Raw genomic sequence first — 49,315 nt, forward strand, 5'->3', positions numbered from 1 at the left:
GAACAATCATCGGAAAACAGTGAAATTAAAATTGATGATCATGCTTCCTATATCGTCGACCTTGCCCGGGCCATCGCTTACAACACAGGGGAGAGAATGCTGTTAATCGTTGAAAATAACGGCGCGATCGCAAACTTTGATCCGTCAGCCATGGTTGAGATTCCTTGTCTCGTAGGTTCAAACGGACCTGAACCGCTCTCAATCGGGAACATACCGCAATTTCAAAAAGGCCTGATGGAACAGCAGGTGTCTGTCGAAAAACTGACGGCTGAAGCGTGGGAAGAGCGGTCATTTCAAAAGCTGTGGCAGGCGCTGATTCTGTCAAAAACAGTGCCGAACGCCCGTGTGGCAAAACTGATTCTTGAAGATCTGATGGAGGCTAATAAGGACTACTGGCCTGAACTTGATGTAAGTCCGTCTCATATTTCTTGATGACAATCGTCCCCGTTTTCTTTATCTGTTATTCTATATAATAGAAAGAAAACGGGGGGATTTTTGGGATGAGTCTTGAAGAACTGGTTAACCAGCATTACGCGAAATTAAATGACAACGATTTTTATATTTTAAAATATATATTGAATCATAAACATACGTGCTACCATCTCGGTATCAATGACATGGCGAAAGCCTGCAATGTTTCTCGGTCTTCCATCCTGCGGCTCGCCCAAAAACTGGGCTTCAGCGGCTATAGTGAATTCCGGGTTTTTCTGAAATGGGAGGATCAGCCTGAAGAGGGCGAGAATATGACGTTTGAAAAGCTGCTGGATGATATTGAAGCCAATGTAAAATACGTGAAGTCAAAAGATATGACGGAGATGTGCCGGCTGATAGATGAAGCAAAACGGATTTTCGTTTACGGATCGGGGACGGCTCAGAGGGTGTGCGCCCGTGAGCTGCAGCGGATGTTTGTATCCCGGCGGAAGTATCTGATTTTAATTCAGGACATTATAGAGTTTGATATCATGTGTGATGATTTTAAGGTTGATGACGTATTCATCATTATTTCTTTATCCGGTGAAACACCCGAATTAATTCCGCAGGTAAGGACCCTGTCCGCAAAGGGAGTTCCGTTTATTTCAATCACCAATCTGAAAAACAACGTACTGGCGCAAACGACGCCGTATAATCTTTATGCGACCAGCAAGCCGGTGACGTTAAGCGATAAAACGGAAATCGTCGCATTTGCCCCGTTTTTTCTGGTGGGCGAAGCGTTATTCCGTGCATATGTTGATTATAAAGAGCTCGAAAATTTTGATAAATAGCGGGAGGTCACGTGAAATGATGCAAAAAGTCCAGCGCTTCGGCAGCGCGATGTTTGTGCCTGTTTTATTATTTGCATTTTCCGGTATTATTGTCGGTCTGAGTACGCTGTTTAAAAATAAAACGCTGATGGGGCCGCTGGCTGATCCTGACGGGCTTTGGTATCAATGCTGGTACGTCATTGAACAGGGCGGCTGGACCGTCTTTAATCAAATGCCGCTCCTGTTTGCGATCGGCATACCTGTCGCTTTAGCGAAAAAAGCGCAGGCACGAGCCTGTTTGGAAGCGCTTACAGTTTATCTGACATTCAATTACTTTATCAATGCGATTCTGACGGTTTGGGGCGGGGCTTTTCATGTCGATATGACTCAGGAAGCCGGCGGAACGAGCGGGCTGACGATGATCGCCGGCATCAAAACGCTTGATACGAATATTATCGGCGCCATCTTTATTTCATCTATTGTCGTGTATTTGCACAATCGTTATTTTGATAAAAAACTGCCGGATTTTCTGGGGATTTTTCAAGGATCTTCATACATCGTTATCATTTCTTTCTTCATTATGATACCGATTTCACTTGCGGTGGCATACGTATGGCCGATGGTTCAGTCCGGAATCGGATCGCTGCAAAGTTTTCTCGTTTCTTCCGGGGCGATCGGCGTGTGGATTTACACGTTCCTGGAGCGGATTTTAATCCCGACGGGTCTGCATCATTTTATTTACTCGCCGTTTGTTTACGGTCCGGCTGTGGCTGAAGGCGGTATCGTCACCTATTGGGCGCAGCATCTCGGGGAATACTCTCAAAGCGTCAAACCGCTGAAAGAATTGTTCCCGCAGGGGGGATTCGCGCTTCACGGCAACTCGAAAATCTTCGGCATTCCGGGAATCGCGCTCGCTTTTTACGTCACGGCTTCAAAGGAAAAGAAAAAAATCGTCGCCGGCCTTTTGATTCCGGTCACCTTAACGTCCATTGTCGCGGGAATTACAGAGCCGATTGAATTTACATTCCTTTTTATCTCGCCGTTTTTATTTGCGGTTCATGCTTTGCTTGCCGCTTCCATGGCAACCGTCATGTATATGGCCGGCGTCGTCGGAAATATGGGAGGCGGTTTGATCGAAGCTGCGACCTTGAACTGGATCCCGCTGGCGTCAAGCCACGGCTTGACGTATGTATACCAGATCATCATCGGGTTGTGTTTTACCGCTATTTACTTTTTCGTCTTCCGTTTCCTCATTCTCAAATTCAACATCGCCACACCGGGCAGAGAAAAAGAGGAAGGGCAGGAAACAAAGCTCTATTCGAAAAAGGAGTACAGAGAACGGAAGCAGGCTTCAAAAGAAACAGCGGCGGCAGACGAAACACAGCGGGATACAGCCGCTTTGTATATTGAAGCGCTGGGCGGAAAAGACAATATTACGGAGGTCACCAACTGCGCCACCCGTCTCCGCGTCACTGTCGCTGATGAATCAAAGGTCAAAAGTGACGCCGATTTCAGAGAGCTGGGAGCCCACGGCGTCGTCAGAAAAGGCAGGGCGCTTCAGGTCATTGTCGGATTAGGCGTTCCGCAAATGCGGGAGCGTGTCGAGAAAATATTGAACGGTTAAAATACTGCAGCAGCAGACTATGTGCAGAGCGCTTGTTTATCCAGCGCTCTTTTTTCTGTTTTGAAAAAATGTCTGAGTTTGTCATACCTTTGCCACCTGTACATGCAGGAGTGAAAACGAAATGACTTCTGCGGTATTTAAAATAGCAATTCAAAAATAGGAGGCAAGACAATGACAAACTATACGACTTTCTTAGGACTTTACAAACCCGATAAAGCTGAAGGGATTGAAGTTGAAAGCATTGCTCAAAACTTTGAAGCGATTGACAGCAAAATCGGTGCAGCCCTTAGTGTTGGCACGTCAACTTATGAAAACTTAAACGAAAGACTTAACATGTATGAAAACAGGTTTGAACATGTTACAGAGCGGAACGTTATGGACTTTGGAGCTAAAGGTGACGGCGTAACAGATGATACGCAGGCATTTCATGATGCCATGGCCGACGGAGGTTATGTCGTAACAGTTCCCGCGGGTGTATTCAGAACATCGGGATTGTTCGTTCCGTCAAATACAATGCTTGTCGGAGCAGGCAAGAAAAGAACGGTCATTAAATTATTAGACGAAACACCGGTCGGCCATTCTGTTCTGACCAACAGTGATTATACGAACGGTAATGAAAATATTTACGTCGGCCATCTCACGCTTGACTGGAACAAAGATACGCGTCCTGCCGGCTGGAAGATTCCGAAAGGTCCCACTTCAAGCTGTTTGCTTTTTGCGAATGTTGACTATTCTTTTGTTGAGCATGTGTTTGCGAAGAACGCCGGCCTGCACGGTTTTGATTCCACGAGCCCGAACTATAACAGACATGGAGAAAAAGATGATCCAACTTATTATCAGCCCAACGGCTGTAACTTTGTAACGTTTTCACATTGTGAAGCAACAGGGTCCGGGGATGATAACTTTACTTGTCATTTTGGATTCCACACTACTTTCAGCCACTGTGTTTCCTATCACCCGATGGGAAATGGGAATGGCACGTCAAATTCAAATTGCTTTGAGATTGATGATGGTTCTCAAGATGTATTTGTAGATAGCTGTGTTGCAATTGGCGGTGCACGCGGCTTTGAAATTAAGGCGCATGACTATGCACCGGCGGCTAAACGAGTTCAACTGGCTAATTGCCGTGCTTACGAAAATGCGATCGGTTTTTGCATTAGACATATTGGCCATCATTTATCGGCTGAGCCGACATCAAAAACTGCCCATGATGTTCAATTAGTAAATTGTCAGGCAACAAATCCTAAACAAAATTCTATATATAAAGGCGTCGGAGCGAGTGCGTTGGTTGTTTCGGGCTATGATTCAGTTAATATAGTGAATTTCCAAGCTATTTGTGAAGATCGTTCATACGATTACAGCAATGACACGATCATTATGATTTATTACAAAGGGCGGTATGTCAATCTGAAGAATATCACGATCCGCGGGTTCCGCTCCGCTGCTCATGATCTGTATGTTCTTGGCGGAGAAAATGCGGTAGGAAAGTGCATGATTGACGGCGTTTTTCTAGTTGACGGCGGCACGACGGGGCTTGCTTTTGGCGGAGGCGTTGATAATTGTACAGTGAGCAATGTATACGGGCATAGATTGGGAGCCAGCAGCGGAACGGTCGGACTCTATTCTTCGGGTCCGGATCTGAATATATCAAATATTGATTTTCAAGGATATGAAACAACATTTCATGTAGGCGGTAAAAAAACACCGTATGAGTTGTTTAAACATAAAGGATCTTCTGTTATGGCATCTAAAGATTCCCATGTTACAGGAACTAATGGCTTTGTCGTCGGTTCTGTCCGGGGACAGGCTGCAGGAGGTTCTCAATCTGGAGTAATCGGTTCATATAATACGATTAACCCAAATGCGAACTCAACTGTATGGGGCTGGGGTTCCGGCAGCACTCCGTCATCAGCCAACAGAAAGATTGAGCTTCACGCAAAAGAAGGAACAATTAAGGCTACGGGAGGCGTAACAGGTTCCTCGACATTCTCTGACTACGCCGAGTATTTTGAAAGCCTGAGAGGGGAAAAGATTCCGACGGGAACACTTGTCACACTTGAAGGTGATAAGATCAGGCAGGCTGAAAAAGGTGACCTCATGCTTGGGGTCATTTCCGAGACCGCCGGAGTGATTCTTGGTGAGTCGAGTTTTCACTGGTCGGGACGATACGTAAAGAATGAATTTGGCGGCTTTGTTTATGAAGAACAGAAAGATGCGAACGGCCATACGGTCATGGCGCCAAAGGAAAATCCGGACTTTCGGCCTGAAGAAGACTACGCTTCAAGAGAAGAGAGAGACGAGTGGAACATTGTCGGACTCATCGGCCAGGTATATGTCAGATGCGATGAGACTGTGAAAGCGGGAGATTTTATTCACGCTCATAACGGGATTGCAACAAAATCTGATGCTCCAAACCAGCGCTGGCAGGTCATGAAAGTGATCAATGAGTTTGATGCTGATAAAGGATTCGGGGTCGCTCTCGTTTTCATTCGTTAAATGTGACAAAGCATAAATGACCATCCTGACTAGCGGACGCCTTTTTAAAGGCTCCGCTAATTCATTTTAAAATCAAGGCTCCGGTTCAGGAGCTGGTAAAAAGAAAAGGTAAGACAGCCTCCATATATCTGCACCCCTCATTCCCTCAATTTTTATCCTCAATGATTTCCGTTTTTTTACACAAAGTACATAATAAAAGTGCGGTTTCAAGGGTTAATCCTTTATTCATTTAAGACAAACAAATAAAATAAATATACATACATATTGAACAAAGGATTTGGAGGCTTACACATGTCAAAGGCTTTATCATATGTAAAACCGTATTCTCTTTTGGCGGGAATCGCTCTGTTTTTCATGCTCATCGAGCTTGCGGTAGAGCTGATACAGCCCCTGCTGATCGGGAAAATCATTGACGAAGGAATTTTAAAGCAGGATCTCGGTACGGTTTGGCTGTGGGGCGGCGTGATGATCGGACTGACCGCTGTTTCATTCGCATCGGGCATTTTAAATTCATTCTACTCCGCCCACATCAGCCAGAGCTATGCGTATGATACGCGAAAAGGGCTTTTTCAAAAAATTCAATCCTTCTCTTATTCGACGTTTGCGCAATTCTCATCCACATCGTTTATCACCCGGCTGACAAACGATGTGACACAGGTCCAGAATATGCTTTTCATGAGTCTCCGGTTTATGCTTCGTGCGCCGTTAATGATCGCGGGCGGCATTATTCTCTCGCTGACCGTCAATGCGAAACTCGGATTTTTTCTGCTGATCACGGTGCCGATTTTGCTTTTGTTTTTGCTGTGGGTGCTGAAAAGAGGCGGCGCGCTGTTTCGGTCTGTGCAAAAGCGGCTTGATCAGGTCAACACGATCATGCAGGAAAACCTGACGGCGATCAAACTGATTAAAGCGCTCCTCCGTGCAAACCACGAAGTGAAACGTTTTTTGAAATCGAATACGAAGCTGATGGAAAAAACGGTCTCCGCTTTTCGTCTCGTGGAAGCGGCGATGCCGATTTTAATGCTGCTGATGAACATTTGCATTTTGTTTATCTTATGGTTCGGCGCCAAAAGCATTGCTCAGGGCGGAGCGCAGGTCGGCGATGTCGTTTCCGTCATTAACTATGCGACGCGGATTACAGGCGCGCTGTCCGTCCTTCCTTTTCTCATCATGGTATTTTCCCGGGCGAAGGCTTCCGGGGAAAGAATCGGCGAGGTGCTGGAAACAGAAGGCGGCGAGGGAACGGGGCAGGACCCGGCACGGGCGCTTGCAGGCGCGATTGAGTTTCGCGAAGTGTCCTTCCGCTATCCGGGCATGGAAAAAGACGCGCTGCATCACGTGTCCTTTTCTGCCAGCCCGAAAGAAACGGTTGCCATTATGGGCGCGACAGGTTCAGGGAAATCAACGCTTTTTCAGCTGATTCCGCGCCTGTACACGGCTGATTCGGGCAGTATTTTCATAGACGGCAAACCGATCGGTGAATTCTCCGCTTGCGGCCTGCGCAGGGAAATCGGCTATGTTCCGCAGGAAGTGCTTCTGTTTTCGGGCACAATCCGTGAAAATATCGCCTGGGGGCGGGAGGATGCTTCACTAGATGAAGTAATGGAAGCGGCCAAAGACGCGCAAATCCATGACACGATTATGAAGCTGTCAAACGGATACGACACGGTGCTGGGACAGCGGGGCGTTAATTTGTCAGGCGGGCAGAAGCAGCGGATTTCCATCGCGCGCGCTTTTATCAGAAAGCCGTCCCTCCTGCTGTTAGATGACAGTACGAGCGCGCTCGATCTTCAGACGGAAGCGAAGCTTTTACAAGCGATCAGATCCTATGAATGCACGACACTGATTATTACGCAGAAAATAACGACTGCGATGAAGGCTGACACCATCTTATTGCTTGAAAACGGCGAACTGCTGGCCAAAGGCACGCACAAAGAGCTGATGGCACAGTCTCATCTGTACCGGCAGATTTATGAATCACAATTCGGAAAGGAGGGAGCTGACAATGCAAAAAGACATTCGTAAACCTTTCCGATATCCGAAAATACCGCTCAAATCAAATGAAGGCGGCAGAAAACGCGCGAAAGCAAAAGATACAAAAGGCACGCTGCGCAGAATCTGGTCTTATGTAGCCGAGAAAAAAGGGCTTTTAACCCTTGTGATCATCATGGTAGTCATAAGCGCCATATTCGGCCTGCTCGGACCGTTCGTCATCGGGAAAGCGATTGATCATTTTATCGTCGGACAGACGACAGACGGATTGGCGGGGGTGCTGTTCATGCTGTTTGTGATTTACCTCGTGCAATCATTGTCCTTATGGTTTCAAAACTATTGGATGATCAATATCTCGCAAAGCACCGTGTTTAAAATGCGGAGCGAGCTGTTTACCCATCTGCATGAGCTGCCGATTCCGTTTTTTGATAAACAGCGGCTCGGGGACTTAATGAGCCGGGTCACCAATGATATCGAAAATGTCAGCTCCACTTTAAATACATCCGTCATTCAAGTGCTGTCGAGCGTCATTACATTCGTCGGCACAATCGCCGTCATGCTGTACATGAGTCCGCTTTTAACATTGATCACGCTTTTGATTATTCCGATCATGCTTTTGAGCATTAAATGGATCACCAACCGGACGGGACTGCTGTTTAAACAGCAGCAGAAAAACCTCGGCGAGCTGAACGGTTTTATTGAAGAGTCGATATCAGGGGCGAAGGTCATTAAAGCCTATTCGAGGGAAGACCGCGTCATGGAACAATTTTTAGAAAAAAACGCGGCGTTACAATCATCGGGGTTTTGGGCGCAGACAATTTCGGGATTCATTCCGAAAGTCATGAACTCTTTAAACAATTTAAGCTTTACGATTATAGCGGCGGTCGGCGGGCTGTTTGCGCTGAAGGGATTGATCTCGATCGGTGCCATCGTCGTATTCGCCGAATACTCGCGGCAGTTCACGCGCCCTTTAAATGATTTAGCCAATCAGTTCAATACGATGTTATCGGCCATCGCCGGGGCTGAACGGGTGTTTGACGTGCTGGATGAAAAAGAGGAGCGGGAAGATGAAGAGCATGCGCTGTACCAGCCGATCAAAACGGGAGAAATTGAATTCCGAGATGTCTCCTTCGGCTATCAGGAAGACAGCCTGATCTTAAAACACCTGTCCTTCAGCGTTCCGAAAGGACAGTCAATCGCCTTCGTCGGACCGACCGGAGCGGGTAAAACAACCGTTACGAGCCTGATCGCCCGTTTTTACGAGCCGAATAACGGAAAAATCCTCATTGACGGAACGGACATCAAAAAACTGACGAGATCCAGTCTGAGAAAAAACATGGGGTTTGTCCTGCAGGATTCCTTTCTCTTTCAGGGCACCATCAGGGAAAATATCCGTTACGGCCGTCTGGACGCATCTGATCAAGAGGTGGAGGCAGCCGCAAAAGCCGCCAATGCCCACGGATTCATCGAACGGCTCCCGAAAGGCTACGATACCGTCCTTACCCAAAACGGTGCGGGCATCAGCCAAGGACAAAAACAGCTTATTTCCATCGCGAGAGCTGTGCTGGCGGACCCGGTGCTGCTCATTTTGGATGAAGCGACGAGCAACATTGATACGGTGACGGAAGTGAAAATACAAGAAGCGCTCGGCCGTTTAATGGCGGGCAGAACAAGCGTCATCATCGCTCACAGGCTGAACACGATTCAAAAAGCCGATCAGATTCTTGTACTGAAAGACGGCGAAATGGCTGAAAAAGGAACCCATGCCGAACTTCTCAGCCAGAACGGGTTTTACCAAGAATTATATGAAAGCCAGTTCCGGGAATCATAGATAGGAAAAAAGACCTCCGACAGAGTGCGGAGGTCTTTTTTTCGCGAAGGCAAATAGTACTTTTAAGTTATTTTCGTTAAATGTAACAAAATTACTTGACGTAAATAAGTTATGTATATATACTAGCTTACATAAAGTAAGTGATAATAATTTTCAAGGAGGATTTTATGAATAAATCATTCGAAACAGGAACACTGCTTTTAAGGGTTGTAACAGGTATTATCTTTTTTGTTCACGGTTTATCCAAGTTTCAAGGGTTGGAAGGAACTGCGCAATTTTTCCAGAGCATCGGGATTCCGGCCTTTATGGTCTATGTCATCGCGACGATTGAGCTTGTCGGCGGGGTTCTGATCTTTTTCGGCTTGGCAACGCGCATTATCGGCGTTCTGTTTGCCGTCACATTAGTGGGCGCCATCTTCACGGCGAAGCTTTCCTCACCATTTATGGGCGGATCGGAATTTGATTTCATCTTACTGGTTGCGTCAATTCACTTAGCGCTTTCAGGAAGCCGTCTGCTTTCATTGGATCAGCTCCTTTTCAAATCAAAAAAGGGAGAAACTTTTTCAGCATAAGAAAGAAGGCGTTCAAATGACCGGCATTCATCAAGATACGGCAATCGGTTATGTCAAATTGACCATTAAAAATATGGAACGCTCGCTCGACTTTTACCGGAATGTAATCGGCTTTCAAGTCATCTCGCAGACAGATCGTTCAGCAAGACTGTCAGCAGACGGAAAACGCGTTCTGCTGTTGCTTGAAGAAAATCCAAGCGCCGTCGTTCTGCCGGAGCGGTCTGTCACCGGCCTGTACCATTTCGCGATCCTTCTGCCTGACCGGAAAGAACTCGGCATCGCATTGGCCAGGCTGATTGAAAACGGTATCGCGCTCGGTCAGGGGGATCACGCGGTCAGTGAGGCTCTTTACCTGTCTGATCCGGACGGCAACGGTATTGAAATATACGCCGATCGTCCCCGCAGCACGTGGCGCCGGGATGCAGAGGGCAATTATGTCATGCAAACGGCGCCCGTCGATGTGGACGGGCTTTTGGAAGAAGCCGGAGCTGAACGGAAAAGCCGTCTCCCAGAAGGAACTGTTATCGGCCACATCCATCTTCATGTGACGGATTTACAGGAAGCCAAAGCGTTTTACACCGATATCCTCGGTTTTGACATTGTCGGCAATTACGCGGGCATGTCCGCTCTGTTTGTTTCGGCAGGAGGGTATCACCATCACATCGGTCTGAATATATGGGCCGGAAAACATGCGCCGCCGAAACCGGGAAACGCAAGCGGGCTGGATTATTACACCATCGCGCTGCCGCATCAAAAAGAGCTGTCACGTGTGACAAAAGCGCTGACCGATGCCGGCTTTGAGATCGAAGAAAAAGAAGAGGGCGTATTCGTCAAAGACCCTGTATCAGGGGCGGATATCGCATTTACACTGTAAGAAACAACCCTTGCCGTCTAACCGGCAAGGGTTTTTATTTTTCTGAAGTTTTCTTGAAAAGGCTCGGTAAAGAAGAACATCTGTGACTTAAGAGAGCGAACATCTCAGTGAGGCGCAAAAATGACGCGTAGAGGCCGCCATCGCCGGCCCGAGCTCAGGGCATCCGCTGGATTGAAAACTGTGTCCGTTCAGCAGATCGGGGAGCCGTATGGGCAGACTTTGAATAGAAAAAGGCAAAAGCCGCATCCGGTCACAAGATGCGGCTTTTCGTACACAATTTACAATTGTGTGAAAAATGTCCAAAACAATTGTACTTCCTGATTCTTCCTGATATGATAAGCCGAAAAAGGAGAACCTGAACAAATGAACTCAAATGCAGCACAGACGGAACAGTCTATGAAGCATAACGGAAACCGGATGACGGTCAAGGACTTTATCATTCTTGCCAAACCGGGGATTATCATCTCAAATTCACTCGCCGCATTGGGCGGATTTTGGATCGCATGGCTTCAGCCGGAAAGGACGGGCGGAGGGCCCGGTATATTTGCCGCCATGGCGGTTGCTATGATCGGAACGGCGTTAGTCATGGCATCAAGCACTGTTTTTAATAACTTCTTTGACCGCGGCATGGACGCAAAGATGGCGCGAACCCGCACCCGCGCAAGCGTCACGGGGAGAATACCGCCGCCGGTCATGATCCTGTACGGCACATGTCTCGGCGCATGCGGATTCATCATGCTTGCTTCGCTAAATGTACTGACCGCCGTTCTTGGGCTGCTTGCATTTTTGCTGTATGCCGTCGTTTATACGCTTTGGTTTAAAAGACAATCCGTCTGGAGCACATTTGTCGGCAGCTTTCCGGGGGCGGCTCCGCCTTTAATCGGTTATTGCGCGCTGACCGGGTACATTGATATGCCCGCAATTTTGTTATACGCGATTATGTTTTTGTGGCAGCCGCCGCATTTCTGGGCGATCGGAATCAGGCGAAAGGAAGAGTATCGTGCCGCCGGCATTCCGCTTTTGCCGATCATAAAAGGCAATCGCGTCACAAAAATAAAAATGTTGCGCTATATCGCCGTTCTGACTGCGGTTTCGCTGCTCGTTCCTCTTTATATAGACGTCAGCCCGTTTTATACCGCGTCCGCTCTCCTGCTCGGAGCCATGTGGCTGTACCGGAGCATCAAAGGCTTTCAGGCGGCGGATGACACGCAATGGTCGAAGGGGATGTTTTTTTATTCGATTGTGTATTTCAGTCTGCTTTTTCTTATTTTAATGGCTGATTCGTTTATCAATGCGGTTCTCAGAACGTAAACAGGCGGCCTGCAGATACAGAGCCGCCCCGTTTTGTTTATGCTTTTTTGATGAGAGCCAAAATATCTTCAAGCCAGGAAATATAATTCCGTTCCCGCTCAAGCGCTTTTGTCAGCACGAGATAATGGCCGAAATCAGGAGAAGAAAAAGAATCCGCCTCCGCGGACGATGTCATCAGTTCTTGATAACTGTTTTCCAGATCGGACAATTTCTCCTGCCGCTTTACGAGCTGGTCGGTGAATAGCTCATCCGCTTCTTCCTGCGTCAAAGCTGAGATGAAATAAGCCTTCAGCATAAATTCATCCTTCACCGTTTCCGGAATCGGGTCTTTTTTCGTCAGCCAGGCAGCAAGCTCCAGCTCTCCCTTGTCAGTCAGTGTGTACATTTTTTTCTCAAGCTTTGTTCCTTGAATCGCAGTGCGAAACGTAATAAATCCCTCAGCCGTCAGTTTTTTTAATTCCGGATAAATCTGGCTGTGCTTTGCGCTCCAAAACTGGCCGAGCTCTTCCTTAAAATAGCTCGATATATCATATCCGCTCAATTCGCCTTTTCGCAAAAGCCCTAAAATCGCGTACTTTAAAATTCTCATGTTGTCCTCCAAGCCCATTCATTTGACAGCTAGTATACCATACCGCCGCTCAAAAACGCAGAAGTGCCGGATGCTTGTGAAAGGGGTTATCGAAACGGCAGCAGAACTGGAAAAAGCCTTTCTCGTGTCTTTGCCTCATTCATATGACATCATGATATAATCATTGTAAAAATTAATAAATACTGGGAGGGACATATGAAGACGGTGATTGTGTATGCAAACCCGGATGAGAACAGTTTCAATGCGGCTCTCGTAAAATACGTCGTCATGGCTTTAAAGGACAGCGGCCGAAGCTATACGGTCATTGACTTATACGCCGACCAATTTGATCCCGTGCTGAAGTACGGCGGCGAAAAAAAGCGCTCTGACATGAACCGGGACGCTGAAACGAAGAAATACCGGAAACTGATGAAAGAAGCAGATCATCTCATTTTCATCTACCCGCTGTGGTGGGGAGGCGTTCCGGCGATTATGAAAGGCTTTTTTGACAGAGTGCTTGTCGCCGGAGAAGCCTACACATATGAAAACGGCCGCGTAAAAGGACTGCTCCGGGCAGAGACGGCACAGGTCTTTTATACGGCGGATTCCCCGGGCTGGTACTTAAAGTGGTTCCGGAAAAACTCGGACTGGATTACGCTGAAAAAAGGCATTCTGCAATTTTGCGGCATTCAAAAAGCCGAGCGGAACCTTTTTTCTGTCGTCAAAACGAGCACACCCGAGCTGCGGGAAAAATGGCTGCGCCAAGCATACGCTAAAGTCCGGCGCGCTTGTGAAAAAGGAGCGGCCGCATGCAGATAAAAGAAATTTTCGTGATTCGCTGCCTGTCCTGTTTAAGTGTCGTTCTGCTTCACGTTGTTTCAATGGTGCTGATGATTCAGGAAGAGTCCTTAGCCAGTGCCGCCCATACGGTTGATGCTTTTCGGACCCTGTTGATGTTCAGTACGCCGGCGTTTATCTTTATTTCGGAATTTCTGCTTGCCAGGTCATACCCGGGAGGCGTTCCCGCGGGTTTTTTAAAGAAAAGGGGCAAAGTCATTTTCGTGCCGTTTCTGTTTATTGCCGCGGTGGATGCCATTTTAATGAAAAGCGTGGCGGAAGAAGGAGCCGGCTTCGTTTCAGTGATCGGTAAATTTTTAGCAAATGTGTTTTTAGGAAACTTCATCGGCTACTTCATTCTTGTGATCTTTCAATTTTACATTCTCCATATGCTGCTGCACCGCTGGCTGAACAACACATCTCCCGTGTGGGTGCTGTCTGTTTCGTTTATCATCAACGCCGTCTATCTGGATTACTTTTCCATCTTTCATCCGCCGGCATCATCGGGGCTTGATTCTATTTTTCCGTTCTTTTGGGTTCCGTTTCCGGGCTGGGTGTTTTATTTCTGTCTGGCATTTTATTGCGGAAAGGAATATCCGCGTTTTTTAGCGCTCATCAATCAGTACCGTTATGCGGTTTACTTCAGTGCGGCCGTATCGGCAATATTGATTGTGGCCGTTTCATATATCAGCGGCGGCTCCATTTCCTCTAAGCGTCCGGATATTATGATTTACGCGGTCAGTATGATCTTTCTGTGTTTTCATCTGTTTTCAAAGCTCAAAAAAGTGCCCGCGATTGTGATGATGATCAGCAACTATTCGTTTTCAATCTATCTGCTGCACTCCTACTTTTTAATCAGCGGATATCTTCTGGAAGGCTATTTGCGGTCAATGCCTTTGCCGGCTGCTATCCTTCTTTTATTTTTGATCTGCACGCTCGGTCCCATTTTCGTATCTTGGGTGTGCAACCATTTCAGATACGGATACCTGTTTGTCGGGAAAGTGTATCAGCCGAAGCAGACCAAAAGAAATACGGCGGCGCATCAAGGCCGCACAGTCTGAAAAAAAGGCGGCGTTTCGGCCGCCTTTTTGATACGGGTCCGATTTATCAGGCACGAGAACGGATAGTTGTACATCCTGCAAACAAAGACCCCCGCCTGCGGCCGTTTTGACGGATGCATTTATGACAAAATAACGCCATCGATTTTCTCCCTTGTGAAGACCGATATAATGTATACTTATAGGAAATACTTTCAAAAAAAGTGAAAAAGAGAAAAACTGTGAGCTTGGATGAACGACTAAAAAGGAGCGGGGACATTATGAATGACTGTGTCAAAACATTCGGAGAACTTTCGGCCGAACTTTATTCCTTTGCGGGGGGAAAAGGAAGCATTCTCTCTAAAATGTATCAAAGCGGGTATCCTGTGCCTGAAGGGTTTGTGATTTTGCCGTCAGCCTTTCAGGACGGACAGCTCCGCCATCAGGCGAGAGAGGCTATTGATCAATATGTGAATTCCATCCGCAGCCGCCATGCATCTGCGTTGTTTGCCGTACGCTCATCCGCGCTGAGCGAGGATTCCGCTCAGGCTTCCTTTGCCGGGGAATTCGATACGGTGTTGAATGTCAAAACAGATCAAGACATGTCCAGGGCGATTGATGAAGTCCGCCGATCGGCACAGTCAGAAAGGGTAAAAGCGTACAGCGCCGTTCAGGGAATGGAAGATGAGCATGAAATCGCAATCGTCATCCAGCTGATGATACCGTCTGAGATATCCGGAGTGCTGTTTACCGCAGATCCGATTACGGGGAGCAGGCGGGAGATGACAGGCAATTACGTCTACGGTCTCGGGGAGCAGCTCGTTTCCGGGGAAGCTGATGCCTATTCTTTTAAACTGGCACGGCCTAAGAAAAAATATGACGGCCCCGGGGAATTTCGCAAATATGCGTCAACGCTCTATAAACTGGCGAAAAAGCTGGAAAAAGATCTTGGAGGGCCGCAGGATATTGAATGGGCCGCCGCGGGCGGGACATTGTATATTCTTCAATCCCGCCCGATTACGACCTTACAAGCCGGAAATCTGGAAACCTATGAATGGAATGATTCTTTCAGCGGTGATTTTTTATGGACAAACACAAATATAGGAGAAGCGATTCCCGATGTGATGACGCCGCTGACATGGTCGCTCCTCCGGAATCTGGATGAAGAGTCGGGCATCATTCCGGGCTATTATGTCTGGTCCGGCAATATTTGCGGCAGAGCCTATAACAATATGAGCCAGCCTCTTTCCGTTCTCGCCGCTTTCGGTCTGAATCCGAAAGGCGGAAAAATAGGAAAAATGATGAGCGATACATTGGGAGAAATCCCGGCGGAAATGAAGATTCCTTTATATCCGTTCTCAAAGTATGAACTTTTGAAGATCATCTCGAAAAAACTGAAACCGTATCTGTCGAAAATGAAGCACGCGAAAAAAAACATGTCCTCCTATTTGGACGAATCGCCGGAGTGGTGCCGGAATATTGAGGAAAAGCTGAAACGTGCCGAAACGGAGCGGACATTATTAGCGATATGGAACAATGAGATCTATCCGTATTTATGCAACGCGTGGTTTGCGTTAATATCCGGCGGGCGTGATTCTGCGCAATCCTCTTCGTCGTTAACCTCTCAATTAACAAAACTCGCAGGAATAGAAGATGCGAATCTCCTGCTTTCCAATCTGAGGGGAAAAGGCGGACTGGCCAGCCTGGAGCCGATTATCGGCATTGATCAAGTCATGAAAGGCCGTATGAGCGAGGAAGAATATCTCAGGAACCAAGGCCACCGAGGCCCGCATGAATACGAACTTTCCATACCGCATCCCGGAGAAAACCGGGATTGGCTGACGAAGCAGATCAAAGAACACAAGGAGTCGGGTATTGATGCCGAACAACTGCTTTTGAAACAGCAGCGGGCGCATGAACAGGCCTTCCGAAGATTTGAAGAAAAGTTTCCTCATAAGGTCAAATGGCTCAAAGCCAAAATGGAAAAAGCGTCAGAATACGCGAATATTAGAGAAACAACCAGATCCGAATTTGTCAGGGTGTACCGGACAGCCAGAGCATTCGCGCTCAGAGCGGCGGAAATGACCGGCATGAAGGACGATATTTTCTTCTTGTATCTGCATGAAATAACCGATCTGCTCGCGGGGAAAGAGCCGGCGGTTGCGTCGATTCAAGCGAGAAAGCAAAACTATGAAACCTATAAAAAACTGCCGCCGTCCCCATCCGTTATTAACGGAAGATTCAATCCGTTTAAATGGGCTGAGGAGCCTGACAGAAGAGCGGATTATTACGATGCTTTTATGCCTGCGGAAACTGATGATGCGCATACTTTAAAAGGTTTCGCGGGAGCGGCCGGGAGAGTGGAGGGCATTGTCCGTGTCCTTGATGCTCCGGAAGACGGGGATTCTTTTGCGGCGGGGGAAATTTTAGTGACTACGACAACCAATGTAGGCTGGACCCCGCTTTTTCCAAGAGCGGCTGCCATCATAACGGACGTCGGCGCCCCTTTGTCCCACGCGGCGATCGTCGCCCGGGAACTTGGGATTCCTGCTGTTGTCGGGTGCGGAAATGCAACGTCAAAACTGAAAACGGGGGACAGGGTGGCCGTTGACGGCGGACAAGGCATCGTCCAGCTGGAACCGCGGCAGACTCCGGCCACTTCTGAAGAGGAAAATGGTAAACTGATAGAATAAAATCATGGGAAAGGAGCCGCGCATGAATAAAGCAGTTATTAACGGGGAGCAAATCAGAAGTATGAGCGACCTGCATCAGACATTGAAAAAGGAACTTGCTCTTCCTGAATACTACGGTGAAAACCTTGACGCTTTATGGGATTGTCTGACCGGCTGGGTGGAATATCCCCTCGTTTTAGAATGGAGCCAGTTTGAACAAAGCAAGCAGCTTACAGAAAATGGCGCCGAGAGTGTGCTTCAGGTCTTTCGTGAAGCGAAAGCGGAAGGCTGCGACATCACCATCATACTTTCATAATACGATCAACGGGAGAGAGACAAAAATGGAAAAACAAACCCTCAGCTATCCGATTGGAGAGTATCAGCCGGCTGAATCGATTTCGGCCGGACAGAAACAAGAATGGATCAATGCGCTGGAACACGCTCCGGCCAAACTGAAACAAGCTGTCAGAGCGATGTCGGACAGTCAGCCTGATACGCCGTACCGCGAAGGGGGATGGACTGTCCGCCAAGTTGGTTCACCATCTGGCGGACAGCCACATGAACGGCTATACCCGGTTTAAATTGAGCGTAACGGAGAATGAACCGGAAATCCGTCCTTATGATGAAAAAGGATGGGCTGATCTTCATGATTCCAAAACCGCCGCTTGCGGGGATGCGCTTGAGCTGTTAACGATCCTGCACAGAAGATGGGCCGCTCTTTTGCGCTCCATGACGGAAGCCCAATTTAAACGGACATACTTCCATCCTGTGTCTAAAGAGACGGTTACGCTGGAACAGGCGCTCGGACTATATGTCTGGCACTCTGAACATCACATCGCCCATATTACTGAGCTTTCCCGGCGGATGGGCTGGCATCTGTCTTAGAGGATGCCGGCTTCCGGAAAAACGCCAAAACAGCCGCAGACACAATCGTGCATAATGAAATGACGGCGGCTGCCGTATAAAGATGGTGGTAGCCGCTGGAAATGCCTGCTTCAATCGCATCAGAAACCGCTTTTTTGACGGCGGGAACGGGGATTCGGCTTACCTGCTCCTGCAACGAAGAAAGTCCGCCGCCGATATCGGGCGTTTGCGCCTGATCAGCGGGAATGCCGCTTTTCGCTAAACGGTTTTTGATGTCATCTCCGATCCGGTCAAAGCCCGCTGTAATGAAGCCGGCATATAAAGCCGGAGCGAGCGTCAGCCCGACCTGCCTTACGAGTGACAGCGTGCCTAGCGCTGTTCCTTTGTTTTGGCCCGCCGTTTCTGATACAAGCACATTCAGCGGAGCCCCGAGCAGAAATCCGAAACCGATCCCGGCAATGACACTTGCTGTGACAAATTCCCATTTATCCGTCACCCATAACGGAAACAGGCTGAAGCCTGCAAATGCGATGGCGCCTGATACAACCGCGGAAAAGACTGGCCCTTTTTTATCCGTGATCGCCCCGCCGAGCCACGCTCCGATGCCTGACGCCAAAGCGAGCGGCGTCATCCAATAACCCGCTTTCTCCGCCGATACGTGCAAATATTGCTCCGCATAAGAAGGAATAAAAATGACCGCAGCGAGCAGCCCTCCCGATAAAAATCCGATGACGAGCGTCCATTGAAACACTTTATTTTGCAGCAGCGAGTAGGCGAGAATCGGATCGCCCCCTCGGTTTTCAACCCGCTTTTCGACCTTAAGCAGCACCAGAAAGAGAAGTGCCGATCCAAAAAGATACCCGTACACCTTTACGTCCATTATGCTTTCTGACAGCTTCGCCCCATCGAGATTCGTGATACCGATCATGCAAGATAAGATCGCAAGAGACAGCAGCATTGTGCCGGCGAGGTCAAGCCGTTTCGCCTCAGGCTCTTTCGTTTCAGCGATAAACAAACCGCCGCACACAACCAAAGCGGCGGCAATCGGCAGGTTAATCAAGAACAGCCAATGCCACGACCCGGTTACATCAAGCAAAAAGCTCCCGATATTCGGTCCGAGGACGGCCGCCATACCGTTCATCGCCCCTAAAAGCCCGAGAGCTTTCCCCTGTTTCTCCTTCGGAAGCACGGCCAGCACATGCGAACTCCCGATTATAAAAATTCCGCCGCCGCCAAGCGCCTGAATGAGCCGTGCCGCCAAAAACATCGGGAAGCTCTGACTGAGTGCGACAAGCAAAGAGCCGAGTCCGAACAGCCCGACTTCAATCATAAACAGCTTTTTCCGCCCGTATCGGTCCGACAGCTTGCCGACAATCGGCACACTGACACTGAGTCCCAATGTGTAAAGGGTCACTCCCCAAGATCCCCATGAAGGAGAAACATCAAAAGAGCTGTTAATCGTCGTCAGAGCAGCGGAAATAATTCCGTTGTCCAGCGCCGCCATGAACACACCGATCGTAAAGAGAGTGATGGCCCAGCTCTGGTTTTTTTCTGTTTGCAAAGGCTCCGGCATACTGATCAATCCTTCCGTTTTTAATTCACTTCAAATATATTATTCACTTTGAGTGAATTAAATGTCAAACAAAAAAAGGCCGCCGATACCGGCAGGCCTTTTTCATCTCTATCCCTGTTTGGAAGAATCAAGCGCTCTTGCCAAAATGGCAAGCCCTTGATTGACCGTTTGTTTTTCTTCAGCGGTCAGCGTTTCCAATGAACGCTTCAATTTTACATGTCCTTTTTGATAAAGGCTGCGGAAAATATCTTTCGCGTTTTCCGTTAATTGAACGACGACTGAACGGCGGTCTTCTTCTGACGGAGCGCGTGTAATGAAACATGATTTTTCTAAACGGTCAAGCAGCCCCGTCGTATTTGAAAGAGAAGCGCCCATTTTCTCCGCTATGTCACTCACCTTAAGCGTCCCGTGGTTGTTCAGAAGCATCAGCACCTTCATTTGCGGCATGCTCATATCAAGCTTCATCCACTCCGACACATCGCCGAGCCCCGCCGATGTCATCACTTTCATGTACAGCACCCAAATATCCCGTTCCTCAGGAGAAAAAATATCGCCGCCTAATACCGTTGTATCATGCAGATTATAATCCATCGTCTCACTTCCTCATTCATACTCCTGCATACCATATTACTGATTTTAATCAGAGAAAGAAAGTTGCAGGCGAGTTTTGTTTGAATGTGAGGTGGTAGTGTATAATATGTTGGAGATTATTGGGGGAATTATAATAAATAAGCTATTTTATGATGATTGGAGAGAACATTGCTGACTAAAAAGAATGCCTTATCGATATTAAAAGTATTATTTCCTATTGCAGTTTTGCTTTTAGTCATTTATCAGTCCAAAAAGGAATTGACAGACCTTTCTTTTAAACGAACGCTGTACATTATTAACGGGATTGAGCGTTACGATTTATTTATTCTCGTTCTGCTCGGCCTCCTTGCCGTCAGCGCGATGTCCTTTTATGACTTTGTGCTGAAACGGACGCTTCGCCTCAACATTCCGAATTGGAAAGTATTCAGGGTCTCCTTTATCGCCAATTCCTTTAACAATGTCCTTGGATTCGGCGGTCTGGCGGGCGTCGGGCTGCGGACGATGCTTTACAAAGAACATACGAATGACGTAAAACGCCTCGTCGCAGGCATCGCCTGGCTTACGTCCTCAGCGCTGCTCGGGCTGTCCGTCTTCAGTATCCTGACCATCGCCCGGGTTCTGCCGGTTGGAGAGATTACAGGTGAGAAACCGTGGCTGTGGGCTGTTATCGCGGGAGTGGCGCTTATTGTGCCGGCAGCCTTAATCGCCGCTGGGATCAACAATAAAAAAGCTGGCGCAGAAGACGGTGAAGCAAAACCGAGGCATCCGGTTTTTTCTTACATCGGGGCATCGTTTGCCGAATGGTTCGCGGCGGCTGTCGTCATGTATTATTCTCTGTATGTCATGGGAATTCACGCGGATGTCCGCCATGTATTCGGGGTATTTGCCATTGCCGCTATCGGGGGAATCATCAGCCTTGTGCCGGGAGGATTCGGTTCGTTTGACCTTCTGTTTCTGCTCGGCATGCAGAATATGGGCTTTCCGCAGGAGGCGGTCGTGACATCCATCGTCATCTACCGGATTGTGTATTCATTTATTCCGTTTGTGTTCGGGCTGTTCTTTGCGGCCGGCGACTTAACGGAAAATACGCTTAAACGGCTGGAATCAAATCCGAAGATGGCGCCTGCCGTGGAAACGACGAACGTGCTTCTCGTATTCCAGCGCGCTATCTTGATCAGGGTGCTTTACGGTTCGCTGTCGCTTTTGGTTTTCGTGTCGGGAGTCGTCGTGCTTGCGTCCGTCTCCCTGCCGATCGACAGGGAGACGGTCATTCCGCACATTCCGCGCCCGGCGCTCCTTGCGTTTAACGGGTTATCGCTAAGCGCGGCTTTGATTCTATTAATTTTGCCGATTGAATTATACAAACGGACGAAACGTTCTTATTCAATGGCGGTTGCCGCGCTGGTCGGCGGCTTTGTGTTCAGTTTCTTAAAAGGAATGAACATCAGCGCGATCTTTATTCTGCCTGTCGTCATCGTATTGCTTGTGCTGTTAAAGCGGCAGTTTATCAGAGAGCAGGCATCGTATACGCTCGGCCAGATGATTTTTGCGGCCGCTCTGTTTATTATCGCCTTGTTTAACTACAATCTCATTGCCGGCTTTATTTGGGATAAAATGAATCGGCTGCTGCGCCACGACTATTTCGTCCATAACAATTCGCACATTACATATGCCACGATGACGGCCATTATTGTTGTGCCGCTGTTTTTCCTTGTGTTTACGTTCTTTTATCATAAAAGATCGAAGCCGATCGGAGAAGAGGCCGATCCTGAACGGCTGAAGTCCTTTTTGGCGGAAGAAGGCGGAAATGCGCTCAGCCATCTCGGCTTTCTCGGGGATAAGCGGTTTTATTTCTCAAGCGACGGCAAAGCGCTTTTATTGTTCAGCCAGATTTCCAGAAGGCTTGTCGTGCTCGGTGATCCGTCAGGACAGAGAGACTCTTTTCCGCTTGTGATTGAGGAATTTCTGAATGAAGCGCATAAGCAGGGGCTGAGTGTCATGTTTTATCAGATCGAACGTGAAGATCTGGCGCTGTACCATGACTTCGGCTATAACTTCTTCAAGCTTGGAGAAGAAGCGTTCGTGGATATGGAGGCCTTTACGCTCTCAGGTAAGAAAAAAGCGGGGCTGCGGGCGATTAACAACAAATTTGACCGCGAAGGCTACACATTTCATGTCGGGGAACCGCCGTTTTCCTCCGAGTTTATCGCCAAGCTGAAAGACATTTCGGACGAATGGCTCGGACCGAAAAAAGAGAAAGGTTTTTCTCTCGGTTTCTTCGACCGGGATTATTTGGAACAGGCGCCGATTGCTTACGTGAAAGACGCGGAAGGGGAGATCATCGCTTTTGCCAACCTGATGCCGATGTATCAGGAAGGCGAGATATCCGTCGACTTGATGCGTTATCGGAAAAGCGCGCCGAACGGTATTATGGACGCGCTTTTCATCCGTCTGTTTCTCTGGGCGCAGGAAAAAGGCTATACTACCTTCAATATGGGCATGGCGCCTTTGTCAAACGTAGGAACGGCTTTTACTTCTTTCTGGTCGGAAAGAATCGCGGCCGTCATCTTCAACAACGTCCGGTATATGTACAGCTTCAGCGGGCTGCGGGCCTTTAAAGAAAAATACAAACCGGAGTGGCGCGGGAAATACTTGGCGTACCGCAAAAACAGATCGCTGTCCGTCACGATAATCCTCGTCACCCGCCTGATCGGAAAAACCAAAAAAAGACGCCGTTAAAAGGCGTCTTTTTTTTTGAATAATTGACTAAAAATTCTAATTTCACTCTGTTATACTGAATAACATGATCATAAGGTGAAAGGAAGGCTGATGAATGAAACAGGCAACCGTGTTTAAATATGAAGCGTTTTCCGATATTCCGGATTTGGGAAATCCCGCGGGAATCGTCTTTAACGGAGATGATTATTCAGATGAAGAGATGCAGATGATCGCCGAAATGGCAGGGTACAATGAAACCTCATTTCTCTGTAAAAGCGGAGAAGCCGATCTGCGCATCCGCTATTTTACACCCGGCCATGAAATGAATTTATGCGGACATGCTACCGTCGCCTCTCTTTACGCATTAATTGAAAAGGGAAGGCTTCAGGCTGATCAGGCATATCAAATTGAAACAAAAGCCGGCATTCTTCCCGTAAAAGCCGCTGAACGAAACGGCCGGGTATACATCACGCTCGAACAGGCTCCCCCGCAATTTCTGCCGTTTACGGGCGACAAAGAAAAGCTTGCGGCCTCGCTCGGGATTACGGCTGAGGATTTTCACAGCGAGCTGCCGATTGTTTACGGATCAACGGGGATCTGGACACTGATTGTTCCGCTGAGATCACTTAAAGCATCACGGAATATGGTGCCGGACAACGCACAATTCCCCGCTATTTTGCGCGATCTTCCGAAAGCGAGCGTTCATCCGTTTTCTCTGGAAACCGTTCATCCGGAAAGTGATCTGCACGGACGCCATTTTTCTTCCCCTTTCTCCGGTACGACCGAAGATCCGGTCACGGGAACCGCTTCAGGCGTCATGGCGGCCTATATGCGGCAATACGGAGGCTCCGAAGCCGAATGCCTCACGATTGAACAAGGCCATGAAATCGGGAAAGACGGAAAAGTGGAAATCAGGATTACAGAAGATAACGAAAAGATGAACATCGAGATGACGGGAACGGCCGTGTATGCCGAAACAATCAATTTTCAGCTTCCGTAACGGTTTACAAAAGCCGGTCGTATCCGTTATATTATAAATGATAATCATTTTCATTTGGATAGGAAGGTGAATCGGCATGCCGAAAACCGAACAATTACAGCAAAACGAAAGTCTTGTACATACAATCAGAAACAGAAGATCCATCCGGTCGTTTAAACCGGAAACCGTACCTTCTGAAGTCATATTAGATATGCTTGAAACGGCCGTTTACGCACCGAACCACAGACTGACGGAGCCGTGGCGTTTTATCTACGCAGCAAGCGAAGCGGGAAAAGCAAAGCTTGCGGACAGCTACGTCTCATTTTTCAAAAAGATAAAAGATGATTTCAACGAGGAAAAAGAGCGGAACATGAGAAAAAACCTCAGCGCCGTTCCGGGATTTTTGCTGGTCGTCTTAAAAGAAGATGAAAATGAATTTACGAGAAACGATGATTTCGCGGCGCTGAGCGGCATGATTCAAAACCTTCAGCTTCTCGCACATGAAAACGGCATCGGCATGGTCTGGAAAAGCGGCCGCATTATGTATGACAAACAGGTGCACCAAGACTTCGGCCTTGCTGACAATGAGCGCTTTGCCGCCATCATTCAAACGGGCTATCCGGATGAACAGCCTAAGGCGAAAGAACGGACGCCGGCAAAAAGCCTGTTTACCGAACTGTAAAAAAATCCCCGTCTCTATACAGAGGCGGGGATTTCGTATTAGCGGGTTTTGCTTTTAGCTCTGTTGTCAGCGGCTTTCATCCGCGCCTGCGCTTCACGGTCAGCGGAATCAGCAAGCTCGCTTGAATATTCCTCATATGTGCCGTCTGTTTCGCGTTTCAAAGCATCCGGAACTTGAGGAAGTTTTTGTTTGTTTTTATCACGGTTTTTGTGAGTATGATTTCTGCCCATATCAATCGCCCCCTGAAAAAAGTGATATCAAACAAACATAGTATCTGCCCGGTCCCGATCTTTATTCAGTTTATTTCCGTTTGGCTGCTCTTTCCGCTTTTTTGAATTCACCGGAATAAAGGACTTCCTGCATTTTTTTCAGATTGGCTCCCTGTTGATGTTTTTCGCGCTTCTTTTCCATAAAAGAAGACCCTCCTTCAAAACAGAATACCAATAGGATTGGCTTTTATTTCCGTTTTTATGCAGATAAGAGATCCTTTAAAGCGAAATCAAGCTCTTCATACGTAAATTGAAAACCGGATGTCAGCGCCTGCTTAGGCAGGGCGCGCTGGCCTTTTACGATCAGCAGGCTCATTTCTCCCAAGGCCTTCTCCAGAAAAAGTTCCGGTACGGGAATCCAATGGGGGCGGTGCAGGACGCCTGCGATCGTCTTTCCGAATTGCTTCATTTCTACGGGGTTCGGCGATGTCACATTCATGGGACCGGACAAGTCATCATGCTCCGCCGCAAAAGCAATAAGTTCCGCGGCGTCATCCACATGAACCCATGACAGCCATTGCCGTCCAGAGCCGATGGTGCCGCCGGCTAACAGCTTATAAGGGAGAACCATGAGCGGCAGGGCGCCTTTTTCACCGAGCATCACCCCGAATCTGGCATATACCGTCCGGATGCCGAGCGCTTCAATTTTCTGGCCTTCACGTTCCCACATATGAGCCGTATGACTGAGAAAGTCTTCATTTGACGTATCGGACTGTTCGGTGAATGTTTTCTCTGTGCTTGTGCCGTAAATGCCGACGGCGCTGGCCTGAATCAAAGCCCGGGGTTTTTTCGGCTGCTGCTTCATAATCCGTCTGACTTCTCTCGTCGCTTCTATTCTGCTTGAGATGATTTGTTCTTTCGTTGTGTCCGTCCAGCGGTCAAAGATGGATTTGCCGGCGAGGTTCACCCATACATCAATAGGGGGAAGCTCGCGCTCAGGCGCCGCGTTTTCGGCCAGCCATTGAACATATGTCACATTTTTTTGTTCGGTTTCTCTCTGTTTTCTTGATAAAATATAGACATGATGTCCCCGGCGGGTAAACACATCTGTCAGATGCCGGCCCAGAAAACCGGTGCCGCCTGTCATCGCGATATTCATATCCATCTCTCCTTACACGTTGATACATATACTGTACCTCATTTGCCAAAAAGAAAAACGCCTGAACATCGGGGCGGGAAAGGAGACCGGGATGCCGTTTATTACAAAAATATCGACCCAAAAGAAAAATACCGAGCGCTTCAACATCTTTCTTGATGAGAAATATGCATTCAGCGTCGACGCCGACGTGCTTGTGCGTTTTGACCTGAAGAAAGGGAAAGAACTGGACGAGCTTGACATTCTTGAAATCCAGCACGGCGATGACGTGAAAAAAGCCTTTAACCGCGCCGTAGAATTTTTATCATACCGGATGCGCTCTGAAAAAGAAGTCCGGGATCATCTGAAGAAAAAAGAAACACCGGACATGGTCATTTCTGAAGTCATCCATAAACTGTACGATTACCGCTACTTAAATGACAAAGAATTTGCGGAAGCCTATGCGAGCACCCACAAAAAAACAAACGGCAAAGGCCCTGACGTCCTGTTCCGCGAGCTGAAAGCGAAAGGAATAGACGGCGATACCATCAAGGAGACGCTCAGTGCGTTTACATTTGATGAGCAGATACAAGAAGCGCTGAAACATATCGGCAAAATCCTCAAAAAAGACAAAAAGCTGTCCACAAAAGAGATCAGACAGCGGGCGCAGATGCAGCTTCAGCGAAAAGGTTTCCCTTTCGACGTCATCAATGCCGCTCTGGAACAGACGGAGTATGAAAATGATGATGAAGCCGAGATGGAAGCTCTGAAGGCTCATGCGGAAAAAGCGATCAGGAAATACCGCTATGACGGCAGTTATGAAAGCGGAATGAAGGTCAAACAGTACTTATTCAGAAAAGGATTCTCGATTGACGATATTGATCAATTCTTGCAGGAAGAGGAGTAAACTGAAATGGACAAACGATACAGTCAAATGACGCCTCATGAACTACAGACAGAAATTGCGGGACTGACGGAAAAAGCGCGAAAAGCGGAACAGATGGGTATTGTAAATGAACTGGCCGTGCTTGAACGGAAAATGACGATGGCCAAAGCCTACATGCTGAACCCGGAAGACTTTCGGCCCGGCGGGGTGTATCAGATAGAAGGTTCTGATGACACTTTCCGCATTGATTACATCAACGGCGTATTCGCCTGGGGACACAGATCTTCCCCGTCTGACGGGGAAGAAGCGCTGCCGATTTCCGTTTTAAAAGAAAAAAAATAACAAAAGAGGCCGGTTCCGGCCTCTTTTTCTTTTCGGGCACATTCGTTTCAACCTTTCAGTAAAAAATGATTGAATTCATTTTTGATATCTTTTAAGATGGAATTCGTTGTTTTTTAAATAAAAAGGAGGCGATTTGCGTTGAATATCAAAATGAAACAGCCATCTGTGAAATTAATGATTTTTGTTTTAATGATTTGCACATTTTCCATCGGGTATACGGAATATGCTGTCATGGGTATTCTGACGTCGATTGCCGATGACTTTCATATACATGTATCTTCAGCGGGCATGCTTGTTACGGCGTACGCGGCAAGCGTCTGCCTGACGGGCCCGATCGTAACCATTATCGCGGTTAAGCTGCCGAGAAAGCCGGTGCTGCTAGGGTTGATGGGCATCTTCGTCCTTGCCAACCTGATGAGCGTCTTTGCGCCAAACTTCGCCGTGCTGGCGATTTCCAGAATTTTATCCGCATCCATCCACGGAGCTTTTTTTGCGATCGCCATGGTGTTTGCGAGTGAAATGGTGCCGCCTGAAAAACGTTCCGCCGCCGCGGCTTCCATGAACGGCGGATTAACCGTGGCGCTGATGCTCGGTGTCCCGTTCGGCTCTTATTTAGGGGATGCTCTTAACTGGCGGGCCGTCTTTTTCATTATTTCCGTTTTAGGCATGATCGGGCTGGTCGGACTGATGCTGGTCGTACCGAACCGGAAACCGAAAGTGATTCCGATGCTGATGAATGAATGGAGTGTCTTTAAGTATAAACAAGTGATTTTTTCCTTTGCGATCACCATTCTCGGCTACTCAGGCGTATTTATCGCTTACACGTTTATTGAGCCGATTTTAAGAGATTCAGCGGGGTTCGGCACAGTCGGCATTACAGGCGCATTATTCGCCTACGGTCTCGGCGGAGTGGCGGGGAATTTCTTCGCGGGGAAAGTGCCGCTCAAACTGCTGACGCGCACGATGATCGGTGTGATGATCGGCTTGATCGGCGTCTTGGCGATTTTTCCTTATATCGCCGTTTTTCCAGCCGCTGCGGTTTCAGCGACATTTTTATTCGGCGCATGTGCGTTCGGCACGCCGCCGCTTTTGCAGACCAAGGTTATTTCTTCCTCTGAAAACGGCACGACAATCGCCGCTGCGGTGAGCGTTTCCGCCTTTAACCTGGCAAACGCGCTCGGCGCCTGGATCGGCGGGTTGATTCTCGGCGGAACGGGATCTTACTCATGGCTGTTTGCCGGCGGTGCGCTGATGACGGCTCTCGGCCTTGTGCTTTCCACGTTCGCTCATCTGTCTGAGAAGAAAGATGTCTATGAATACCAAGTGCATAAAGGATAACAAAAAGCTTGCAGGGGATATTCCGCCTGCAAGTTTTTTTCAGTGTTTCAATGTAATGCTGATCACCGTATGTTTATCACTCTCAGCTAAGGAAATACTCCTGGTTTCCGGTACTCCGTCTTTTTCAAAAACGACGGTATAGGTTCCTTTCGCGCCGCTTTTCCATGCAATCTCGCCGTGGTGATCAGTCTTGCCTATTATCTCTCCGCGGTCTATATTCGGCTGATGATCTGACTCCGCCGCTTTCATCACGGTGACCGTCACACCGGCCGCCGGTGAACCGTCTGCATCCTCAACATGGAGCGTAACGGGCAGTGCTTTTTTGGCGGCGGAATCATCCGCTTTGCCGCATCCGCATAAAACGGCCGCGGCGAGAAAGAAAACAAAAGCTTTATTGATTTGACCAATATTGAATGTTGTCGAATACACTGTTTGTCACCCTTGTTCCCAGATTGTAAGACGACCCGCCGTTTGTATGAATGGCAATGGCGGTCTGGTCGGTGTCGCTGTAATTGCGGTAAACGGGCGATCCGCTCTGGCAGCCGAACGTATCTGTCGTGTAGGTGAGTTTATATGTCTCGGCAGAACGTATCGGCTTGCTGTCCGACCACATGGAACCGGACACTTTGTCGCACGGATACCCTGTCACGGTTGAGGAAAGCCCGGCCGGACTGGAACTGTTGGTCGTCCGGTAGCCGTACCAGCCGACAGTATTCCCGGGCGACCCGTTTACTTTGATTGCGCCGTAGTCATAGTTTGTGTCACCGTTTTCTGTCCACCCTTTGACACTGTAGAATGTCTTTCCTGAATAAGAGCCGTACGGGTACGATGACCCGTTGCGGCCGGGAGCTGCCGTAATTTTCGATGCCCAGCCGTTTTTCTGATCATACACGCAATGTCCCGCCGTAACGATCGTGTCGGCATTGACAAAAAAACCGGTGCATCCGTAAGTGCTTGTGCTGCCGCTGTATGTAACGGTCAGCTGTGCTGTCGCGCGATATGGAAATGATGTTGTAGGAGAAATTCTGATTCGTTCGTCTGTCCCAATAATACTGGAAGGCTTTAATGACTTGATGTCAGCTTTGCTGTTTTGTGCAAGCTGTCTTTTGGTGAGACCCGTTCCTTCATAAGCGGGGGATGTCTGTGTTGTTTGTACAGGCTGATTCAGATGTGCGTCAAACTCCTCACCGCTGTTTGATACAGATGTCTGCGGGCTGCCCGCTGCTTCAGCTGAAACAGCAAATAATGAAACTGACAGTAAGAATGCGGTAAGGCTCAGCAATCGTTTGGAAACTGTCTTCATTTTATAAAACCCCTCCTTTTTTGTCTACCGGCTTTCGGTTGAACATTTAACATATTATGGAATTTATTTAGCGTTATGACCTCAAAAGAATGTTTTTCTCCGCAAAAAAGAGACCGGATCATTCCCGGTCTCTTACGGAGTGTGTTATCGTCTGCCTGAAGCTCTCATGCGCTCTTGCGGGTGCGAATTAATTGAACCGTCCGCCCGTTTAGAAGCGTAGTCATCCTTTGCACGCGGTTCGCCTTCAAACTTATTATTGTTCTGATTAGGAAATCCTTTTGCCTTGTTCCGGACCATTTGTTTTCCCCCTCGGCCAATATCAAAAGGTTGCGCCTTCTGGACTGAAGACGTAAAGTTAGTATATGCCTGTGACAAGCTGCGTAAAAGCAGCAGGTTTTCCCAAGGAAAGGAGACAGAGACATGAATACATATATCGACAAACTGACGAATTTGCTGCTTGAGAAAAATGACATGCTCAGCTATTTGCAAGCGCGAACTTGGGTTGAGCTTTTATGGGGAGATTTCGAAGCGACTTACGCAAAAGCCGGCCGCCCGTATCAAGGAGAGCAAATGACGGAACGCGTCGTCAAGGAATGGATCGAATCATACGGCAGCAAGCTCCATATGTTCCAGAGCGTTCGGGAAGACGTTTCTCATTATTTGGATCAAAGCAGGGGTCTCCTGCATTAACATAGCAGTGCGCCCGCCGGATATCGTCCGGCGGTTTTTTCTTTTGATAAAAGAAATGGGAAAATCATGTTTGACGACCCGCGGAATGTGGAAATGTGTAATAACTTATAAAATAGCGGGGAGGAACCACAATGAACATGAAAAAGGGGTTAACCGCATTTATTCCGGCCGCAGGACTTTGCTTATTTTTAGCTGCAGGCACCGTTTTTTTCGATCCGGCAGCGAATGCCGCAGCAGTTCACCAGACAAAAATAGACACCGCAGCAGATACATATATCGTGAAAGCAGGAGAACTTAACGTCCGCAAAGAACCAAATAAACAAGGGTCGATTATCGGCACGCTTCGTTCAGAGGATTCCGTAAAGGTTAAACGGCTTCAAGGAGCAGATTGGGCTGAGATTGACTACAAAGGTCACAAAGCCTATATTTCCACGCATTTTCTGATGAAGCAGCCGATGAAGGCGGTGACGGCGAAACAAACCGCTTTTTATACGCCGACTTTGGAAACCGGCAAACAAGGGTCCGTTAAAGCGGGTGAAACCGTCAATGTGCTCGGCTGGGGGTTCAGCCATGACGGAGGGTTTGACCGTAAATGGGCGTACGTCACATACGGCGGGAAAGCAGGTTATGTGAAAACGGCCGACTTAACTCAAAAATAAAGATTCAGGCAGGCGAATGAGCCTGCTTTTTTTCTGAAACTTTCCGCCTTTCCTTTCGTAAAAGATGAAAAGGAGAGTGAGGGATATGATAATGGTGATCGGCGGCCTTCTGATGGCTGCAGCCGGCATTTTAGTCACATTTTTTCCGCCGAAGTCGATCAACAGCCTGTACGGATATCGGACGAAGCGCTCTATGGCGGATGAGTCGCAGTGGAGAGAAGGAAATCGATTCAGTGCGCTCCTCATGATTTTGTTCGGCCTTATTTCGGCGGCAGCTGGATTTGCGGGCAGCCTGCTTATCCGGCTGACTCAGCCGTTCGCCCTGATCGTTCAGGCCGTATTGTTGATTGCGATCAGCGTACTGATCATCGTCTTAACAGAAAGAAGATTGAAACAAACGGGGAGGAGAATCGATGAATGACATTACGTTTCACATGATCGAAACAAACGGAGTGACGCTGCACACGGCTTCAGCCGGTCCGAAAGACGGTCCTTTGGCGGTGCTGCTGCACGGGTTTCCGGAATTCTGGTACGGCTGGAAGAGCCAGATCAAACCGCTGGCGGATGCCGGATATCATGTTGTCGTGCCTGATCAGCGCGGCTATAATCTCAGTGACAAACCGGAGGGCATTGAAAACTATACCATTGATACGCTCAGAGACGACATTATCGGGCTGATCACGCATTTTACAGATGAAAAAGCCGTCGTCATCGGACACGATTGGGGAGGAGCCGTGGCCTGGCATTTGGCATCCACGCGGCCGCAATACGTTGAAAAATTGATCACGGTCAATATCCCGCATCCGGCGGTTATGCGGAAGGTCACACCGTTCTGCCCGCCGCAGTGGAAGAAAAGCTCTTATATCGCGTTCTTTCAGCTTCCGGAAAAGCCGGAACGGAGATTGTCTGAAGACGATTACCGCGTATTGGATCACGCGATCGGCTTATCCGAACGCCCGGCGCTTTTTTCACGGGAAGATATCGGCAGCTACAAAGAAGCTTGGGGCAGAAAAGGAGCGCTCACGGCGATGCTGAACTGGTACCGGGCGATCAGAGCCGGCGGTTTAGGCCCTGCCGTTCCGCTTAAAATGCCCGTTCCGTACCGATTAATATGGGGCGTCAATGACCGCGCGCTGAGCAAAAAGCTCGCCAAGGAAACAAAACGGATGATTCCAAACGGCGACTTAATCTTTATAGACGATGCCTCACATTGGGTCATTCACGAAAAACCGCGCATCGTCAGCCATTTGATTCATGAATACCTTCAGCAATAAAGTCTGTCCCGCGTACAGACTTTTTCTTTTTTTTCTCATATCTGCCGAAAAACATGACAAAATATAAACCATATGCAGAAAAAATTTTCTTTCCCTGTAACAAAAAAAGGGTTTAAACGTCATTAAAAAAAGGAAAAGCCTTACTGAAGTTTTGCGGACAATTCCTTTAAGGACGTCCTAAAAAAAGAATAATACAAAGAAGGTGCCTTCATGAAACAAAGGTTAATCTCAATTATTATTCCGTCTTACAATGAAGGGAACAACGTCAAGCTCATCCATGAATCTTTAAAAAAAGAGTTTCAGACGATTCATTATGACTATGAAATTTTCTACATCAATGACGGAAGCGCGGATGACACCCTTCAGCAGATTAAAGAACTGGCCGCCAGAAACCATCGCGTCAAATACATATCTTTTTCCCGCAACTTCGGGAAAGAAGCGGCCATTTTGGCAGGATTTGAACACGTGCAGGGCGAAGCGGTAATCGTGATGGACGCCGATCTGCAGCATCCGACCCATCTGCTGAAAGACTTCATTCAAGGCTATGAAGAAGGGTATGACCAAGTCATCGCGCAGCGCAACCGAAAAGGGGACAGCCCCGTGCGTTCCGTGCTTTCTTCCCTGTATTATAAATTTATCAACAAAGCCGTCGAAGTGGACCTGCGTGACGGGGTCGGAGATTTCCGCCTGCTGAGCCGGCAGGCCGTTGATGCCCTTTTGAAGCTGAGTGAAGGGAACCGTTTCTCGAAAGGGCTGTTCTGCTGGATCGGGTTTGACCAGAAAATCGTATTTTATGAAAATGTCGAAAGGAAGAACGGCACGTCCAAATGGTCATTCAGCAATCTGTTCAACTACGGAATGGACGGTGTCGTCTCCTTCAACAACAAGCCCCTGAGGGTGTGCTTTTTCACCGGTATTCTGATATTGCTTCTGTCGATGGTTTATATTGTAACGACCTTTGTTCATATTCTGACACATGGCGTGTCCGTACCCGGATACTTCACCATTATTTCCGCCGTGCTGTTTTTAGGGGGCATCCAGCTTTTGAGTCTCGGCATCATCGGAGAATACATCGGCCGGATTTACTATGAAACAAAAAAACGCCCGCACTACTTAATTAAAGAAGCGAATATAACGTATGGAGAACAAAATGAAACGAATTATACAAAAAAGCGCAAGTGGAACCATTAAACAGCCGCCGCTGTGCGCAGGGTCTGGGGACGTTGTATGAAAAAAAATAAATGGATCTTGCCGGCAGCCTGTGTGCTGGCTGCGGCAGCCGCTCATATTTTTTTCTTAAAAGAGTGGTCGGCAGGCCGCTATATGACGGGGTCTGGAGACGGGATCGCCCAAATGGCGGTCTTCAAAAAGCTGCTGTTTGATCAATATATGAACGGCAGGCTGTTTTACAGCTATTCGTTCGGACTGGGCGGGGGAGTGTACAGTCAGCTCGGCTATTATTTCTCTACTTCTTTTCTATTCCTGTTTATCTCCGCCGCTGTCCGCTTTTTGCAGCTTATTCAGCTGACGGGCGAGGCTGATGCGCTGTTCTGGGCGCAGGCCTCCGTTTTTATCAGCATCGCCAAGCAGAGTTTTATCATATTCACGGCGGCGTGTGTGTTCCGTTATTTCGTCAAACGGACGGTGCCTGCTTTTGCCGGCGCCGTGTTGTACGGGGTCTCGATTATCTACTTCCGGCATGAGGTATATTGGGACTTTTTCACTGACAGTATGGTGTGGCTGCCGCTGCTCGTGCTCGGCGCGGAAAAAATCATCAGGGAAAAAAAGCCGGCGTGGTTTATCTTCGCCTGTGCGCTGACATTGATCAACAACTTTTATTTTGCGTATATTAATTTGATTTTCATCGGCATTTATATCTTATTCAGGTGGGTGATCCCCCTTGAAGGCAATGAGGCGAAAAGACTCACTCAATGCAGGATATTTATTCTGTCGGGTCTTCTCGGGTTCGGCATAAGCGCAGTTTCCTTTATTCCTGTCGTATACGGATACCTTCATAATCTGCGGCCGCCGTATTCAGAGCATATTGCATGGCTTGATTTTTCCGACAACATTTTATTTTCAAGCCGGATTATCATCCTGCCGGCGGCTTTTTTGCTCTTTCTATTTACATTTTCTTTATACAAAAACCGCTTGTTCCGGCTGTTTGCGGGAATCAGTCTGCTGTATATTGTGTTTCACTTCAGTCCGTTTGCGGCAAGTGCCTTTAACGGTTTTTCAGCTCCGCAGAACAGGTTTGAATACGTCCTGTGCTTCACGATTGCCGGAACGGTTTCAGCCGGGCTTTCTAAGCTTTCAGACATCAGCATGAAGAGTATGCTGATGTCCGCCGTACTCGTCGTTCTGCTCTATTGGAGCCAGGTGAGGCGGTACAGTCTGGATATTTCTGATCACGCCAACCTGCCCGTCATTCTTCTTCTGGTGCTGACCATAGCCGCTTTCTTCGCTGCAAAGACAAGGCTGAAAGGCGCGGTGCCCGCCGTCTATGCCGTCATTTTGCTTACGGCGGTGCTTACGGCTAATACATATGAAAAATATGCTTTATCAGAAGGCGGGAAGATTTATACGGTATCGCATACATTTATGACGGGTGCTGACTATAAAGGCAAAGAGCAATCAGAGCTCATTCAGTGTCTGAAAGAAAAAGACCCTGATCCGTTTGCCCGTTTAGATTGGATGAACGGTGTTTTCAATAACACCCCGATCATATACGGATTCAACGGATTCAGCGTATACTCAAGCATACTGAACCGCAATCTGCTGTCCTTTTACTGGAACGACCTCCGGATTGACATGGGCAGAGAAAGCGTCAGCCGCTATGCGACATTAGGAAACAGGGCTAATTTATACAGCCTGCTTTACGGAAAATATTATATGACGGAAAAAGCAAACGAGGCCGGCGTGCCGTACGGGTTCAAAAAAATCATGGAATCATCCCATTATGCGGTTTATCAAAATCAATATATGCTTCCGTTCGTACGGACAGCCGATCGCGTATATAACGAGGGCGGTCTGAAAAAAGCGCCCGCCCTTGCCAGGGAACGGGCAATGCTTGACGGGATCGTCATGGAATCAAGCACAACCAACACGAAAAAAGCGCCTGAGGCGAAAAATATGATCCGCCATGCAGAGGTAGCGGCCGAACATGGCGATTATCATAACGGCATCCTGACGGTAAACGAAGACGGCGGCGGCCTGATCATTAAGCCGCAAGCCGCTAAGATGGACGGCGGCGATTATTACGTCAGCTTTTATTTGAAGAATAAAGCGAAGGACCAGGGCTTTACATTAAAAGTGAACGATTACACGACAACGAGAAAATCGAATCAATCCATTTACAAAACAGGTGTCAACGATCTTACTGTGAGAGTGCCGAAAACAAAAAACATCCAAATCCGTCTGCCGAAAGGATCGTATCAGCTTGACAGACTGGCGCTTTATGAAGAACGGTACGATACGCTGAAAAGCGCATACCGAAAAGCGGAAAAAGAACCGCCGGCCGATCTCAGCTGGCGCGGAAATACGCTTCATATCTCGTATGATAACAAAACCCGCGCGCCGTATATCATGCTTCCGATTCCATATGAAAAAGGCTGGGAGCTGAAGATAAACGGCAGAAAAGAGCAGATTGAAAAAGCGGATTATTCCTTTATCGGATTTAAAGCGCAAAAAGGAAAAAACGATATTCAATTAACGTATTACCCGCCGTTTTTTAAACCCGCGGCCGCTCTATCGGTAATCAGCCTCGTGTTTGCCGCTATATATGTGAGAAGACAAAAAAAGCCCGGCTCTTAAACAGAGCCGAGCTTTAATTTTTTCTGCAGTTTTTCCTCGCTGAAAATCCAGCCCGTGTAAGAAGAAAGAAGCTCTAAATCATGACTGAGATGGACGATAGCGACAAAAGGATAGTGGCCTTTGCTTCGGTAGCGCAAATCAATAAAGCGCACCTCATAATGATCTTTAAAGGTATCGACCTCCCACCTGTAAACGGGGGAAAATGAAAGAAAGGCTGCAATATTTTCGTCCTGTTTCGCGGCCTTCATCACATCGGTTTCCGGAACGGGCACGCGGTTGAATGTATCCAATATCACGACATGGCCGTCAAGGCTTCTGCCGACATAAAAGGCATGCGCCGTCGTCACGGCGATACGCCACTGCCTGAATTTCATCGTCGGCGAAATAATGATGGTTTCAATCTCCTCTTCAATCATTTCGCGCAGCCTTCGCTTTATCCGCAGCTGCATCAAAAACCGGACGGCGTAATATCCTGCGAGGATGATATAAAGCATCAGAAATGTCACGCCCGGATGACCTCCGATATACCACACGGCAATCGCGGCCAAATGGCTGACGAAAATAAACGGATCAAAGGTATTGATTAAACCGAGAGCGATCCATTTTCTCGAAAACGGGCGGATGGCCTGCGTGCCGTACGCGTTAAAAATGTCAACAAACACATGCAAAACGACAGCCAGAAGCGTCCACAGCCACAGGTGCAATAAGTTCGCTTCCGGATAAAACATAAACAAAATACCCGGAATCAGAACGGACCAAAATAAAACGGCGGGAATGGAGTGCGTGAACCCTCTATGATTTCGAATATAAACGGCATTATTTTTCAGCTTCAATATGGTATCAATATCAGGTGCCTGAGAGCCGGCAAGAGCGGCGATCATAACTGCCTGAGACATGGGGGTGTGCATGCCGACGGCAGGATCAAGAGTTGCGATTCCGCCAAGCGCGATACCCATGACAACGTGAGTGCCAGTATCCATTGTTGACCTCCTAGCAGGCGTTAAAAATCAGTCGCCCGCATATTTCGTATTATAAGATATTCCCCATTTTCTGTTTGCCCAATCATGGCGTTTATCCGCCGTTCTCATATGTTTCCGCTTTTTCTTTATCACTATTTAATGTAACATATTATCGTAACGTGCCCTAAGTTTACACCAAAATACGGTGTCAAGAAAAGCGGAACCCGAAACATCTGAGGAGAAGATATGAACGCACTTGAAGAAAAAATGAAACAAAAAGATATAGACAAATTTCGCGAGGACTTAATTACATGGTTCGAAAGAGAACAGAGAATTCTGCCGTGGAGAGAAAATCAGGACCCGTATCGGGTGTGGGTGTCAGAGGTGATGCTGCAGCAGACGCGCGTAGAAACCGTCATTCCTTATTTCCGGCGGTTTGTTGAGCAATTTCCGACCGTTTCGGCGCTCGCTGAAGCCGATGAGGAAAAAGTGCTCAAAGCCTGGGAAGGGCTAGGTTATTACTCCCGTGTAAGAAATCTGCAAAGTGCCGTAAAAGAAGTGCATGAGCGGTACGGGGGAGTCGTCCCTGCCGAGGAAAAGGAATTTGGCGGACTTAAAGGCGTCGGCCCTTATACAAAAGGCGCCGTGCTCAGCATCGCATACAACAAACCGATTCCCGCCGTAGACGGCAATGTGATGCGTGTCATGTCGAGAATTCTTTCCATATGGGACGATATCGCAAAACCTAAAACGAGAACCATTTTCGAACAGGCGATATCCGCTTTCATTTCTCATGAAAAACCATCTGAATTCAATCAGGGTTTAATGGAGCTCGGCGCGATCATCTGCACCCCGAAATCGCCGTCCTGTCTGCTTTGCCCCGTACAAAAGCACTGTTCGGCATTTGCGGAAGGGACAGAGCGGGAGCTGCCCGTTAAAAGCAAAAAGAAAAAGCCCGGAATAAAAACAATGGCAGCCGTTGTGCTGACAGACGATCAAGGCGATGTCTATATTCATAAACGGCCGCCAAAAGGCTTGCTCGCCAACTTGTGGGAGTTTCCGAATACCGAAACCCAGAAAGGAATCAAAACCGAAAGAGAGCAGCTTGAAGCCTATTTAGAAAAAGAGATGGGAACAACCGCTGAAATCGGGGAGCTGGAAGGTATCGTAGAACATGTTTTCACCCATCTCGTCTGGAATATTTCGGTCTTTTTCGGTAAAGTAAAACAAGTGTCGGATACAACGGAATTCATACGGGTCACAAAAGAGGAGCTCGAGGAATACGCATTTCCCGTTTCCCATCAAAAGATATGGAAAATGGCGGAAGAAAGCGGCCGCCTGTAAAAAGCGTCAGTCATAGCTGACGCGAGTGCCGTGGCCGTAATCCGCTTCATTCCGTTTCAGTCCGCCGCGGGCTTCGATTTCCTGAATCAGTTCCCGGTATTTGGACTGGCCTTCTTCGTTTAAATACGGCATAATTTGCTGGAAGGCATGATGGAAATAGGCGAGCTCTGAATCTTTCCAATCTTTTTTGGGCATCATGGCCAATTCGCCCATATCACGTCCGACATACATATAAAAGACCCCTTTCAACACATATTGCTTTTATTGTTTGTTGAATGAAAAGAACTATACACAGCAAGGAGCTGAGGAAAAATGGAACAAAATAAATGCGCACTGATCACGGGAAGCAGCCGCGGCGTCGGGAAAGCAGCCGCCATCAGACTCGCGGAAAAAGGATACAACATCGTCATCAATTACGCCCGCAGTAAAAAAGCGGCATTAGAAACCGCTGAAGAAATTGAAAAACTCGGCGTTAAAACGCTCGTCATTAAAGCCAATGTCGGCCAGCCGGCAAAAATCAAAGACATGTTCCGCCAGATTGACGAAACATTCGGCAGACTGGACGTGTTCGTCAATAATGCGGCTTCAGGCGTGCTGAGACCGGTTATGGAACTCGAAGAAACACACTGGGACTGGACGATGAATATCAATGCCAAAGCATTGCTTTTCTGCGCCCAGGAAGCGGCAAAGATGATGGAGAAAAACGGAGGCGGCCACATCGTCAGCATCAGCTCGCTCGGCAGCATCCGCTATCTTGAAAACTATACGACGGTCGGTGTCTCAAAAGCCGCTTTAGAATCGTTAACCCGTTATCTGGCGGTTGAGCTGTCTCCGAAAAATATCATCGTAAACGCGGTGTCAGGCGGAGCGATTGATACGGACGCGCTGAAGCATTTCCCTAACAGAGATGAACTGCTGGAAGATGCCCGCCAAAATACGCCGGCCGGCAGAATGGTCGAAATTAAAGATATGATCGATACGGTGGAGTTTTTAGTTTCTTCAAAAGCGGACATGATCCGCGGTCAGACCATCATAATTGACGGCGGACGCTCTCTGCTCGTATAAGTTTTAAAAAAGATGAATAGCCTTATCGTCTCCTGCGCATTCTATAGTGCGTGGAGGTGATAACAATGGCAAACTCAAAATTCAGCAAAACAGACGTTCAGCAGGTGAAAAGACAAAACCAGCAATCAGCTTCCGGTCAGGGTCAATTCGGCACTGAATTCGGCAGTGAAACTGATGCGCAGCAGGTTAGAAAGCAAAACCAATCTGCTGAACAAAACAAACAGCAAAACAGCTAATCACTGAAACGAAAAAGCACTTCATCTTCGGATGGAAGTGCTTTTTTCTGTTGCCGAAACGACAAAACTTGTGATTCCTCTACAGAATGAGTCAAAGGGTTTTCCGGCGGAAAATCGAAATGGTAAGGAGTATCAACCTAAAAGCCTAAGGAGGAACCCGATGTCAGAGTTTGAAAAGCTTGTAAGTGAACAGATGAAAATCATGGATCAGCTTCTCGAGCTGCAGTCACAACTTGACCGCTGCCGGCAGGTGGAAGCGGAACTCATCAGTCTGGAAAGAGATGCAAAGCTGGACAATGTACAGGACGAAATTGCGACAAAGCGAAAAGACCTGGCCGGCATACAGGAGTTATTCCAAAGGCAGACAGAGCAAGTCATCCAGTCTTATCGCAGCACGGAAAAGCCGTCTTCCTATGTGCAGAAATGAATGTGCCATTCCGGAAGCGGAGTGGTTCTTTTATTTTCATTTTTTAATTCGTAACGTTATAATAGTGAAAAGACTTGTCGGAAAGCAATTGCGGCTGCATTGACTGCAGGGCTTTACAGAAAGTAGGGGAGAAATATGGGATATCCCAAGGAAGGAGAAACCATTCAAATTCACAGCTATAAGCATAACGGGCTGCTTCATCGAATTTGGAATGAAACGACGATTTTAAAAAGTACGGAATTGTGTATCATCGGAGCCAACGACCGGACAATGGTGACGGAATCCGACGGACGGACGTGGGTGACGAGAGAGCCGGCGATCTGCTACTTTCATGCCCGTCAGTGGTTTAACGTCATCGGAATGCTGAGAGATGACGGGGTACACTATTATTGCAACATCAGCTCGCCGTTCGCTTATGACGGAGAGGCCATCAAATATATTGATTACGATTTGGATGTCAAGGTGTTTCCGGATATGACGTATAACATTCTTGACGAGGATGAATACGATGACCACCGCAAATCAATGAATTACCCTAAAGAGATCGACAGCATTCTGAAGGAGTATCTGAATACGCTGCTGCACTGGATTCATCAGCGGAAAGGACCGTTTGCTCCGGAATTTGTTGATATGTGGTATGAACGGTATCTGCGCTATACAAAATAAAGAATACAATAAAAAAACCTGTTGGGGTGTCAACAGGTTTTTCACATGGGCTCACACGCCTTAAAGAGAGAGGGGGATAAAGTGTGGGCGTAATCAGACGCTATATGCAATTTGTAAAACCTTATAAAAAACAAATTTTTATCACAGTGTTAATCGGCATCATAAAATTCTCCATCCCGCTGGCTCTCCCGCTTCTGTTAAAATACGTGGTCGATGACATTATTCAAGGGAGCGGAACGGCAAGCGCTAAAACATCATCGCTATTTACGATAATGGGTATCATGTTCGTGCTGTTTTTAATTCTGCGTCCCCCGGTAGAGTACTATCGGCAATACTTCGCGCAATGGACGGGCAGCCGGGTGCTCTACGATATCAGGGGGGTATTGTTTGATCATATTCAAAAATTGAGCCTGAGGTTTTATGCCAACACGAGAACGGGCGAAGTCATTTCCCGGGTGATAAATGATGTCGAACAGACAAAAGACTTTGTCATAACGGGACTGATGAATATCTGGCTTGATATGATGACGGTGCTGATCGTCATCTGTATTATGTTTACACTCGATGTCAAGCTGACATTGATATCTGTCATTTTGTTTCCGTTATACGGAATTTCAGTGAAATACTTTTACGGCCGCCTCCGAAAACTGACACGTGAGCGTTCTCAGGCACTCGCCCAAGTTCAGGGACATTTGCACGAAAGAGTTCAGGGGATGCCCGTTATCAGAAGTTTTGCCATTGAAGATTATGAACAAGCCAATTTTGATGAAAAAAACGGACATTTTCTGGACAGAGCGATCCGTCATACGAATTGGAACGCAAAAACGTTTGCAGTCGTGAATACCATTACGGATTTGGCGCCGCTGCTTGTTATCGCGTTTGCGGGTTATTTTGTCATAAACGGTCCCCTGACGGTAGGGACGATGGTTGCGTTCGTCGGCTACATTGACAGAATGTACAATCCGGTCAGAAGATTGATCAACTCATCGACGACGCTGACCCAGTCGATCGCTTCGATGGACCGCATATTTGAATTTATCGACGAGCCGTATGAACTGACTGATAAACCGAATGCAGTAAAAGCTGACGGCATTAAGGGCGAAGTTGAATTCCGAAATGTCTCGTTCCGTTATGAGGAAGGAAAAGAAACGATTTTGCAGGACGTTTCCTTAAAGGTGACAAAAGGGGAAACCGTCGCGCTCGTCGGGATGAGCGGCGGCGGAAAATCGACGCTTGTCAGCCTCATACCGCGTTTTTATGATGTATCCGGCGGCAGCCTGCTGATTGACGGCACAGATATTCGCGATTATGAAGCGAGAAGCCTCCGCAATCAAGTCGGAATGGTGCTTCAGGATACGTTTCTGTTCAGTGAGACAATTCGTGAAAATATCGCCATCGGTAAACCGGGAGCGTCTCTGGATGAGGTGGTTGCGGCAGCGAAAGCGGCAAATGCCCATGAATTTATTATGAACTTCCCCGAAGGCTACGAAACCAAAGTCGGCGAACGGGGCGTCAAATTGTCAGGCGGGCAGAAACAGCGGATTTCTATCGCGCGTGTATTCTTAAAAAATCCGCCGCTGTTAATCTTGGATGAAGCGACATCGGCTCTTGATCTTGAAAGTGAACACTACATTCAGGAAGCGATGGAAAAGCTTGCGAAAAACCGGACGACTTTTATCGTCGCCCACAGGCTGTCCACGATTACGCATGCGGATAAAATTGTCGTCATGGAAAACGGCGCCGTCGTCGAAACCGGCACGCACGAGGAATTAATGGCCCAAGGCGGCCAGTACAGACACTTATTTACGATTCAGAATTTGAACTGATACAAAAACTTATGCCGTCCGAATGGGCGGCATACGTTTTTTTGAATGCAAAAAAACCCGGTTTTACGGAAGCACCGGGTTACTCTTCGTCTGTTTCTAATTCGCTGTCTTTCGGGTGGTATGTCTGAAAACTCGTAATTAATGTATCGAGATGCTCCAGCTGCTCGCGGTATTCCGCAACCGCAGCCATAATGCTGAGCATATTGTAATCAAGCAGTTCATCCTCGCAGTTCTGCTGATTTTTCAAGAAAGACTTCGTCAAAAGCTGTTTATATCTTATGCTTTCTTCAGCATCGTCATCATGCGGCTTGATCTTGCCGACCGTCCGCATCAGAATCCTTTCGTGCCAATGAAGCAGATAATCAATTTCTTCTGTCAGCGTCTCCTGAAATTCCTCCGGCATATGATAAATCTCGTTTTCATAGCGGTGCAGCTTTTTCAGCGTATCAAGCGCCCGATTCGCCGTAATAATCGCCTGTCTGAATAAAACAAGCTTGCGCGACTTTACATACGTCGTTTTCTTAAAGTAGCTTCTCTCCTCTTTATAAAGAAGGTACGTATGATCAAGCTTCATCATCTTTTCTTTCAGCTTCTCAATATCCTCTTTCAATATCGAGTGTTCCGTGGACTGGCGCATCGTCAGCCTGATCCATTTCATGATCTCATCGGTATATTCAACCGTATGATGAGTCAGCTTCGTTTCGTATTTCGGCGGAAGAAACACAAGGTTCACAATAAAAGAAGACAGCACGCCTAAAATAACGGTGCTTGTTCGTATCAGAGCGAACGTCAGGAAGCTGTTTCCCGGTGTTTCTAAAATCGCGATAACCGTCACGAGCGCAATCGAAATGGTGTGTTCAATTTTCAGTTTTAACATGATCGTGATGACAATCACTGCGGTCAATCCGATCATAATCGGACTCGGTCCGAAAATCAGTCCGAATGCCGTAGCGATGACAGCGCCGATGATATTTGCCTGAACCTGATCAATAATGATAAGAAAAGACCTGTAAATAGAGGGCTGTATGGCAAATATAGCTGCAATCCCGGCAAAGATCGGCGACGGAAGTCCGATCCATGATGCTAAGTAGAGCGCGAGCGTAATCGCAATCCCTGTTTTAAAAATGCGGGCACCAAGTTTCATTGGTTTGTGCGTGCATTCCTTTCTCTAATAAATTATGTGCCGAACGAACGGCTGACACTTACATTTCCCTGTCGGCTGATTTGCTAAACAATAAAGTAATATACAGGGATCATACCAATTATTCAAGGTCTTTTTTTGAAAAAACCATTATCTCACAAATCGGACAAAAAGAAAAAGCGGAAGCCCCGGGCTCCCGCTTGTTTCAGCAGTTATTTTTTCATATGTCTGAACGCATCTTCAACGGCTTGTAAAGTGGCGTCGATATCCTCTTCAGTATGTGCGGTTGTGATAAACCAAGCTTCATACTTCGATGGAGCGAGATTGATGCCGCGCTCAAGCATCAGCTTGAAGAACTTGGCGAATGCTTCTCCGTCCGTATTTTCCGCCTGCTCGTAATTGACGATCTTTTCATCAGTGAAGTAAACCGTGAGCGCGCCTTTTAAACGGTTGACGGTGATGGTAATGCCGTGTGTCTCCGCATGGAAGAGAATGCCTTGCTCAAGTCTGGCGCCGAGCTCATCAAGCCGCTCATAAACGCCTTCTTCCTTCAGCACTTCCAGGCAGGCGATGCCAGATAGGATAGATGCCGGGTTTCCGGCCATCGTACCGGCTTGATATGCCGGGCCGAGCGGAGCAACCTGCTCCATGATCTCTTTTTTGCCTCCGTAAGCGCCGATCGGCAAGCCGCCCCCGATAATTTTACCGAGCGCCGTTAAATCAGGCTTCACTTGAAGAAGATCCTGCGCGCCTCCGTACATAAAACGGAACGCCGTGATCACTTCATCATAAATGACGAGCGCGCCCGCTTTATGGGTCAATTCATTTACCTGTTCTAAAAATCCTTCTTCAGGTTCAACGATGCCGAAGTTGCCGACGATCGGCTCGACGAGAACCGCTGCAATTTCCGAACCCCATTTATCCAGCGCGGCTTTGTAGCTTTCAATGTCATTGAAAGGAACGGTAATCACCTCATTGGCGATGCTTTTCGGCACGCCGGCGGAATCGGGGGTGCCGAGCGTAGACGGGCCGGAACCCGCAGCGACAAGCACGAGATCAGAGTGGCCGTGATAGCAGCCGGCGAATTTAATGATTTTTGTCCGGCCTGTATAAGCGCGTGCAACCCGGATCGTTGTCATTACCGCTTCAGTGCCTGAGTTTACGAATCGTACTTTATCAAGTGAAGGAATGGCCTCCTTCAGCATTTTGGCGAAAGTGACCTCATGTTTGGTCGGCGTCCCGTACAGCACGCCGTTTTCAGCCGCTGTTTTAATCGCTTCAGTAATATGCGGATGGGCATGTCCGGTAATAATCGGGCCGTAAGCCGCTAAATAATCGATATACTGATTCCCGTCTACATCCCAGAAATAAGCGCCGTTCGCTTTTTCCATCGCAACGGGTGAACCGCCGCCTACCGCTTTATAGGATCTGGACGGGCTGTTCACGCCTCCGACGATATGCTCTAACGCTTCCTTATGAAGTTCAACTGATTTTGTATACAAAAAATGACCCTCCTAATATCTCCTTACATCATGTTCTATTGTAGCATGCTTCATTGCGAGCACAACGGTTCATGCTTCCAGAAAAGAGCAGGAGGATAACGGTTGTAATCTTAACGTGAATTGGATACGCTTAATAAAAAACCCGGAGGTATAAGAAATGACGATTGAAATCGGACAAACAGCACCGGATATGAAATTAGTGAATGACAGCGGGGAAGAAGTAGCATTGACGGATTTTAAAGGGAAGTACGTCGTTCTCTATTTTTATCCGAAAGACATGACACCCGGATGCACGACGGAAGCATGTGATTTCCGTGATCAGCACGAAAGTTTCGCGGGACTTGATGCGGTTATCATCGGAGTAAGCCCTGACAGCCGTGATAAACATGAAAAATTTAAGCAAAAACACGATCTTCCTTTCCAGCTCCTCGTTGACGATGAGCACAAACTGGCGGAAGCTTTTGATGTGTGGAAGCTGAAGAAGAATTTTGGGAAAGAATATATGGGTATCGAGCGATCCACTTTTTTGTTAGACAAAGAAGGCCGTCTTGTGAAGGAGTGGAGAAAGGTAAAAGTGAAAGATCACGTTGCCGAGGCGCTTCGCGAATTGGAACAAATTGCGTCTAATTAATGGACAAATGCTGAACTCACGGGGTTTTCTTCAGATTACATTTGACAGGAGACCGGAAAAAGATGTACACTAATTATAAACATTATAAAGTAAGAATCTTTTTTAGAAGAGAGGTGCATGACGGATGGCTGCACATGAATTAAAAGAAGCCTTAGACACGTTGAAGGATACGGGAGTCCGGATTACTCCTCAACGTCATGCCATTCTGGAATATCTCGTGGATTCTATGGCACATCCGACAGCGGACGATATATATAAAGCCTTGGAAGGGAAATTCCCTAATATGAGTGTTGCGACAGTGTATAACAATTTGCGTGTATTCCGGGAAGCGGGGCTTGTAAAGGAACTGACGTACGGAGATGCGTCCAGCAGATTTGACTTTGTCACCTCTGACCATTATCACGCCATTTGTGAAAGCTGCGGAAAAATCGTAGACTTCCATTATCCCGGGCTTGACGAAGTGGAACAGCTTGCGGCTCACGTCACGGGGTTTAAGGTAAGCCACCACCGTTTGGAGATTTACGGCGTCTGCCAAGAATGTTCCAAAAAAGAAAACCACTAAACGAAGCTGACCGCTTTGATACGGTCAGCTTCGTTTATTTTACACTGTTTTTTCTGTTATAAGACTCATCGAACGCTTTGCCTTCCAATCCTTTATCCAATGTAAGCGGCTCTCTGCAATGCATGCACATATCCACTCTGCCCAGAATCTTCGTTTCTTTCTCGCAAGCGGGGCACATCACCCGGACCGCTTTTGTGGACAGCATGCCGATCCAAAAATAAACGGCTGTGCTGAGCCCGATCGACAGCAGGCCGAGAATCATAAACAAGCTGGCAAGCAAAACAGACTGCTTAAAGAACAGCCCGATGTACATAATGATAAACCCAACGAAAACCAAACTTAACGCAAACGTTCTGATCTTATTAATTTTGCTTGAGTATTTCGCCATGTCCATCCCCCTCTCGTTTAACTATAGCACAAAACAGATGGCATATTCTTCATGTTTTCGTAAGAAAAGGGAAGAATAAATATGGCACCTGAAAGGAAATTTGTTATAATAGTGCAATGTGTTTAGAAAAAAGGACTTTCATGTTTTATCATAGAAATGTAGAAACAATAGCTAGTGAAACAATCGCATTGGAGGAATCGTAATGGACAATCTTCTCCGTCCAATTTACCAAGAAAGAGCAAGTCATCCCGATACGCTGGCCGTCCTTATGATTGAGAGAAGGAGTAAAGCATCATCCATCACGGATAACTTTGATGCGGTCATGCTTGTCATTGTCAAACAGGCTGATGAACCTCTTTTTATAAAGCATTATGAATTCGAACAAAAAACTGCTTCTTTACATATTGTAACGGATGCTCTGCTTCAGGAATGGATTCTGCTTGGGACAAATAGAAGAGTCATAGATTGGATCATCAACGGCAAAGTGCTGTTTGACCGCAATGAATATATATCTGAACTCAATGACCGGCTCAGCACTTTTCCTTTCGCCGAGCGGAAATTAAAGATCGGAATGGAATACGGCAAGCTGATCAGAAGATTTGTAGAAGGAAAAGCGTTTTTTGAAGCTGATCATTTTCTGGATGCATATTATGCGGTAGTGCATGCTCTTCACCACTTGGCCCGCATAGAAGTGATTGACCGGGGGTTTTATCCCGAAACGACAGTCTGGAACCAGGTCCGTCACATTGAGCCGCAGGTATATAAGCTATATTCCGAACTTGTCGAGAGTCACGAAAGTTTGGAGAAAAGGCTCGAATTATTATTCTTAGCAAATGATTTTCTCATCCATTCAAAAGCTGAAATCGGTTCTGCGCACCTTTTTCAAGTGATGAAAGAAAAAGAAATGTGGCAGTTTGGAGAATTGCTTCAGCACCCTGAACTGCTGCACTTCACCCAAGATCTTGGTGTCATGCTTGATTACCTGACGGAAAAAGGCTTTGTTGAAGTATCTCAAATAGAGACCAAAGGGCAGGAAGTATATCATCGAGGATATTCTTTCAAAAAAAGTGTTGACGCTGAATCATAGGCATGGTATATTATTAAACGTCGCTGATGCGCTTCAACAAAAAGCTCACAGCGGCGGAGAAATAAAAACAAAAAAACATTTGACAGCAACTTGTTGAAATGTTATACTAAAAAAGTCGCCTCGAGATGAGGTTGAGATGATCTTTGAAAACTAAACAAGACAAAACGTACCTGTTAATTCAAAGTTTTAAATAAATCGCACAGCGATGTGCGTAGTCAGTCAAACACTTTATCGGAGAGTTTGATCCTGGCTCAGGACGAACGCTGGCGGCGTGCCTAATACATGCAAGTCGAGCGGACAGATGGGAGCTTGCTCCCTGATGTTAGCGGCGGACGGGTGAGTAACACGTGGGTAACCTGCCTGTAAGACTGGGATAACTCCGGGAAACCGGGGCTAATACCGGATGGTTGTTTGAACCGCATGGTTCAGACATAAAAGGTGGCTTCGGCTACCACTTACAGATGGACCCGCGGCGCATTAGCTAGTTGGTGAGGTAACGGCTCACCAAGGCGACGATGCGTAGCCGACCTGAGAGGGTGATCGGCCACACTGGGACTGAGACACGGCCCAGACTCCTACGGGAGGCAGCAGTAGGGAATCTTCCGCAATGGACGAAAGTCTGACGGAGCAACGCCGCGTGAGTGATGAAGGTTTTCGGATCGTAAAGCTCTGTTGTTAGGGAAGAACAAGTGCCGTTCAAATAGGGCGGCACCTTGACGGTACCTAACCAGAAAGCCACGGCTAACTACGTGCCAGCAGCCGCGGTAATACGTAGGTGGCAAGCGTTGTCCGGAATTATTGGGCGTAAAGGGCTCGCAGGCGGTTTCTTAAGTCTGATGTGAAAGCCCCCGGCTCAACCGGGGAGGGTCATTGGAAACTGGGGAACTTGAGTGCAGAAGAGGAGAGTGGAATTCCACGTGTAGCGGTGAAATGCGTAGAGATGTGGAGGAACACCAGTGGCGAAGGCGACTCTCTGGTCTGTAACTGACGCTGAGGAGCGAAAGCGTGGGGAGCGAACAGGATTAGATACCCTGGTAGTCCACGCCGTAAACGATGAGTGCTAAGTGTTAGGGGGTTTCCGCCCCTTAGTGCTGCAGCTAACGCATTAAGCACTCCGCCTGGGGAGTACGGTCGCAAGACTGAAACTCAAAGGAATTGACGGGGGCCCGCACAAGCGGTGGAGCATGTGGTTTAATTCGAAGCAACGCGAAGAACCTTACCAGGTCTTGACATCCTCTGACAATCCTAGAGATAGGACGTCCCCTTCGGGGGCAGAGTGACAGGTGGTGCATGGTTGTCGTCAGCTCGTGTCGTGAGATGTTGGGTTAAGTCCCGCAACGAGCGCAACCCTTGATCTTAGTTGCCAGCAT

General features: G+C 47.6%; 48 protein-coding genes, 1 rRNA gene and 1 pseudogene (2 of these 50 only partly in view). 36 read left to right on the forward strand and 14 right to left on the reverse strand.

Features of this window, described 5'->3' with window-relative positions; translation table 11 throughout:
- The 9 genes from glvA to cyoE all read left to right on the forward strand — a co-directional run.
- On the forward strand, positions 1 to 432 hold the 3' end of the coding sequence (glvA, locus tag NYE38_RS04100; RefSeq protein WP_053285216.1) for a maltose-6'-phosphate glucosidase. Its footprint begins 918 nt before the window's first position; 432 of the gene's 1,350 nt are visible here — the last part of the coding sequence; its start codon lies beyond the left edge, outside the window; the stop codon is at positions 430 to 432.
- A gap of 68 nt (positions 433 to 500) precedes the next feature.
- Complete coding sequence (locus NYE38_RS04105) at positions 501 to 1,262, forward strand: MurR/RpiR family transcriptional regulator (RefSeq protein ID WP_014417219.1); 762 nt, start codon at positions 501 to 503, stop codon at positions 1,260 to 1,262.
- 16 nt (positions 1,263 to 1,278) lie between these two features.
- Positions 1,279 to 2,865 (forward strand): alpha-glucoside-specific PTS transporter subunit IIBC, encoded by a 1,587-nt coding sequence (locus NYE38_RS04110; RefSeq protein WP_109566792.1) that lies wholly within the window; start codon positions 1,279 to 1,281, stop codon positions 2,863 to 2,865.
- A 171-nt stretch (positions 2,866 to 3,036) separates the two neighbouring features.
- Positions 3,037 to 5,361 carry a peptidase G2 autoproteolytic cleavage domain-containing protein gene (locus NYE38_RS04115; protein ID WP_285002054.1) on the forward strand — a complete coding sequence of 775 codons (2,325 nt, stop codon included), beginning with the start codon at positions 3,037 to 3,039 and terminating at the stop codon, positions 5,359 to 5,361.
- A gap of 291 nt (positions 5,362 to 5,652) precedes the next feature.
- Positions 5,653 to 7,386: an ABC transporter ATP-binding protein gene (locus tag NYE38_RS04120; RefSeq protein WP_159353914.1), complete on the forward strand. Its 1,734-nt coding sequence runs from the start codon at positions 5,653 to 5,655 to the stop codon at positions 7,384 to 7,386.
- Complete coding sequence (locus NYE38_RS04125; protein ID WP_268557243.1) at positions 7,367 to 9,184, forward strand: ABC transporter ATP-binding protein; 1,818 nt, start codon at positions 7,367 to 7,369, stop codon at positions 9,182 to 9,184. The genes NYE38_RS04120 and NYE38_RS04125 overlap by 20 nt, the downstream gene beginning before the upstream one ends.
- 167 nt (positions 9,185 to 9,351) lie before the next feature.
- Positions 9,352 to 9,756, forward strand: coding sequence for a DoxX family protein (locus NYE38_RS04130; protein ID WP_012117101.1), 405 nt, complete (start codon positions 9,352 to 9,354; stop codon positions 9,754 to 9,756).
- Between the two features lie 16 nt (positions 9,757 to 9,772).
- Complete coding sequence (locus NYE38_RS04135; RefSeq protein WP_205161083.1) at positions 9,773 to 10,630, forward strand: VOC family protein; 858 nt, start codon at positions 9,773 to 9,775, stop codon at positions 10,628 to 10,630.
- 363 nt (positions 10,631 to 10,993) lie between these two features.
- Positions 10,994 to 11,941 carry a heme o synthase gene (gene cyoE, locus NYE38_RS04140; RefSeq protein ID WP_128496514.1) on the forward strand — a complete coding sequence of 316 codons (948 nt, stop codon included), beginning with the start codon at positions 10,994 to 10,996 and terminating at the stop codon, positions 11,939 to 11,941.
- Between the two features lie 37 nt (positions 11,942 to 11,978).
- Here cyoE and NYE38_RS04145 read toward each other — a convergent pair whose 3' ends face one another.
- Positions 11,979 to 12,530 (reverse strand): PadR family transcriptional regulator, encoded by a 552-nt coding sequence (locus NYE38_RS04145; protein WP_014304649.1) that lies wholly within the window; start codon positions 12,528 to 12,530, stop codon positions 11,979 to 11,981.
- A gap of 195 nt (positions 12,531 to 12,725) precedes the next feature.
- Here NYE38_RS04145 and NYE38_RS04150 point away from each other — a divergent pair, with 195 nt between their 5' ends.
- The 5 genes and pseudogenes from NYE38_RS04150 (at position 12,726) to bstA (ending at position 17,940) form a co-directional block, all read left to right on the forward strand.
- Positions 12,726 to 13,328, forward strand: a complete 603-nt coding sequence (locus NYE38_RS04150) for an NAD(P)H-dependent oxidoreductase (RefSeq protein WP_032872373.1) — start codon at positions 12,726 to 12,728, stop codon at positions 13,326 to 13,328.
- The gene (locus NYE38_RS04155) at positions 13,319 to 14,407 is read left to right on the forward strand and encodes an acyltransferase family protein (protein WP_285002053.1); all 1,089 of its coding nucleotides are present in this window, start codon (positions 13,319 to 13,321) and stop codon (positions 14,405 to 14,407) included. The genes NYE38_RS04150 and NYE38_RS04155 overlap by 10 nt, the downstream gene beginning before the upstream one ends.
- 257 nt (positions 14,408 to 14,664) lie before the next feature.
- Positions 14,665 to 17,076, forward strand: a complete 2,412-nt coding sequence (locus NYE38_RS04160; RefSeq protein WP_285002052.1) for a PEP/pyruvate-binding domain-containing protein — start codon at positions 14,665 to 14,667, stop codon at positions 17,074 to 17,076.
- A gap of 22 nt (positions 17,077 to 17,098) precedes the next feature.
- Positions 17,099 to 17,371, forward strand: a complete 273-nt coding sequence (locus NYE38_RS04165) for a ribonuclease inhibitor Barstar (RefSeq protein WP_029973990.1) — start codon at positions 17,099 to 17,101, stop codon at positions 17,369 to 17,371.
- A 25-nt stretch (positions 17,372 to 17,396) separates the two neighbouring features.
- A pseudogene (bstA, locus tag NYE38_RS04170) lies at positions 17,397 to 17,940 on the forward strand (bacillithiol transferase BstA).
- Here bstA and NYE38_RS04175 read toward each other — a convergent pair.
- Entirely contained in the window at positions 17,900 to 19,492 is a 1,593-nt protein-coding gene (locus tag NYE38_RS04175; protein WP_340803112.1) for an MFS transporter, read from the reverse strand. The pseudogene bstA and the gene NYE38_RS04175 sit on opposite strands and share 41 nt — an antisense overlap.
- A 108-nt stretch (positions 19,493 to 19,600) precedes the next feature.
- Complete coding sequence (locus NYE38_RS04180) at positions 19,601 to 20,083, reverse strand: MarR family transcriptional regulator (protein ID WP_014417231.1); 483 nt, start codon at positions 20,081 to 20,083, stop codon at positions 19,601 to 19,603.
- Positions 20,084 to 20,251: 168 nt separating this feature from the next.
- Here NYE38_RS04180 and mprF point away from each other — a divergent pair, with 168 nt between their 5' ends.
- The 3 genes from mprF (at position 20,252) to NYE38_RS04195 (ending at position 24,462) form a co-directional block, all read left to right on the forward strand.
- Positions 20,252 to 22,822 carry a bifunctional lysylphosphatidylglycerol flippase/synthetase MprF gene (gene mprF / locus NYE38_RS04185; protein ID WP_340803111.1) on the forward strand — a complete coding sequence of 857 codons (2,571 nt, stop codon included), beginning with the start codon at positions 20,252 to 20,254 and terminating at the stop codon, positions 22,820 to 22,822.
- A 94-nt stretch (positions 22,823 to 22,916) separates the two neighbouring features.
- Complete coding sequence (locus tag NYE38_RS04190; protein WP_017419144.1) at positions 22,917 to 23,801, forward strand: PhzF family phenazine biosynthesis isomerase; 885 nt, start codon at positions 22,917 to 22,919, stop codon at positions 23,799 to 23,801.
- 76 nt (positions 23,802 to 23,877) lie between these two features.
- Positions 23,878 to 24,462, forward strand: a complete 585-nt coding sequence (locus NYE38_RS04195; protein WP_017419145.1) for a nitroreductase — start codon at positions 23,878 to 23,880, stop codon at positions 24,460 to 24,462.
- A 38-nt stretch (positions 24,463 to 24,500) separates the two neighbouring features.
- Here NYE38_RS04195 and NYE38_RS04200 read toward each other — a convergent pair whose 3' ends face one another.
- The 3 genes from NYE38_RS04200 to NYE38_RS04210 form a co-directional block, all read right to left on the reverse strand.
- Positions 24,501 to 24,692 (reverse strand): YfhD family protein, encoded by a 192-nt coding sequence (locus tag NYE38_RS04200; protein ID WP_003155508.1) that lies wholly within the window; start codon positions 24,690 to 24,692, stop codon positions 24,501 to 24,503.
- A gap of 70 nt (positions 24,693 to 24,762) precedes the next feature.
- Positions 24,763 to 24,873 (reverse strand): YfhE family protein, encoded by a 111-nt coding sequence (locus NYE38_RS04205; protein ID WP_003155504.1) that lies wholly within the window; start codon positions 24,871 to 24,873, stop codon positions 24,763 to 24,765.
- Positions 24,874 to 24,930: 57 nt separating this feature from the next.
- Entirely contained in the window at positions 24,931 to 25,830 is a 900-nt protein-coding gene (locus NYE38_RS04210; RefSeq protein WP_104843193.1) for a TIGR01777 family oxidoreductase, read from the reverse strand.
- Positions 25,831 to 25,921: 91 nt separating this feature from the next.
- Between NYE38_RS04210 and recX the strand changes: the two genes are divergently transcribed.
- The 3 genes from recX to NYE38_RS04225 all read left to right on the forward strand — a co-directional run bounded on the left by recX (position 25,922) and on the right by NYE38_RS04225 (position 28,372).
- Positions 25,922 to 26,713, forward strand: coding sequence for a recombination regulator RecX (gene recX, locus NYE38_RS04215; RefSeq protein ID WP_061861992.1), 792 nt, complete (start codon positions 25,922 to 25,924; stop codon positions 26,711 to 26,713).
- Positions 26,714 to 26,719: 6 nt separating this feature from the next.
- The gene (locus NYE38_RS04220) at positions 26,720 to 27,034 is read left to right on the forward strand and encodes a YfhH family protein (RefSeq protein ID WP_063636897.1); all 315 of its coding nucleotides are present in this window, start codon (positions 26,720 to 26,722) and stop codon (positions 27,032 to 27,034) included.
- A gap of 144 nt (positions 27,035 to 27,178) precedes the next feature.
- Positions 27,179 to 28,372, forward strand: a complete 1,194-nt coding sequence (locus tag NYE38_RS04225) for an MFS transporter (RefSeq protein ID WP_026092305.1) — start codon at positions 27,179 to 27,181, stop codon at positions 28,370 to 28,372.
- Between the two features lie 39 nt (positions 28,373 to 28,411).
- Here NYE38_RS04225 and NYE38_RS04230 read toward each other — a convergent pair whose 3' ends face one another.
- From NYE38_RS04230 to NYE38_RS04240, 3 genes are all read right to left on the reverse strand, one after another.
- A complete protein-coding gene (locus NYE38_RS04230) occupies positions 28,412 to 28,801 on the reverse strand; it encodes a DUF2606 family protein (protein ID WP_014417236.1) in 390 nt (129 codons plus the stop codon).
- Positions 28,764 to 29,675, reverse strand: coding sequence for a serine protease (locus NYE38_RS04235; RefSeq protein WP_025650228.1), 912 nt, complete (start codon positions 29,673 to 29,675; stop codon positions 28,764 to 28,766). The genes NYE38_RS04230 and NYE38_RS04235 overlap by 38 nt, the downstream gene beginning before the upstream one ends.
- A gap of 144 nt (positions 29,676 to 29,819) precedes the next feature.
- A complete protein-coding gene (locus tag NYE38_RS04240) occupies positions 29,820 to 29,972 on the reverse strand; it encodes a small, acid-soluble spore protein K (protein ID WP_003155495.1) in 153 nt (50 codons plus the stop codon).
- A gap of 123 nt (positions 29,973 to 30,095) precedes the next feature.
- Here NYE38_RS04240 and NYE38_RS04245 point away from each other — a divergent pair, with 123 nt between their 5' ends.
- The 6 genes from NYE38_RS04245 (at position 30,096) to NYE38_RS04270 (ending at position 36,111) form a co-directional block, all read left to right on the forward strand.
- Complete coding sequence (locus NYE38_RS04245) at positions 30,096 to 30,365, forward strand: YfhJ family protein (RefSeq protein WP_003155492.1); 270 nt, start codon at positions 30,096 to 30,098, stop codon at positions 30,363 to 30,365.
- Positions 30,366 to 30,496: 131 nt separating this feature from the next.
- A complete protein-coding gene (locus tag NYE38_RS04250) occupies positions 30,497 to 31,024 on the forward strand; it encodes an SH3 domain-containing protein (protein WP_014417238.1) in 528 nt (175 codons plus the stop codon).
- 85 nt (positions 31,025 to 31,109) lie between these two features.
- On the forward strand, positions 31,110 to 31,445 hold the full coding sequence (locus tag NYE38_RS04255) for an SdpI family protein (RefSeq protein ID WP_017419152.1): 336 nt from the start codon (positions 31,110 to 31,112) through the stop codon (positions 31,443 to 31,445).
- Positions 31,438 to 32,298 (forward strand): alpha/beta hydrolase, encoded by an 861-nt coding sequence (locus NYE38_RS04260; RefSeq protein WP_017419153.1) that lies wholly within the window; start codon positions 31,438 to 31,440, stop codon positions 32,296 to 32,298. The genes NYE38_RS04255 and NYE38_RS04260 overlap by 8 nt, the downstream gene beginning before the upstream one ends.
- A gap of 210 nt (positions 32,299 to 32,508) precedes the next feature.
- Complete coding sequence (locus NYE38_RS04265; protein WP_003155484.1) at positions 32,509 to 33,489, forward strand: glycosyltransferase family 2 protein; 981 nt, start codon at positions 32,509 to 32,511, stop codon at positions 33,487 to 33,489.
- A 36-nt stretch (positions 33,490 to 33,525) separates the two neighbouring features.
- Complete coding sequence (locus NYE38_RS04270; protein ID WP_063636896.1) at positions 33,526 to 36,111, forward strand: YfhO family protein; 2,586 nt, start codon at positions 33,526 to 33,528, stop codon at positions 36,109 to 36,111.
- Here NYE38_RS04270 and NYE38_RS04275 read toward each other — a convergent pair.
- Positions 36,108 to 37,091, reverse strand: coding sequence for a metal-dependent hydrolase (locus tag NYE38_RS04275; protein WP_017419155.1), 984 nt, complete (start codon positions 37,089 to 37,091; stop codon positions 36,108 to 36,110). The two genes, NYE38_RS04270 and NYE38_RS04275, sit on opposite strands and share 4 nt — an antisense overlap.
- Before the next feature lie 225 nt (positions 37,092 to 37,316).
- On the opposite strand from NYE38_RS04275, the gene mutY reads away from it, so the two are divergent.
- Entirely contained in the window at positions 37,317 to 38,414 is a 1,098-nt protein-coding gene (gene mutY / locus NYE38_RS04280; protein ID WP_017419156.1) for an A/G-specific adenine glycosylase, read from the forward strand.
- Positions 38,415 to 38,420: 6 nt separating this feature from the next.
- Here mutY and NYE38_RS04285 read toward each other — a convergent pair whose 3' ends face one another.
- A complete protein-coding gene (locus NYE38_RS04285; RefSeq protein WP_013351495.1) occupies positions 38,421 to 38,645 on the reverse strand; it encodes a hypothetical protein in 225 nt (74 codons plus the stop codon).
- Positions 38,646 to 38,726: 81 nt separating this feature from the next.
- Here NYE38_RS04285 and fabL point away from each other — a divergent pair, with 81 nt between their 5' ends.
- The 5 genes from fabL to NYE38_RS04310 all read left to right on the forward strand — a co-directional run bounded on the left by fabL (position 38,727) and on the right by NYE38_RS04310 (position 42,634).
- Positions 38,727 to 39,479, forward strand: a complete 753-nt coding sequence (fabL, locus tag NYE38_RS04290; protein ID WP_003155478.1) for an enoyl-[acyl-carrier-protein] reductase FabL — start codon at positions 38,727 to 38,729, stop codon at positions 39,477 to 39,479.
- Between the two features lie 65 nt (positions 39,480 to 39,544).
- The gene (locus NYE38_RS04295) at positions 39,545 to 39,715 is read left to right on the forward strand and encodes a gamma-type small acid-soluble spore protein (RefSeq protein WP_007408564.1); all 171 of its coding nucleotides are present in this window, start codon (positions 39,545 to 39,547) and stop codon (positions 39,713 to 39,715) included.
- A 160-nt stretch (positions 39,716 to 39,875) separates the two neighbouring features.
- Complete coding sequence (locus NYE38_RS04300; RefSeq protein WP_224988600.1) at positions 39,876 to 40,142, forward strand: YgaB family protein; 267 nt, start codon at positions 39,876 to 39,878, stop codon at positions 40,140 to 40,142.
- A gap of 135 nt (positions 40,143 to 40,277) precedes the next feature.
- On the forward strand, positions 40,278 to 40,808 hold the full coding sequence (locus NYE38_RS04305) for a DUF402 domain-containing protein (protein ID WP_003155475.1): 531 nt from the start codon (positions 40,278 to 40,280) through the stop codon (positions 40,806 to 40,808).
- 83 nt (positions 40,809 to 40,891) lie between these two features.
- The gene (locus NYE38_RS04310; protein WP_014417243.1) at positions 40,892 to 42,634 is read left to right on the forward strand and encodes an ABC transporter ATP-binding protein; all 1,743 of its coding nucleotides are present in this window, start codon (positions 40,892 to 40,894) and stop codon (positions 42,632 to 42,634) included.
- Between the two features lie 79 nt (positions 42,635 to 42,713).
- Here NYE38_RS04310 and NYE38_RS04315 read toward each other — a convergent pair whose 3' ends face one another.
- Both NYE38_RS04315 and NYE38_RS04320 read right to left on the reverse strand, forming a co-directional pair.
- Positions 42,714 to 43,778, reverse strand: coding sequence for an aromatic acid exporter family protein (locus tag NYE38_RS04315; RefSeq protein ID WP_007610190.1), 1,065 nt, complete (start codon positions 43,776 to 43,778; stop codon positions 42,714 to 42,716).
- A 209-nt stretch (positions 43,779 to 43,987) separates the two neighbouring features.
- On the reverse strand, positions 43,988 to 45,277 hold the full coding sequence (locus NYE38_RS04320; RefSeq protein WP_285002048.1) for a glutamate-1-semialdehyde 2,1-aminomutase: 1,290 nt from the start codon (positions 45,275 to 45,277) through the stop codon (positions 43,988 to 43,990).
- 157 nt (positions 45,278 to 45,434) lie between these two features.
- Here NYE38_RS04320 and bcp point away from each other — a divergent pair, with 157 nt between their 5' ends.
- Both bcp and perR read left to right on the forward strand, forming a co-directional pair.
- Positions 45,435 to 45,908, forward strand: coding sequence for a thioredoxin-dependent thiol peroxidase (bcp, locus tag NYE38_RS04325; protein WP_003155466.1), 474 nt, complete (start codon positions 45,435 to 45,437; stop codon positions 45,906 to 45,908).
- Positions 45,909 to 46,032: 124 nt separating this feature from the next.
- Positions 46,033 to 46,470 (forward strand): peroxide-responsive transcriptional repressor PerR, encoded by a 438-nt coding sequence (gene perR, locus NYE38_RS04330; protein ID WP_003155465.1) that lies wholly within the window; start codon positions 46,033 to 46,035, stop codon positions 46,468 to 46,470.
- A gap of 34 nt (positions 46,471 to 46,504) precedes the next feature.
- On the opposite strand, the gene NYE38_RS04335 is transcribed toward perR, so the two are convergent.
- Positions 46,505 to 46,858 carry a YgzB family protein gene (locus NYE38_RS04335; RefSeq protein ID WP_007408568.1) on the reverse strand — a complete coding sequence of 118 codons (354 nt, stop codon included), beginning with the start codon at positions 46,856 to 46,858 and terminating at the stop codon, positions 46,505 to 46,507.
- A 202-nt stretch (positions 46,859 to 47,060) separates the two neighbouring features.
- Here NYE38_RS04335 and NYE38_RS04340 point away from each other — a divergent pair, with 202 nt between their 5' ends.
- Both NYE38_RS04340 and NYE38_RS04345 read left to right on the forward strand, forming a co-directional pair.
- Complete coding sequence (locus NYE38_RS04340) at positions 47,061 to 47,945, forward strand: nucleotidyltransferase-like protein (RefSeq protein ID WP_014417244.1); 885 nt, start codon at positions 47,061 to 47,063, stop codon at positions 47,943 to 47,945.
- 228 nt (positions 47,946 to 48,173) lie between these two features.
- A 16S ribosomal RNA gene (locus NYE38_RS04345) occupies positions 48,174 to 49,315 on the forward strand; it runs 408 nt beyond the window's last position.

The organism is Bacillus sp. EU63, assembly GCF_038592915.1.
Lineage (GTDB): Bacteria > Bacillota > Bacilli > Bacillales > Bacillaceae > Bacillus > Bacillus velezensis.

What these genes read in the sequence shown, in the direction of transcription:
- NYE38_RS04300 (WP_224988600.1), top strand. Translation starts at nt 39,876, where the DNA reads ATGTCAGAGTTTGAAAAGCTTGTAAGTGAACAGATGAAAATCATGGAT.
- NYE38_RS04255 (WP_017419152.1), top strand. Translation starts at nt 31,110, where the DNA reads ATGATAATGGTGATCGGCGGCCTTCTGATGGCTGCAGCCGGCATTTTA.
- NYE38_RS04145 (WP_014304649.1), bottom strand. Translation starts at nt 12,530, where the DNA reads ATGAGAATTTTAAAGTACGCGATTTTAGGGCTTTTGCGAAAAGGCGAA.
- mutY (WP_017419156.1), top strand. Translation starts at nt 37,317, where the DNA reads ATGAACGCACTTGAAGAAAAAATGAAACAAAAAGATATAGACAAATTT.
- fabL (WP_003155478.1), top strand. Translation starts at nt 38,727, where the DNA reads ATGGAACAAAATAAATGCGCACTGATCACGGGAAGCAGCCGCGGCGTC.
- NYE38_RS04105 (WP_014417219.1), top strand. Translation starts at nt 501, where the DNA reads ATGAGTCTTGAAGAACTGGTTAACCAGCATTACGCGAAATTAAATGAC.
- NYE38_RS04250 (WP_014417238.1), top strand. Translation starts at nt 30,497, where the DNA reads ATGAACATGAAAAAGGGGTTAACCGCATTTATTCCGGCCGCAGGACTT.
- NYE38_RS04205 (WP_003155504.1), bottom strand. Translation starts at nt 24,873, where the DNA reads ATGGAAAAGAAGCGCGAAAAACATCAACAGGGAGCCAATCTGAAAAAA.
- NYE38_RS04200 (WP_003155508.1), bottom strand. Translation starts at nt 24,692, where the DNA reads ATGGGCAGAAATCATACTCACAAAAACCGTGATAAAAACAAACAAAAA.
- NYE38_RS04305 (WP_003155475.1), top strand. Translation starts at nt 40,278, where the DNA reads ATGGGATATCCCAAGGAAGGAGAAACCATTCAAATTCACAGCTATAAG.
- NYE38_RS04125 (WP_268557243.1), top strand. Translation starts at nt 7,367, where the DNA reads ATGCAAAAAGACATTCGTAAACCTTTCCGATATCCGAAAATACCGCTC.
- NYE38_RS04240 (WP_003155495.1), bottom strand. Translation starts at nt 29,972, where the DNA reads ATGGTCCGGAACAAGGCAAAAGGATTTCCTAATCAGAACAATAATAAG.
- NYE38_RS04130 (WP_012117101.1), top strand. Translation starts at nt 9,352, where the DNA reads ATGAATAAATCATTCGAAACAGGAACACTGCTTTTAAGGGTTGTAACA.
- NYE38_RS04335 (WP_007408568.1), bottom strand. Translation starts at nt 46,858, where the DNA reads ATGGCGAAATACTCAAGCAAAATTAATAAGATCAGAACGTTTGCGTTA.
- NYE38_RS04165 (WP_029973990.1), top strand. Translation starts at nt 17,099, where the DNA reads ATGAATAAAGCAGTTATTAACGGGGAGCAAATCAGAAGTATGAGCGAC.
- bcp (WP_003155466.1), top strand. Translation starts at nt 45,435, where the DNA reads ATGACGATTGAAATCGGACAAACAGCACCGGATATGAAATTAGTGAAT.
- NYE38_RS04110 (WP_109566792.1), top strand. Translation starts at nt 1,279, where the DNA reads ATGATGCAAAAAGTCCAGCGCTTCGGCAGCGCGATGTTTGTGCCTGTT.
- NYE38_RS04275 (WP_017419155.1), bottom strand. Translation starts at nt 37,091, where the DNA reads ATGGATACTGGCACTCACGTTGTCATGGGTATCGCGCTTGGCGGAATC.
- NYE38_RS04340 (WP_014417244.1), top strand. Translation starts at nt 47,061, where the DNA reads ATGGACAATCTTCTCCGTCCAATTTACCAAGAAAGAGCAAGTCATCCC.
- NYE38_RS04175 (WP_340803112.1), bottom strand. Translation starts at nt 19,492, where the DNA reads ATGCCGGAGCCTTTGCAAACAGAAAAAAACCAGAGCTGGGCCATCACT.
- NYE38_RS04155 (WP_285002053.1), top strand. Translation starts at nt 13,319, where the DNA reads ATGCAGATAAAAGAAATTTTCGTGATTCGCTGCCTGTCCTGTTTAAGT.
- NYE38_RS04235 (WP_025650228.1), bottom strand. Translation starts at nt 29,675, where the DNA reads ATGAAGACAGTTTCCAAACGATTGCTGAGCCTTACCGCATTCTTACTG.
- NYE38_RS04315 (WP_007610190.1), bottom strand. Translation starts at nt 43,778, where the DNA reads ATGAAACTTGGTGCCCGCATTTTTAAAACAGGGATTGCGATTACGCTC.
- NYE38_RS04115 (WP_285002054.1), top strand. Translation starts at nt 3,037, where the DNA reads ATGACAAACTATACGACTTTCTTAGGACTTTACAAACCCGATAAAGCT.
- NYE38_RS04220 (WP_063636897.1), top strand. Translation starts at nt 26,720, where the DNA reads ATGGACAAACGATACAGTCAAATGACGCCTCATGAACTACAGACAGAA.
- NYE38_RS04270 (WP_063636896.1), top strand. Translation starts at nt 33,526, where the DNA reads ATGAAAAAAAATAAATGGATCTTGCCGGCAGCCTGTGTGCTGGCTGCG.
- NYE38_RS04285 (WP_013351495.1), bottom strand. Translation starts at nt 38,645, where the DNA reads ATGTATGTCGGACGTGATATGGGCGAATTGGCCATGATGCCCAAAAAA.
- NYE38_RS04150 (WP_032872373.1), top strand. Translation starts at nt 12,726, where the DNA reads ATGAAGACGGTGATTGTGTATGCAAACCCGGATGAGAACAGTTTCAAT.
- NYE38_RS04260 (WP_017419153.1), top strand. Translation starts at nt 31,438, where the DNA reads ATGAATGACATTACGTTTCACATGATCGAAACAAACGGAGTGACGCTG.
- recX (WP_061861992.1), top strand. Translation starts at nt 25,922, where the DNA reads ATGCCGTTTATTACAAAAATATCGACCCAAAAGAAAAATACCGAGCGC.
- NYE38_RS04160 (WP_285002052.1), top strand. Translation starts at nt 14,665, where the DNA reads ATGAATGACTGTGTCAAAACATTCGGAGAACTTTCGGCCGAACTTTAT.
- NYE38_RS04180 (WP_014417231.1), bottom strand. Translation starts at nt 20,083, where the DNA reads ATGGATTATAATCTGCATGATACAACGGTATTAGGCGGCGATATTTTT.
- perR (WP_003155465.1), top strand. Translation starts at nt 46,033, where the DNA reads ATGGCTGCACATGAATTAAAAGAAGCCTTAGACACGTTGAAGGATACG.
- cyoE (WP_128496514.1), top strand. Translation starts at nt 10,994, where the DNA reads ATGAACTCAAATGCAGCACAGACGGAACAGTCTATGAAGCATAACGGA.
- NYE38_RS04195 (WP_017419145.1), top strand. Translation starts at nt 23,878, where the DNA reads ATGCCGAAAACCGAACAATTACAGCAAAACGAAAGTCTTGTACATACA.
- NYE38_RS04265 (WP_003155484.1), top strand. Translation starts at nt 32,509, where the DNA reads ATGAAACAAAGGTTAATCTCAATTATTATTCCGTCTTACAATGAAGGG.
- NYE38_RS04120 (WP_159353914.1), top strand. Translation starts at nt 5,653, where the DNA reads ATGTCAAAGGCTTTATCATATGTAAAACCGTATTCTCTTTTGGCGGGA.
- NYE38_RS04135 (WP_205161083.1), top strand. Translation starts at nt 9,773, where the DNA reads ATGACCGGCATTCATCAAGATACGGCAATCGGTTATGTCAAATTGACC.
- NYE38_RS04190 (WP_017419144.1), top strand. Translation starts at nt 22,917, where the DNA reads ATGAAACAGGCAACCGTGTTTAAATATGAAGCGTTTTCCGATATTCCG.
- NYE38_RS04245 (WP_003155492.1), top strand. Translation starts at nt 30,096, where the DNA reads ATGAATACATATATCGACAAACTGACGAATTTGCTGCTTGAGAAAAAT.
- NYE38_RS04210 (WP_104843193.1), bottom strand. Translation starts at nt 25,830, where the DNA reads ATGAATATCGCGATGACAGGCGGCACCGGTTTTCTGGGCCGGCATCTG.
- NYE38_RS04295 (WP_007408564.1), top strand. Translation starts at nt 39,545, where the DNA reads ATGGCAAACTCAAAATTCAGCAAAACAGACGTTCAGCAGGTGAAAAGA.